We start from the raw sequence: 41,346 nt of genomic DNA on the forward strand, positions 1-41,346 counted from the left end.
GCCGCCGCCCGGGGATCGAAGCCCCCGTGCAGCCGCGCCCACGCCGTCGCGTACTCGTCCCAGTTCAGCGAAAGAGACACACCACGGAAACAACCGTGGCACCGGCACTGTGGTGTCGCGCCACGGGGTCACACCCGCGCGCTGACCTCCAACTGCTGCCAGACCTCCCGCGTCGCGGTGGACCGGTTGAGGGTGATGAAGTGGATGCCGGGCACTCCCTCGTCGAGCAGCCGCCGGCACATCTCGGCCGCCTGCTCGATGCCGAGCCGGCGGACCGCCTCCGGGTCGTCGGCCACCTCGGCGAAGCGCGCGGCCAGGGCCGGCGGGAAGGGCGCCCCGGACAGCTGCACGGACCGCTCGATGGTGGTGAGCTGGGTGACCGGCATCACCCCGGCCAGGATCGGGGTGTCGCAGCCCTCCGCCGCCACCCGGTCCCGCAGCCGCAGGTAGTCGTCGGCGTCGAAGAACATCTGGGTGATCGCGAACTCCGCGCCGGCCCGGCACTTGCGGACGAAGTGCGCGGTGTCGCTGGCCACGTCGGGCGAGCGCGGGTGCTTGTACGGGAACGCGGCCACCCCGATGCTGAAGTCACCGCAGTCGCGCACCAGCCGCACCAGGTCCTCGGCGTAGAGCACCCCCTCGGGGTGGCGGACCCACTCGCCGCCCGGGTCGCCCGGCGGGTCGCCCCGCACGGCCAGCACGTTGCGCACCCCGACGCCGGCCAGCCGCCCGATGACGTTGCGCAGCTCGGCGACGGAGTGGTTGACGGCCGTGAGGTGCGCCATCGGCAGCAGGGTGGTCTCGGTGGCGATCCGCTCGGTCACCGCGACCGTGGTGTCCCGGGTCGACCCGCCGGCCCCGTAGGTGATCGACACGAACGAGGGGCGCAGCGACTCCAGCTCGCGGATCGCCTGCCAGAGCAGCCGCTCGCCCTGCGGTGTCTTGGGCGGGAAGAACTCGAACGAGAAGGTGGGCTGACGGTCACGGATCAGCTCCCCGATCGACGGCTGCGGATTGGGGAGCACCGATGGAAGACCAAGAGCCATGGACCGACTCTAGCGGTCGGGGCCCGCCGCACCCAGGCCCTTCCCACCTGACGCGACCGCCGCGCGAGCGCCACCCGAGCAGCTCCCGGCCACCTCCCCTGCGTCCCCTGGCCAGCCGCCGGGCGGCTCCCGGGCGGCCTTCGGGCGGCTCCCGGGCCGGCGGCGGGCCGCAGAACGTCGTACCCCCGGGGTAGACAGGCGGTAGCGCGGACGGGGCCCGCGTGGGGGTCAGCACCGACCGGCGGCGTGCCGGTCCCGCCCGGGCGGGCGGGTCGACGCCGCCATCGCGCCGACCCTCCCGGAGGACCGATGACGCCGCCCCCGCCGCCCGGGCCGGAGTCGCCCGGGCCGGAGCTGCTCGGCCCGATGCTCGCCCGGCTCCGCCAGGCCCGGGGCCGCAGCCAGCAGCTCCTCGCCGCCGAGCTGTGCGCCGCCTCGGGCGTGCCCACGCTGAGCCGGCACGAGGTGTCCCGTTGGGAGCGGCAGCTCCGCGTGCCGGGGGCCTTCTGGCTGGGGTGGCTGGCCGTGGTCCTCGCCGTGCCGGCCAAGCTGCTGGCCGATGCCGCCGGGCGCAGCCGGCGAGCGCGCCGCCGGCCGCTGCCGGCTGGTCGGGCACGCCCACGGGCCGGCGGTACGCCCGTACGCCGCCCTCCCGCCACCCACCGCACCGGGCGGGGCGCGACCGGCCAACCCGCCCACTTGACCCGACGTCCAGCTTCTGGCGATCGTGGCGGTCGACTCATGTCGGCGACATGGCAAGATCCCGCGGTCCGGACACCCCTCTGTCGCCGACATAAAGTCGATCGCCACGTACGGCTCGAACCAGGCGGGGATGACCCCCCGTACGCGGGCCACCAGCCGCGCGCCTTGCTCTCCCTGGCGAGACTCACCAGCACTTCCGTCAGCCCGGCCGACATGCCGTAGCACTCGGGGGCGACCGGCCCGCCCCGGCGTGCCACGCGCCGCCGGTGCGGCAGCTCACCGGACGACCCGCTAGCGTCGGGGCGTGACCCACGCTGCTCCCGTATCCCCCGTCGACCGTGCCGGCCTGCGTCAGCGGATCGACAAGGCCCTCGCCGGCTTCCTGGCCGGTCAGCGCACCTGGCTGACGGCCGTCGACACGGCTCTGGTGCCGGTGGCCGAGGCGATCGAGGCGTTCGTGCTGGGCGGCGGCAAGCGGCTGCGCCCGGCGTTCGCGTACTGGGGGTTCCGGGGGGCGGGCGGCGCCGACGCGGATCAGGTGGTGACCGCCCTGGCCGCGCTGGAGTTCGTGCAGGCCAGCGCGTTGATCCACGACGACCTGATGGACCGCTCGGACACCCGGCGCGGCGAGCCGGCGGTGCACCGGCGGTTCGCCGCCCGGCACCGGGGAGCCGGCTGGGGCGGAGACGCCGATGGCTTCGGCGACGCGGCGGCGATCCTGCTCGGCGACCTGTGCCTCGTCTGGTCCGACGAGCTGCTGCACTCCGCCGGGCTGGACCCGCGCGTCGTCGCCCGGGCCCGGCCGGTCTTCGACGAGATGCGCACCGAGGTCACCGTCGGGCAGTACCTCGACGTGCTGACCCAGGCCACCGGCGACACGTCGGTGGAACGCGCGGGCAAGGTCGCCCGGTACAAGTCGGCCAAGTACACCGTCGAGCGTCCGCTGCTGCTGGGCGCGGCGCTGGCCGACGCGCCCGCCCACGTGCGGGCGGCCTACTCGGCGTACGGGCTGCCGCTGGGCGAGGCGTTCCAGCTCCGCGACGACGTGCTGGGGGTGTTCGGCGACCCGGCGCAGACCGGCAAACCCGCCGGTGACGACCTGCGCGAGGGCAAGCGGACGTACCTCGTCGCGGCGGCGGTGGAGGCGAGCGACGACGCGGGCCGCGCGCTGCTGCTGGACCGGCTCGGCGACCCGGAGCTGGACGCCGACGGGGTGGCCCGGCTGCGCGAGCTGATCACCTCGACCGGGGCGCTGGCCCGCACCGAGGAGCGAATCGCCGCGCTGACCGAGACGGCGCTCGCCGCGCTGGCCGCCGTCGACCTGGAGACCGAGGCGCGGCAGGCGCTGGTCGACCTCGCCATCGCCGCCACCCGCCGCGCCGACTGACCCCACCGGCCAGCCGACTGACTCCGGCAGCCAGCCGGCTGACTCCACCGGTCAGAAGCCGAGGGCCTGGGCTCGGCGCTTGACCTCGCGGGCGTGGTCGCCGCCGAGCGTGACGGCCGGGGTGCCGCCGGAGAGGGTGTCGTCGGGCTCGTAGAGCCAGCGCAGCGCCGCCTCGTCGTCGTAGCCGGCATCGGCGAGCAGGGTGAGCACGCCGGGCAGGTGCTTGAGCACGGTGCGGTTGGCCACCAGGTCGGCGGGGACCCTCCGTACGCCGTCGCGGCGGACGGCGAGCAGTTCGCGGTCCCGGATCATCTGGTGGACCTTGCTGATCGACAGGTCGAGGCGCTCGGCGACGTCCGGCAGGGTCAGCCAGCCGGCGGGATCGGTCGGGCCGGCGAGGTCGGTGCCGGAGGCGGCCTGGTCGGAGGGTACGGAGTCGGTCACCTGATCACCCTGCCACGCCCCCACCCCGCGCGGCGAGCGGCACCCCCTCACCACGCGGGAGTAGCGCCGGCAACCCACCCTCCCCGCGCCGGCAACCCGCGGGCGCAGCGCCCGCCCCGCCCTCCATACCCCGGGCCGCCGCCCTGGTCGGAGGGCTGCCGGCGGGGCCACGCGAGCGCGGCGCGGGCGGTGCCGTGCCATCCGGCTGTAGCATCCTGTGCAACCTCCACCCTCCGGAGACATAGACTGCCTGCCGATGGACACACAGGTCGCTGACACGCTGCTGGGCTCGCTGATCGACGGGCGCTACCGCATCCGCGGTCGCGTGGCCCGTGGCGGCATGGCGACCGTGTACACCGCCACCGACGAGCGCCTGGAGCGCACCGTCGCAGTCAAGATCATTCATCCGACCCAGGCTCCCGACGCGCGGAGCCGGGCGGCCGGGTTCCTGGAGCGGTTCACCGACGAGGCGAAGACCATCGCCCGGCTGACCCACCCGAACGTGGTGGCGGTCTACGACCAGGGCACCCACCGCGGCCTGCCGTACCTGGTCATGGAGTACGTACGCGGCCGCACCCTGCGCGACGTGCTCGCCGAGCGGCGCCGGCTCAACCCCGACGAGGCGCTGGCGATCATGGAGCAGATGCTCGCCGCGATCGCCGCCGCACACCGCGCCGGCCTGGTGCACCGCGACGTCAAGCCGGAGAACGTGCTGGTCGCCGAGGCGCCCACCGGCGGGGCCGCGAACCTGGTCGACAGCGTCGTCAAGGTCGCCGACTTCGGGCTGGCCCGGGCCGTGGAGGCCAGCGCCGAGGAGGAGCCGGGCAACCAGCTCATGGCCACCGTGGCGTACGTCGCCCCGGAGCTGGTCACCGACGGCCGCTCCGACACCCGCACCGACGTGTACTCGGCCGGCATCGTGCTGTTCGAGATGCTCACCGGCCGGGTCCCCTACGACGGCGACCGCCCGGTGGACGTCGCCTGGCAGCACGTCGACCGGGACGTGCCGGCCCCGTCGACGCTGGTGCCCGGCCTGCCCCGGGCGCTCGACGACCTGGTCGCCCGCGCCACCCGCCGCGACCCGGGCGCGCGCCCGACCGACGCCGGTGCCCTGCTGGCCGAGGTCCAGGTGGCCCGCGACGACCTGGGCAACCCGAACACGCACACCGCAGTGCTGCGCCCCGTGGCCGACGAGACCAACCCGATGGCCCAGCCGACCATGGCGGTCGCGGCGGTCCGGCCGGTGCAGCGCCCGGCCTGGGCGCGGCTGCCGGAGCCCGAGCCGCAGCGTCCGCACCCGCGTCGGGCCGTCCCCGAGAGCGACGGGCCGGCGTCGCGGCTCGCCGCGCTGCGTACCCGGATCATGGGCGACCCGCGCGCCCGCAGGGGCGTCCTGGCGGCCGTGGTGGTGCTCGGCCTGGTCGTCGCGCTCACCGGCTGGTGGTTCGGAATGGGCCGGTACACGGTGGCCCCGGAGCTGGTCGGTCTCAACAAGGCCGAGGCCGAGGGGCAGGTCAGCCGGGGCGGGTTCGTGCTGCGCTACGCCCAGCCCCGCTACGACGAGAAGATCCCCCGCGACGCCGTGCTGGCGCAGGACCCGACCTCGGCGGCCCGGATCGTCAAGGGCGGCACGATCACCCTCACCCTGTCCCGGGGCCCGGAACGGCTGCCGGTGCCGGACGTGGTCGGCAAGGACTTCGAACTCGCCGAGGCCGACCTGACCAACGCCGAGCTGGTGGTGGCCAAGGGCGGCTCCCGCTACGACGACAACCTGCCCGAGGGCGTGGTGGTGGCCACCGACCCGAAGGTCGGCACCGAGGTGAAGCCCGGCACGAAGGTCACCGTCATCCTCAGCAAGGGCAAGGCCCCGGTGTCGGTGCCCAACCTGGTCGGCAAGAACCTCACCGACGCCCGGACCGCCCTGGCCCAGCTCGGCCTGGTGCCGGTGGAGACGTACAAGGACTCGGACAGGCCGCGCGACGAGATCCTCGGGCAGAGCCCCGCCAACGGCACCGGTGTGGAGAAGGGCACCCAGGTCAAGCTCGACGTCAGCAAGGGCCCGCCGCAGGTCGTCGTGCCCCGGGTGGTCGACCTGCCCTGCCAGCAGGCCAAGCAGCAACTGGAGGGCCTGGGCCTGCCGGTGAACGTGCAGTTCAACCCCAACGGCATCGTCCGGTTCCAGAACCCGGGAGAGAACTCGCCGGTTCCGCCGGGCACCCCGATCACGATCGGCTGCCTGTGAGCACGCCCGCACCGCGCCGGCCGGTCGGCTCGCACACCCCCACCTCGGGCGGGCTGGCGAGAGCGGCCCTGCCATACGTCGACGCCGCCGCCTCCGAGGTCGTCCAGGTCTACGTGTCCAACTCCCGGGGCTGGGCGCTGCCGGCGGGCGACCCGGCCCAGGACGCGCTGTTCCGCGACGGCTGCGCCGCGCGCGGGGTGCCCGTGTTCATCCACGCGTCCCTGCTGGTGAACCTGGGCTCGCCCACCCCGGCCACGGTCGAACGATCCGCGCAGACCCTGGCCCACGCGCTGCGCCGGGGCCGGGCGATCGGTGCGCGGGGCGTGGTCTTCCACGCCGGCAGCGCGGTCGACGCCGGGTACGCCGACGCGGCCCTGCGCCAGGTACGCGAGGCCCTGCTGCCGCTGCTCGACGAAACCGTGGCGGCGGGCGGCCCGCTGCTGCTGGTGGAGCCGAGCGCCGGCGGCGGCCGGTCACTGGCCTCCCGGGTGGAGCACCTCGGCCCGTACCTCGACGCGGTGGACCGCCACCCCGGCCTGGGCGTCTGCTTCGACACCTGCCACGCCTGGGCCGCCGGGCACGACCTGGCCGCCGAGGGCGGGATGACGGCCTGCCTGGACACGCTGGTGGCCACGGTCGGGCCCGACCGGCTGCGGCTGGTGCACGCCAACGACTCGAAGGACCTGTGCGGCTCGACCCGGGACCGGCACGAGAACATCGGCAAGGGCAGCATCGGCGAGCCGGCGTTCGCCGAACTGATGGCCCATCCCGCCACGGCGGGCGTCCCGATCGTGGTGGAGACCCCGACGGAGAAGCACGAGGGCCACGCCACCGACATCGCCACCCTCAACCGCCTGCACCCCTAACCCGGGGCGGGTGTCAGCGGCGCAGGAGGGCCATGAGGACGGCGGCGGCCCGGTCGATCGCGTCGTCGTCGACGTCGAGGTGAGTGACCAGGCGGGCCAGGCGCGGGCCGAGCACCGAGATCAGCACACCCTCGGCCCGGGCGGCGGCGGCCAGGCCCCGCGCGTCCAGCTCGGTCTTGGTCAGGTCGAGCGGAACCAGATTCGTGCGCACCGCCGAGGGGAGCACCCCGAACGGGGCGAGCGCCTCCGCCAGGCGGGCGGCCTTCGCGTGGTCGTCGGCGAGCCGGTCGACGTGGTGGGCGAGGGCGTACCGGCCGGCGGCGGCGAGCACTCCGGCCTGGCGCATCCCGCCGCCCATCCGCTTGCGAATCGTCCGGGCCCGCCCGATCCGCTCGGCGCTGCCCACGACGAGCGAGCCGACCGGCGCACCGAGGCCCTTGGAGAGGCAGACGGACAGCGTGTCGAACAGCGCCCCGTACTCCGCCAGGGGCACCCGGTCGGCCACGTGCGCATGCCAGATCCGGGCCCCGTCGCAGTGCAGGGCGAGCCCGTCGGTGTCGGCGACCCGGCGCAGCTCGCGCAGGGTGGCCAGAGGGATCACCCCGCCGCCACCCCGGTTGTGGGTCTGCTCGACGGCGATCGCCCGCGTCGGCACCGCGAAGTAGCCGTCCGGCCGGACCATCCCGGCGACCACGTCGGGGGCGAGATCCGCGCCGGCCGCCGGCCACGTCCGCGACGAGATTCCGCCGTACGCCGCCGCCGCGCCGATCTCGTACGTGACCACGTGTGCGTCGGCGTCGCAGAGCAGCTCATCGCCGGGCGGCACCACCAGTTGCAGGGCGATCTGGTTGGCCATCGAACCGGTCGGGGCGAACAGGGCGGCCTCGTGCCCGAACAGCTCGGCGACCTCGGCTTCGAGGGCGTTGACCGTCGGGTCCTCGCCGTAGACGTCGTCGCCGACCTCGGCGGCGGCCATCGCCTCCCGCATCCCGGCCGTGGGCCAGGTCACGGTGTCCGACCGCAGGTCGACGACCGTCCCCCCGCGGTCAGCCACGGTGCTTGTTCCGGCCGCCGACTGCGGGGCTCGCAAGCTCACTCCTCGCGTCAGCCACGGAGCATCTCCGCCACCAGGAAGGCCAGCTCCAGCGACTGCTGGGTGTTCAGCCGAGGGTCGCAGGCGGTCTCGTACCGGTCGGGCAGGTCCAGGTCCTCGATTCCCTGCGCGCCGCCGAGGCACTCGGTGACGTCCTCGCCGGTCAGCTCGACGTGCAGGCCGCCCGGGTGGGTGTCCAACCCCCGGTGCACCTCGAAGTAGCCGAGCACCTCGTCGACGATCCGGTCGAAGTGCCGCGTCTTGTAGCCGTTGGAGGACTCGTGGGTGTTGCCGTGCATCGGGTCGCACTGCCAGACCACCTTGGCACCGGCGGCAGTGACCTTCGCCACGATCGGCGGCAGGGTGTCTCGGACCTTGTGGTTGCCCATCCGGCTGATCAGCGTGAGCCGGCCGGGGACGTTCTCCGGGTTGAGCTTCTCGCAGAGCTCGATCGCCTCGTCGGGGGTGGTGGTCGGGCCGAGCTTCACACCGATCGGGTTGGCGATGCGGGAGATGAAGTCGATGTGCGCCCCGTCGATCTGCCGGGTGCGCTCGCCGATCCACAGGAAGTGCCCGGACAGCCCGTACGCCCGGGTGTCGGAGACCCGGGTGAGCGCCCGGTCGTACTCCAGGGCCAGGGCCTCGTGGGAGCAGTAGAGGGTGACCGTGCGCAGCGCGTCGTCCTCGGTCATCCCGCAGGCCCGGATGAACGCGATGGCCCGGTCGATCTCCCGGGCGATCGCCTCGTACCGCTCGCCGGCCGGGGAGTTCTTGACGAAGCCCTTGTTCCAGTCGTGCACCGCGTGCAGGTCGGCCAGCCCGCCGGCCAGGTAAGCCCGGAGCATGTTCATCGCTGCGGCCGAGTTCGCGTACGCCCGGATCATGCGCTGTGGGTCGGCGACCCGCGCCTCCGGCGTGGCCTCCAGCGAGTTGATCAGGTCGCCGCGGTAGGCCGGCAGCCCGCGGGCGTCGGTCGGCAGCGACCGGGGCTTGGTGTACTGCCCGGCGACCCGGGCGACCTTGACCACCGGCAGGGACGCCCCGTAGGTGAGCACGATCGCCATCTGGAGCAGGGTGCGGGCGTTGGCCAGCAGGTGGCTCTCGGTGTTGTCGGCGAACGTCTCGGCGCAGTCGCCGCCCTGGAGCAGGAACGCCTTGCCCTCGCAGACCAGGGCGAGCTTGCGCCGCAACTGGTCGACCTCGTACGGCGCGACGACCGACGGCACGGTGTCGAGCACCTTGCAGACCTCGGCGACCTGGGCCTGGTCCGACCACGGCGGTGTCTGCGCGCGGGGCAGGTCCCGCCAGCGGTCCAGGCCGAGGGCGGCGTCCTCGGCGGAGTCGACGGTCGGACGGCTGGTCTGCAGGCCCGGGCTGCCCACCGCGGGATGGCTCAGCTGATGCCACTCATGGCGCATGACGAAAGCGTACGGCGACCGCCGGAGCCGACGACGGCCGAGGCAGACGATTCCGGCAGTTGGGAGGTCACCGGGCCCGGCCCGCGGGGCCGGGGCGAGGTCAGGGGGTGACCGACGGCTCCGGGGTGTGCCCGCCCGGCGCCTCGCTCGCGACGCACCAGTCGGCGCCGCTGCGGGTGACGGTGAACAGCAGCGGCCGGGTGGCCTTGCGGGAACCGGCGGTCACGGTGATCTCCGTGCTGACCTCCTGCCCGCTGGCGCCGGCACGCACGTCGGTGATCGTCGCCCCGGACACCGTGAAGTGGTCGGCGAAGTCGCCGTTCGGGCCGGTCGCGGCGGCGTCGAAGCCCTCCTGGGCGGGGGCGCAGAGCTGGCTGCGCCCGGCGGCCACGTCCTTGGCGATCATCGCGTCGAGGTACGCCTGCACCCGCTCCCGGGACTTCGCGGCGGCCTCCTCGGCGGGCGCCCGGCCGGGCTGCCGCTCGGCGGCCTCCTTGGCGTCGCTGCCGCAGCCGAGCAGGGCGAACGGGAGGATCGCGAGTGTCGCGACCAGCGCCGCCCTGGTGTTCGTCACGCCCATTCGTTCCTCCCCTCGGCCCCGGCACCGGGACCCGTCGATGGGCGAGTCTGACACATCGCCCCCGTGCCACGCCCGTGCCGGGCCCGGGAACCGCCGTTCGCACGGTTCCCGGGCCCGAGGTGGTTAACAGGGGGCCCTGCTCTACCGAATGCGTTGGCAGGGGGCCCTTCCTTGCGTCAGCCGAGGCCGCCGGAGATGGCGCCGATCAGCTCGCCGCTGGTCGTGTCGCCGGACAGCTCCCAGAAGAACGCCCCGCCGAGGCCCTGGTTCTTCGCGTACGTCATCTTGCCGCCGATGGTCGACGGGGTGTCGTAGCTCCACCAGTTGCTGCCGCACTTGGCGTACGCGGTGCCGCCGACCGTGCCCGTGGCCGGGCAGGTGTTCTTGAGCACCTTGTAGTCCTCGATGCCGGCCTCGTAGGTGCCCGGGGCGGCGCCGGTGGCGGCGCCGCCCGGCGCGGACTGGGTGACCCCGGTCCAACCCCGGCCGTAGAAGCCGATGCCGAGCAGCAGCTTGCCGGCCGGGATGCCCTTGCCCTTGAGCTTCTGGATCGCGGCGTCGGAGTTGAAGCCCGCCTGCGGGATGCCGGCGTACGAGTAGAGCGGGGAGTGCGGGGCGGTGGGACCCTGCGCGTTGAAGGCGCCGAAGTAGTCGTACGTCATCGGCATGATCCAGTTGAGCTGGCTGGCCGCCCCGGCGTAGTCGGTGGCGTCGATCTTGCCGCCGGTGCTGCCGTCGGCGGTGATCGCGGCCGTGACCAGCGCCGAGGAGCCGAACTTCGACCGCAGCGCGGACACCACGCTCTTGAACGCGTTCGGGCCGCTGGCGTCGCAGGTGAGGCCGCAGGCGTTCGGATACTCCCAGTCGACGTCGATGCCGTCGAACACGTCGGCCCAGCGCGGGTCCTCGACCAGGCTGTAGCAGCTCTCGGCGAACGCGGTCGGGTTCTGCGCGGCCTGGGTGAAGCCGCCCGACCAGGTCCAACCGCCGAAGGACCAGATGACCTTCAGGTGCGGGTACATCCTCTTCAGCTTGCGGAGCTGGTTGAAGCTGCCGCGCAGCGGCTGGTCCCAGGTGTCCGCGACGCCGTCGACGCTGTCGGCCGCGGTGTAGGCCCTCTCGTAGTCGGCGTAGCTGTCGCCGATGGCGCAGCGACCGCCGGTGGTGTTGCCGAAGGCGTACAGGATGTGGGTCAGCTTCGCGGCGGACCCGCTCGTGTGGATGTTCTTGACGTGGTAGTTGCGGCCGTAGACGCCCCACTCGGCGAAGTACCCGACGACCTTCTTGCCGCCGCCGGGCGGGGTCGTGGTGGGCGGGGTGGTCGTGGGGGGTGCGGTGGTCGGCGGGGCCGTCGTCGGCGGGACGGTGGTGGGCGGCGGGGGGCTGGTGGTCGGGATGGTGCCCCCGCCGCACGGCGCGCCGTTGATGGTGCAGTTCAGCGGCGCCCGGTACGCCCCGGTGCCGTTGTAGCCCCAGCTGAAGGTCGCCCCGGGGGCGAGCGGACCGGCCCAGCTCTTCTTCACCGCGACGTAGTGGTTGCCGCTGCTGGTGACGTCGGCGTCCCAGGCGCTGCTGATGGTGGTGCCGGCGGGCAGGTCGAACTCGATGCGCCAGGTGCTGACGCTGGCGGCGGAGCCGTTGGTGACGGTCACCCGCGTCTCGTGACCGGTCCCCCAGTCCTGCACCTTGGCGAACGTGGCGGTCACACTCCCGGCGCCGAACGCCGAGGTCACCGGGACCGCCGCGACGGTCACCGCGACCACGGTGCCGATCCAGAGGGCCCGGCGGAGCGATCTCTTCATGTGGCGCCTCCCAAATAGTTAGGAAACTTTCCAAAATGATGGTGAGACGCTACTCACGACGTCATCAGTTCGTCAAGATGCACATACGTCGATCGACGAAAGGGGCACGCCGGTAGGGGTCGGGTGCAAGGAAGGGCCCCTTGTTAACGCCTGGGGTAGAGAAGGGCTCCCCTCTCACCGCCCGGCCATCCAGCACGACTGTCCACAAAGGGCAATGATCGGCCCGATCGTCGGCGTGTGCGACAGGGCTTCCGCCGGGCGCGTACTCGAAGATCGTCTCCTGGTTCGCCAACACCCCACACAGGAGACAGCTCGATGATCAACAAGTACGCCGGGCGCTGCGCCACCTGCCACGCCCAGGTGGGGGCCGGCACCGGCCAGCGCGCCAGCGTCAACGGAATCTGGAGCACGTACCACAACGGGTGCGTCCCGGTCCGGGTCGCGCCGCCGATGGGGTGCCACGGCGGCTGGCACGACCTGCCGGTCGTCGGCTTCGACCTGGAGGGCACGCTGCCCGAGCCGATGGAAACCCGGATCGTCTCCGCCGCCCTGGTGCACTCAGACGGCACGACGCGGGAGTGGCTCGTCGACCCGGGCGTGCCGATTCCCGCCGACGCGACGGCCCGGCACGGCATCACCGACGAGATGGTTCGCACCGGCGGCCGGCCGGCCCGGGACGCGCTGGCGGAGCTGGGCACGGCGATCGCCAAGCTGATCGCCGACTCCACCCCGCTGGTGGCCTTCTGCGCCCCGTACGACGTGACGGCGCTGCACACCGAACTGGCCCGACACGGCCTGCCCGCCCTCGACTGGGACCGGGCCGTCGTCATCGACCCGTCGGTGCTGCACCAGCAGGTCGAGCCCCGCTGGTACGGCCGCCGGCAGCTCGGCGACCTGTGCCGGTACTACGAGGTCACGTTGGACAACGCCCACGACGCGGCCAGCGACGCTCGGGCAGCCGCCGAGCTGGCCCGGTCGATCGCGGCCCGGCACGAGCGCATCGCGCGGATGCGGCCGGACGCGCTGCACCAGGCGCAGATCGGCTGGCACGCCGAGCAGGCTCGGGACCTCCAACTCTCCTTCGACCGGCGAGGCCTCGGCAAGACGGTCAGCACGCAGTGGCCCCTGGAGGCGGCACCACGCGGCTGACGCCGGCCGGGGGTGGGGGTGCGCCGGTCAGCCGGCGGTCGGCGGGCTCAGCAGCGTCGGGCCTGTGGTGGGCACGAACCCCAGCGACCGGTACAGCGACTCGCCGTCCGCCGACGCAGGCATCGACCTTCCCCACCCCGCTTGCGGTACCAGTCGAGGGCCATACCCCGGCACGCACTCTCCCGCTGTCGGGTCGGGACACGCCGGCACTGGTGGGGCTAGGCTGCGCCGTGTGCAGTTGGTGAGCGCGGACGACATCACGGCGGCGGAGCGACGGATCGGCGGGCGGGTGGTCCGTACCCCGCTGCTGGCCTGCACGCACATCGGCGACGAGTACGGGCTCGACCTGTGGGTCAAGGCGGAGAACCTGCAACACACCGGCAGCTTCAAGGCGCGCGGGGTGCTCAACGCGCTGCTCGCGCTCACCGAACGCGCCGGTCGACCGGCCGGCCTGGCCGCCTTCTCGGCCGGCAACCACGCGATGGCCGTGGCGTACGCCGGTCAGGCGTACGCCCTGCCCACCGTGGTGTGCATGCCGCCGCACGCGGTGCCGACGAAGATCGAGGCGGTCCGCCGGTACGGCGGCGAGGTCGTGCTCACCGACGACCTGCTCGGCACCTGCGAGGCCATCGCGGCGGAACGCGGGTACCACCTGCTGCCGCCGTTCGACGACCCGGACGTCATCGCCGGCCAGGCCACCATCGGCCGGGAGATCCTGGCCGACGGCCCGCCGCCGGGGCTGGTCCTGGTGCCGGTGGGCGGCGGCGGTCTGATCAGCGGGGTGGCGGCGGCGGTGCGGGCGGCGGCACCGACGGCGCGGATCGTCGGAGTGGAGCCGGCCACCGCCAACGCCGTCGGCCATGCCCTGCGCACCGGGGGCGCGGCCCCGGCGACGCCGCCACAGTCGATGGCGGACGGGCTGGCGGCCCCCTTCGCCGGCCGGCACACCCTGGCCCACATCCGGGCCCTGGTGGACGACGTGGTGGAGGTCGCCGAGGACGCGATCTGGGGCGCCTGGTGGGAGCTGCTGGACGCCACGAAGCTCCTGGTCGAGCCGTCCGCCGCCGTCACCTACGCGGCGCTGCGCACCGGCCTGGTCACCGCCGCGCCGTGCACCCGGGTGGTGCTGGTACTCAGCGGCGGAAACGTCGCGCCGACGGCGCTGGCCACCCTGCGCTGACCCGCCCCACCCTGCGCTGCCCTGTTCCCACCCCGCTGCCCCGCCCCGCCCAGCGTTGCCCGGCGTTGCCCGGGGTGAGAAGGGCGCCCTTCTCACCCGCAGGCGTTAATAAGGTGCCCTTCCTTTCACACCGGGCGGCGGCCGGCGAAGCCGCACTCGACGCGGTGGTACCAGCGCACGTCGGTGTCGCCCTCCAGCCAGCACCACAGCACCGGACGGCCGGCCCGCTCGCCGGGGAAGTCCAGCAGCACCGGGGCGATGCCCTTGACCTGGATGTCGTGCTCGTGCAGCTCGTCCACGACCCCGTGCAGCCGGGCCTCCAGGCCCTTGATCTCGGCGAGGCCGCCGAGCGGGCTCAGCCCGCCGTCGGCGAGGTCGGCGCGCAGCTCGGCGAGGTCGGCCCGGAGCCGGATCAGCTCTCCGATGCGCGGTTGCAGGGTGGCCACGAGGTGACGCGCCTGGGCGAGTGTGAACACGGCGCCAGTATGGGGCACAGGTCCTGTCTTGCGCAGGGGTGTCGACCGGCCAACGCCCGCACCCGGGCCGACTTCGACACCGGTTCCAGCGAGGGGCGACCGATCCGAATCTCGCAGAACCCGATCCTTGCTCGACCTCACTCGGACTGGGCGGCCAACTCCCGGGCGCGGTCGCGGGCCGCCTCCAGCGCGGCGAGCATGGCCGCGCGCACGCCGTGGTTCTCCAGCTCCCGGATGGCGGAGATGGTGGTGCCGGCGGGCGAGGTGACCGCCTCGCGCAGCTTGACCGGGTGCTCACCGGAGTCGCGCAGCATGACGGCCGAGCCGATCGCGGTCTGCACGATCAGCTCGTGGGCGACCTGGCGCGGCAGGCCGAGCAGGATGCCGGCGTCGACCATCGCCTCGACCAGCAGATAGAAGTACGCCGGCCCGGAACCGGACAGGGCGGTCACGGCGTCCTGCTGGGACTCGGGGACCCGGACGGTCGCGCCCAGCGGCGTGAACATCTCCTCGGCCAGGGCGAGGTGCTCACCGGTGGCGTGGGTGCCGGCGGAGATGGCGCTCATCGCCTGGTCGACCAGGGCCGGGGTGTTGGTCATGACGCGGACCACTGGGGTGCCCTCGGGCAGCCGCCGGTTGAAGAAGCCGGTGGTCAGGCCGGCGCAGAGCGAGATGACCAGCTTGTCGGCGGGCACCTTCGGCCCGATCTCGTCGAGCAGGGCGGCGGCGTCCTGCGGCTTCACGGCAACGGCCAGCACGTCGGCCTCGCCGACGGCGGTCAGGTTGTCGACCACCCGGACGCCGTAGCGGGTGGCCAGTTCCTCAAGCCCGGGTCGGCCGCCGGGCCGTGGCCAGCAGCCGCCCCACCGACCAGCCGGAGCGCAGCAGCCCGGAGAGCACCAGCTCGCCGATCTTGCCCGCGCCGATCACCGCAGCGGTGTGGTCTCCCCACCGCCATGGTCGTACCCCCCTCCGTCGCCCGCCGTGCGGCGGGGCCGAGCGACGGGCGCGGCGGTTCCCCGGGGAACCGCCCGCGCCCGTCGCGTTGGCGTCAGCTGCCGAAGAAGACCTCGGCCTCTTCGTACCGCTCCAGCGGCACGGTCTTCAGCTCGCGGGTGGCCTCGGCCAGCGGCACCCGGACGATGTTCGTGCTCTGCATGGCGACCATCTTGCCCCAGTCGCCCTCGTGGGCCGCGTCGATCGCCTGCAGGCCGAGCCGGGTGGCGAGCACCCGGTCGAACGCGGTCGGGGTGCCACCGCGCTGGATGTGGCCCAGCACGACGGTCCGCGCCTCCTTGCCGGTCTTGGCCTCCAACTGCTCGGCCAGCCACTGGCCGATGCCGCCGAGGCGGACGTGGCCGAACGCGTCGAGCTCCTGGTTGTGCAGGACCATCTGGCCGTCGAGCGGCTGGGCACCCTCGGCGACCACGACGATCGGGGCGTACTGGTGCTGGAAGCGCTTCTCGACGTACCCGGCGACCTGCTCGACGTCGAACTGCCGCTCGGGCAGCAGGATCACGTTGGCGCCGCCGGCCAGGCCGGCGTGTAGGGCGATCCAGCCGGCGTGCCGGCCCATGACCTCGACGACCAGGGTGCGGTGGTGGCTCTCGGCCGTGGTGTGCAGCCGGTCGATCGCCTCCATCGCGATGTTGACGGCGGTGTCGAAACCGAAGGTGTAGTCGGTGGCGCCGAGGTCGTTGTCGATCGTCTTCGGCACGCCGACGACGTTGACACCCAGCTCGTGCAGCTTGGTGGCGACGCCGAGGGTGTCCTCGCCGCCGATCGCGATCAGCGCGTCCACGCCCTGCGCGGCGAGGTTCTCCTTGATCCGCTCGACGCCGTTCTCGATCTTGAAGGGGTTGGTGCGGGAGGAGCCGAGGATGGTGCCGCCGCGCGGCAGGATGCCCCGCACCTCCGCGATGCCGAGGGGCTTGGACAGGCCCTCCAACGGGCCCCGCCACCCGTCCTGGAAGCCCACGAACTCGTGACCGTAGGTGGCGACGCCCTTGCGGACCACCGCCCGGATAACCGCGTTGAGACCCGGGCAGTCGCCGCCGCCGGTGAGCACGCCGATACGCATGATCTGCTCATCCTCCTGGAGCATCAGGTGAAGCCCGATTTGCCCCAGGATATGTGTCGGATCAGACCATCGGCACCGTTGCCGGCCCGGGGCGGGCCGTCACTGCGAACTGTAGCCGCCGCGCCGATACGCCGGCAGCGCACCCCGGGGCGACGCCCGCCGCCCAGAAGATCGCCTCCTGACCAGTCGACCGTCCAGCCCGACGGTGGTCAGCACGCAGGTCCGCGCGGCGCGCACCCAAGTGGAAGAGGCCCCGGTCAGCGGGCCGTCATCGCGCGCCAGCGGGCGAGGTTGTGCCGGGCGTCGACCAACGCGTCGTGCCGGGCCGCGTCGGCGTTCGGCAGGGGTGGCCGTCCCCGGTCGTCCCAGAGCTGACGCAGCTCCTTGGTGAACCGGGGGATCTCCCGGGGCAGCCCCCGCATCGACCCCCAGAGCTGGGCCAGGACCACGTGGTCGTACGCGGCGTACCAGGCCCAGAGTTCAAGCTGCTCGCCCGGCCGGCCCCGGATCGGCTCGACCAGGAAGTCGTAGAGGTCGTCGCGGATCCGCTCCCGGGACCGCCAGGCCCGGTCGGCCGGCGAGGGGAGCCTGTCCAGGACGTTGCGGCGCACCCAGGGCACGGCGCGGGAGTCGTCGAACTCGGTGGAGACGGCGTAGAACTCGCGCCCGTTCTCGTCGACGACGCCGATCGACACGAGGTCGACGGTGCGCCCGTCCTCGATGAACTCGCAGTCGTAGAAGTAGCGGTATACCATCGCCCGCCATCCTCGCGCACCGGCGACACCCACCGGAGGCCGGGGTCGCGCACGTCGCGCCGCTCCTTCGCCGCAGCTCGGGACTGTTACGGAAGTGTCGCCGGGGGTGTACAGCGGGCAACTGGGCCGTCATGATCTGATGAGTGCCGCTACCGGACACCGAACCGGTTCGCGACCTCGCGCCGGGGATGTGATGTCAGGTTCATCCGGCCGCGAGTCTGAGGTCCTTATACCGGGGAGGGGTTGGGCCGTGGAGATGCGCCTGCCAGAGCCGGGTGACGCGCTCACGGGTGTCGAGATGTTCGCCGGCCTCGAGCCGGAGGCCCGGCAACGGGTGATCGCGGCGGCGGTGCCGCGCACGTACCGCAAGGGCCAGTTGCTCTTCGTCGAGAACGACCCCGGCGAGTCCCTGATCGTGCTGCGCCGGGGCGCGGTGGCCGTGTTCCGCACCGCGCCGACCGGCGAGCGGGCCGTGTTGTCGGTGATCCGCCCGCCGGACGTGCTCGGCGAGGTCTCCCTGCTCGACGCCTCCACCCGTTCGGCGTCGGCCGAGGCGATCGAGGACTGCTCCGCCCTCGCGCTGTCCCGGGCGGCGTTCATGGATCTGGTGCACTCCAACCCGCGCATCCTCGACGCGGTGATGCGATCGCTCGGCGGGCTGATCCGCCGGCTGACCGAGCAGAACGCCGACCACGTCTTCCTCGACCTGCCCGGGCGGGTTGCCAAGACGCTGGTCCGGCTGGCTGGCGAGAGCCAGGCCCCGATGATCACCATAGAGCTGAACCAGAGCCAGCTCGCCGAGATGGCCGGGGGCTCCCGGCAGAGCGTCAACCAGGCGATCGGCTCCTTCGCCAGCCGGGGGTGGCTGCGCACGGAGGGCCGCCGGATCGTGGTCACCGACGTGGCGGCGCTGCGCCGACGCGCCGGCATGAGCGACCGCTGACGCGCGGACTGTTCCGTCGGCTCAGCCGCCAACCGCCGCGCCCCGCACGGGGCGCGGGCCGGGACGTGCGCGGGCTGGCTCAGGTCGGCACGGGTGCGAACGGGGGCCGGCGGGGCTGCCCGCCGGCCCGTTCACCGGTTGATCACTTGTCCGGCTCGTCCGCCGGCGGCGCGCTCGGGCCGGGGCCGATCTTCGTCGGTTCGATCGGCTTGGTCGTCCTCGTGATCTTCGTACTGACCTGGTCGGGGGCTGTGCCCTGACCGTCCGGCGTCTCTACCATGCCCTGCTCCTCCAATGCGGCGAGAGTGACGGCGTCGACCTCGACCGCGTCGCCCGGGGCCCACACGGTGCCTCGCGGATCCGTCCACGCGGCAGACAGTCGTACGTGCACGGCACTCTCCTGGCGTTCATGTCCTGAGCGGAAGGTTAGTCTGGCCCGGTCGGGCGCACGATCCGCCTGCATATCGGGTAGCCGACTCTGCCGCCTGGGGCGATACTGGGCCCACCTCGCGCTACGGAGCCGACCATCGACCTCAAGTGTGGACACTGCTCACGCGAAGCCGGTCCGGACGACCGCTTCTGCGGCGGGTGCGGGCAGGCTCTGACCCGTGCCTGCGCACGCTGCGGGCACGCCAACAGCGCGGAGGCCAACTTCTGCACCAGTTGCGGCCAGCCGCTGCGGGACCGCCCGGTGGTGGTGCAGGAGGACCGCCGCCAGGTCAGCGTCCTGTTCGTCGACATCGTCGACTTCACGACGTACGCCGAGCGAGCCGACCCGGAGCAGGCCCGCAGCCTCCAGCAGACCTACTTCGCCACGGTCCGGCGGCTGGTGCACCAGTACGGCGGGGTGGTCGAGAAATACATCGGCGACGCGGTGATGGCGCTGTTCGGGGCCCCCGTGGCCACCGACAACGACGCGCTGCGCTGCGTACGGGCGGGGCTGGAGCTGCAACGGAACCTGGCCCGCCAGCCGGCCGGCCCGCACCCGCCGCTCGGCTTCCGGGTCGGCATCGCCACCGGCGAGGCGCTGGTCGACCTGTCCGCCGCCCGCGACGGCGGGCAGGGCTTCGTCACCGGCGACGTGGTCAACACCGCCTCACGGTTGCAGTCGCTCGCGCCCTCGGGCGGCGTGGTCGTCGACGAGAGCACCTGGGCGGCGACCCGGCACGACATGGAGTACACCGACCAGCCGCCGGTGACGCTGCGGGGCCGCTCCACGGTCAGCCGGATCTGGCTGGCCGTGCGCGCGCTGCCGCAGCGGGACCTGAGCACCGCCGAGCTGACCCCGATGGTGAACCGGGAGCACGAGCGCGGCCTGCTGGTCAACGCCCTGCACCGGACGGTGACCGAGCGCACCTCCCAGCTCGTCACCGTCTTCGGCTCGGCGGGAGTGGGCAAGAGCCGGCTGCTGCGGGAACTGGCCCGGTACGCCGCCAGCCTGCCCGGGCCGCCGATCACCTGGCTGGTCGGGCAGTGCCCGCCATTTGGCGAGAACGTCACGTACGCCGCGCTCGCCGACATCGTGAGGAGCTGGGTCGGCGTGTCGAACGTCGACGACCCGGCGGCGCTCGGCGACCGGCTGCGGCAGCGGTTGGGCCGGCTGGCCGACCCGCACGCCGTGCGGCTGGCCGACCCGCTCGGCCCGCTCATCGGCCTGCCCGGCGAGCGCCTCACCCCAGGCGAGACCGAGACGTCCTGGCGGCGGTTCCTGCTCGCCCTGGCCGGGACCGGGCCTACGGTGCTGGTGTTCGAGGACATGCACTGGGCCGACCAGGCGATGCTCGCCTTCGTCGAGCAGCTCGGCGCGGCGGCCCGGGGCGTGCCGCTGCTGGTGCTGGCCACCGCGCGGCCGGAGCTGCGGGAGCGGCACCCGGCCTGGACGGGGATGATCAGCGGGGTGATGTCGATCTCGGTGCCGCCGATGCACGACTCCGACATCGACACCCTCTACTCGCTGCTGCTCGGGCAGTCCGCGCTGCTGCCGGCCTCCCGGGGGCCGCTGATCGAGTTCGCCGACGGCAACCCGCTCTACGCCCAGGAGTACGCCCGGATGCTGCTCGACGGCGGGCTGCTCGACGCCTCCGGGCGGGCCGACCCGGGCCGCCCGCCGGAGATGCCGCGCACGGTGCAGGCGGTCATCGCCAACCGGCTCGACCTGCTCGACCCGGCCGACCGGGCCGTGCTCCAGGCCGCCGCCGTCGTCGGCGTGCAGTTCTGGCCGGGGCCGGTGGCCACCGCGCTGGGCCGGCCCGTGCGGTGGGTGGAGCGGGCGCTGGGCCGGCTGCAACGGCGGGATTTGGTGTACGAGCAGCCCAGCTCGACGATGCCGGGCCAGCCCGAGTACCGCTTCCGGCACATCCTGGTGCGCGACGTGTGCTACCAGCGGCTGCCCCGGGCCGAGCGGGTGCTGCGCCACCAGCGCACCGCCGACTGGCTGGAGCAGGTCACCGACGGCCGGCAGCAGGACCTGGTCGAGGTGCTGGCCAACCACCGCTGGACGGCGCACGAAATCGCCCGCACCGTCGGCCTGGACACCGCGCCCTACGCCCCGGCGGCGCGGGCCGCGCTGCACCGGGCGGCCCGTCGGGCGTACGAGCTGAACGCGCTGGACACCGCCGCGACCCTGGTGGGGCGGGCGCTGGCCCTGCCCGGCGGGCCCGAGCCGACCCTGGAGCTGTTCGACGCGGAGCTGGCCCTCTTCCGCGACGGGGACGCGTTCCTGGTCGACGGCGGCGCGGCGCGGCTGGCCGGGCTGGCCGGCGGGCTGACCGAGGCCGGCGAGCCGACCGGAGCGGCCCGTGCCTGGACGCTGCTCGCCACCGCCGCCTGGCGCCGGGCGGACCGCGCCGAGACGCTGCGCTGCCTGGACCGGGCGATCGGCATCTACACCGACCTGCCCGACAGCGAGGAGAAGGCGAGCGCCCTGCTGGAGCTGGCCCGGGTGCACATGCTCAACGCGGAGACCGAGCCGGCGTGCGCGGCGGCCCGGACCGCGGCCGGGCTGGCCGAGCGGCTCCAGCTACGGGAGGTCAGCGCGAGTGCCCGAATCACGCTCGCGGTGGCCCGTTACCTGTCCGGGGTGCCCGAGGCGTACGCGGAGCTGGTCGAGATCACCGAGCACTGCCGGGTGGAGCGGCTGGCCAGCCGCCGGCGGGCGGTGCACAACCTGGCCTGGGCGTTGCAGGAGGAGGGCGACCTGGCCGGCTCGGCCCGGCTGGTGGACGAGCAGCGCTCGCTGGACCTCGGCGGCGAGCACAGCCTCACCGCGAGCTTCGAGGACCAGTGGGCCCGGTCGTACTACGCCGGGGACTGGGGTTCGGCGGCGGAGCTGGCGGCCGAGTCGACGCGCCGGCCGACCGGCGAGTGGGACATGCACATCGTCGCGGTGTCCGGCTGGATGCGGGCGCTGCGCGGCGACCCGCAGACGCCGACCGCCTGGGCGGGTGGGAGCGCCGACGCCCCGCCCGGGGGCGACGATCCGGACCAGGTGGAGCGGGCGGTGGCCGCCGGGCGGCGGTCCGGCTTCCACCGGGTGCTGCGCTCCACGCTGGCCCACGCCGCGCTGTGCCGGGCCGTGCAGGGGCGCGGGGCCGAGGCGCTGCGGCTGCTCGCCGAGCTGGACGAGGACTGGCGGCGGACCCGGGAGATCCCGTTCGCCGAGTGGGTGCCGGCGATCGGCCACGTCGCGGTGGTACTCGGCGGGGACGCGGCCCGGCGGGTGCGCGGACTGCTGACCTGCGCGCCCCGGATGACGCCCTGGGCGCGGGCCGCCGGGCAGGCGGCGGAGGCCGCGCTGGCCCGGTCGGCCGGCGATACCAGGGCCGCCGCCGAGCTGTTCCGGTCGGCGGCCGAGCAGTACCGGCACATGGGCGACCGCACCGACCACGCGCTCGCCGCCGCGCTGTCGGTGCGTACCCTGCAGGAGGTGGACCCGGCGGGCGCGGCCGAGGTGCTGGCCGAGGTACGCGCGTTCGCCGACCGCAACCGCGCGCCGGGCCTGCTCCGCCTCGCCGGGATCGACGGCTAGCGGCACCGGCGGGCCAGGCCGTCGACCAGCACCGGACGGTGGTGGAGGCGATCGCCAGGTGGCCGGGCCGCGTTGCTGGCTGAGGCTCCTGTTAGCAAGCGATAAGCAAAAACCGACATTGAGGCCAGGCCACGACCTGCGGCAGGGCCGCTGACTTCGTACGGCGCGCCACAACGCACTCCCGGAAGGGGCCCCTGACGTGTCACGATTCAGGGCACGGCGTGCGGGGCGTCGGGGGCGACCGCACCGCAAGGTGCGCGAGGGAGGATGTCCGGTGTCAGCGGGTAGGGCCCGCCGGGGACGGCGGGACAACGGGCTCGACGCGAGCGACTATGCCGTCGCCGGCGACGTGGATCCACGCGTGGGCGAACACCTGCTGGACGTGCTGGCCGCGGGCGGCATCGCCGCGTACCTGCAACCCTCGGCCGACCTGAACCCGGTCACCCGCACCACCACCGTTCCGGCCCGCCCCGTGGACCGGCTCTACGTCGACCGGTCCCACCTGGGGACCGCGCGTGACTACCTCACGCAGCTCGCCGAGGAGACCCCGGCCGGGCCGGCCCGCGACGAGCCCGACGTCGACGCCGAGTGGGCCCGCATCGTCGCCGGCTTCCACACCGCCCCGGCCGCCGGGGCGCACCCCTGGCCCGCCGCCGAGGACGTCGACGACGGGCCCGACGAGCGGCCGGCGGGCACGACTGGCCGGGTCGCGGCGGACGAGGGCGGCACCGCCACCGACGTACGCCGGCTGCCGTGGGCCGCCGACGTCTCGGGCGTCTCGGTCGGCGGGAGCCGGCAGGACGAGCCGTCCCTGCTGGACGGGCTGGACACCTTCGGCGCCGACCTGCCCGACGAGGCGGAGGAGCGCTACACCCCGCCGCCGCCCCCGCCGCTGCCCCACGTCTCCAAGTACGCGGTGGCCGGCGTGCTGGCCATCGTCGTCGGCTTCGTGCTCTTCCTGGAGCCGACGCTGCTGCCGGTGGACCCCTCCGTGGTGACCCTGCTCGGCTTCACCGGCGTCCTCGCCGGTTTCGTGACGCTGATCTGGCGGCTGCGCCCCGGCGACTCCGACGACGACCCGGACGACGGCGCCCGGGTCTGACCCACGCCCCGCGGCTCACGCTCCGTCGCCCAGCGTCCCCCAGGGCGGGCAGCGGATGCCCGAATTGCGGGACGCGCACCGCCCCCGGCGGGAGGCGTAACAGTGGTGTAACTTACTGTCAGTAGGAATACGGCTGTACGTCACTCCCCCCACTGGCTGCCCGGTTGTTCCTTGCTCGCGGTGGTCGGTCTCTGCTGATCGGAATGCCCGAGATGCGACAGAGTTCACTCGTGGTGGTGGCCAACCGCCTGCCCATCGACGACAGTGTGGCGCCCGACGGCGCCTGCGAGTGGCGACGCAGCCCCGGTGGGCTGGTGAGCGCCCTGCATCCCCTGCTGCGGCACACGCCGGCCACCTGGGTCGGTTGGGCCGGCGGCACCGGGCCGGCGCCGAGCCTGCCCGACATCGGCAGCGTACGGATGCGCACCGTGCCGCTGAGCGGCGAGGACTTCCGCGACCACTACGAAGGCTTCGCCAACTCGACCCTGTGGCCGCTCTACCACGACGCGGTCGAGCAGCCGGAGTACCACCGCCGCTGGTGGGAGTCATACCAGCGGGTCAACCAGCGGTTCGCCGAGGCGACCGCCGAGGTGGCCGAGCAGGGCGCGGTGGTCTGGGTGCAGGACTACCACCTGCAACTGGTGCCCGGCCTGCTCCGCGAGCTGCGCCCGGACCTGCGGATCGGCTTCTTCCTGCACGTGCCGTTCCCGCCGCCGGAGCTGTTCATGCAGCTCCCCCGCCGGGCCGAGCTGCTGCGCGGCATCCTCGGCGCCGACCTGATCGGCTTCCAGCGCGCCCAGGCCGCGCACAACTTCGCCCAGCTCGTGGCCAAGGTGCTGGAGCTGCCGGCGACCGACCGGCGGATCGGCGTGGACGGCCGGGTGGTCCGCATCGGAGCGTTCCCGGTCTCCATCGACACCGCCGAGATGGCCGCCCTCGCGGCCCGCCCCGACGTGGTCGCGCGGGCGCAGCGGCTGCGCCGCGACCTCGGCGATCCCGACCACGTCATCCTCAGCGTCGACCGGATGGACTACACCAAGGGCATCGAGCAGCGGCTCAAGGCGTACAGCGAGCTGCTGGCCAGCGGGCACGTCAAGGTGCGCGACACGGTGCTGGTGCAGGTGGCGGTGCCCAGCAGGGAACGGGTCACCCAGTACCAGATCCTCCGCGACCGGGTCGAACGCGAGGTGGGGCGGATCAACGGCGAGTTCGGCCGGGTCGGCGAGCCGGCCATCCACTACCTCACCCAGCCGTTCGACCGGGTCGAACTGGCGGCGCTGTACCGGATCGCCGACGTTATGGCGGTGACTCCGCTGCGCGACGGGATGAACCTGGTCGCCAAGGAGTACGTGGCGGCCCGGGTGGACGACACGGGGTCGCTGCTGCTCAGCGAGTTCGCCGGGGCGGCGGCCGAGCTGCCGCAGGCGTACCTGGTCAACCCGCACGACCTGGAGGGGCTCAAGCAGGGGCTGCTCTCCGCCCTCCAGGCCGACCCGGCCGACGCCACGCCGCGGATGCGGGCGATGCGCGAGCACCTGCACCGCAACGACATTCGGGCCTGGGCCCGCTCCTACCTCAGCGCCCTCGACGACGGCGGGTCGCTGCTGACCCACCTCGCCCCGACCGGCTGACGCCGGCACGCCGGCGCGGCCCGCGCTCCGGGTCGCGCCGGCCCCGGTCAGGGGTGTTCCTTCTCCAGCCAGTCCAGGATCGCGTCGATCGGCTCCTGCCAGCGGGCGTCGAGCATCAGGTCGTGCCCCATCCCGGGGAAGAGCAGCGGGGCACCGCCGTGTCGCCGGGCGGCCCGGGTCAGCGTGGCCGGCGGGACCACCCGGTCGTCGGGGCTGCCCAGCACCAGCACGGGCGGGTCGCCCACGGCCGGCTCCGGGTCGTGGTGGGTCAACAGTTGCCACTGGGCGCGCCGGCCGGCCCGGCCGAGCCGGGCGGCGTACCGGCGGGCCTCGGCGTCGGGCAGCTCGCGGCTGAACAGCTGCCGGCGGCTCAGCCGTAACCCCCCACCGACGAGGGCCGGTAGGGTGCCGCCGGGGTTGCGGCGCAGCGCCGTGCCGAGCGTCGCCCAGTCGCCGAGCACCGGGGCGACCAGCACCGCAGCCCGCGCCGGGTACCGGGCCAGGGCGTGCCGGACCACCAGGGCCCCGGCGCCGTGCCCCACCAGCACCGCCTGGCGCGGCAGGCCCGCCGCCACCTGCGTCACGTCATGGGCGTACGCCCGCAGCGTCGCCTCCGGCGCCGGCTCGCTGCCGCCGTGCCCGCGCAGGCTCAGCGCGTACGCCGGGAAGCCGCGACCGGCGGCGTGGGAGAGCCAATGCTCCGCGAACGCCCACGCGCCGTGCCCGAAGCCGGGCACGAACAGCAGCGGCGGGCGGCCCCGTTCCACCTCGGGGAGCGCGCTGAGCACCTCGCGGCGGGCCGGACGGACCGGCCGGGCCCATTCCCGGCCGCGCATGATCCGCACCCGTTGCTGCTGGCTCACTTCTCCTCCAGCTCGTCCATGGCGCGCTGGACGGCGCGCAGGTAGTCGGCGTGGCCCACCTCGAACCAGTGCCGGCTGCTGTCCTTGACCCTGCCCGAGTACCGCTCGCCGACCCCGGCCGCGACCCGCTGCGCGAACGCGGCGGCCCGGTCCGGCCGGCGCAGGCGCAACGCGAGCAGCCGGGCGAACAGGACGGTCTGCCAGTGCGACAGGGGGAAGATCCCCGAGTCGGGCTGGACCAGGCCGGCGACGGCGAGGGTCGGGTGACCGGGGGCGAACGCGTTGAGCCACAGCCGGGGCCGGCCCGACCCGTCGGTGTCGCCGAGCACCCTGGGGTCGAGGAACTCGAAGCGCGGCAGGTATCCGGTGGCGAAGACGACCAGCTCCGGGTCGATCTCGCGGCCGTCGGTGAGCTCCACCGCCTTGGCGTGGAACCGGGCCACGTCCGGCACGGGAGTGATCTGGCCGTGGCCGACGTAGTACACGAGCTGGCTGTTGACGATCGGGTGGGTCTCGTAGACCCGGTGGTCGGGCCGGGGCAGGCCGAACCGGGTCAGGTCGCCGACGGTGAGCCGCAGCGTCCAGTGGTAGAGCCACTGCCGCACGCGCAGCGGCACCCGCAGCGCGATCAGGCTGTCGTTGACCTGGTCGGCGGGGCGGCCGAAAACGTACTTGGGGGCGTACCAGTAGCCGCGGCGGGTGGAGTGCCAGCAGCGGGACGCCTGCTGGGCCGCCTCGACGGCGATGTCGCAGCCGGTGTTGCCGGCCCCGACCATCAGCACCCGCTTGCCGCGCAGCTGCGCCGGGTCCTTGTACGACGAGGCGTGCATGATCTCGCCCCGGAACTCCTCCAGCCCCTCGTAGTGGGGCAGCTTCGGCGACCAGTTGTGGCCGTTGGCGACGACCACGGCGGCGTACCGGGAGATGCGCTCGGGGCCGTACCCGCCGGTGCTGCGGGTGGTGACGTCCCAGCGGTCGCCGTCGACCGGCTCGACCCGGATCACCTCGGTGCCGAACCAGATGTGCTGGCGCAGGTCGAAGTGGTCGGCGTAGCGCTCGAAGTACGACAGCAGCTGACTGTGGTGCGGGTAGTCCGGCCAGTCGTCGGGCATCGGGAAGTCCGGGAACTGGGTGAACGGCCGCGACGAGATCAGGTGGGTGCTGGCGTAGACGGGGCTGCGGTCGTGCCGCCAGTTCCACGCGCCGCCGATGCCGGTCTCCCGCTCGTAGCAGTCGACGCCGAAGCCGTGCTCGCGCAGGTTCTTCACGGCGGTCAGGCCGCTGGCTCCGGCGCCGATGACGCAGACCGTGTCGCCGCGGTCGGAGACCGGTCGGGCGTCCCCGGGCGGGGCGAGCGTCGTCGCGTCCGGCTCGGGACGGCCGGGGTCGGTGGAGGGGGACACCGGAATCTCCTTTGTGCGGCACGAGTGCCGGATCATTCTCCTCATGCGCGGCATGAGCGCCGGGTCGCTGCGAAATCCTTCCGGTAACCCGACCGGTTTGTCCAGCCCTCCGTGGAGGGCGGGTCAGCCGGCCGCGGGCAGCAACAGGTCGACCACGATCGGGAAGTGGTCGCTGGCCCGGCGGGCCTGCGGGGTGTCCACCACGTCGTAGTCGACCACCGTGATCCGGGGGTCGACGAAGACGGCGTCGATGCGGCGGCGCGGGTCCGCGCAGGAGTAGGTGAGCCGGTCGGCGCGGTCGGCCGCGACCGCCGCGTCGGTCAGCCCCTGGCCCACGGTCGCCCAGGCCGCGCCGTCCGGGCCCTCGTTGAGGTCGGCCCCGGCCACCACGGGCAGGTCGGCGGCGGCCAGTTCCCGCTTGAACGCCGCCGCCTGCGCGGGGCGCTCGGCCGGGTCGGTGGACAGGTGCGACCCGGCCAGCAGGAACCGGGCCCCGCCGACCCGGCAGTCGGCGTACGCGGCGCCGCGCATATGCCGGCCCGGGGTCAGCGGGTAGCGCTGGCAGCGGGTGTCCAGCACCCGCACCCGCAGGCTGGTCAGCAGCAGGTTGCCCAGCGACGGCAGGCCGCCGGCGGCGACGACCAGCCCGAACGACTCGGCCAACGACGCGCACTTCTGCCGCCACCGGAACCGTCGGGGCGCCTCCTGCACGATCACCACGTCGGGGGCGACCGCGCGGACCACCGCCGCCAGCACGGCCGTGTCGTCGCGCTGGCTGTGCACGTTGTACGACACGACGCGCAGCGGCACGCCGCCCGGATGCTCGCGAGGCTCGACCACCCGGCCCGCCCTACAGCCGACGGGCCAGGTCGGCGGCGCCGATCACGCCAGCGGTGTTGCCCAGCTCGGCGGGGCGCACCTCGGCGACGGGGAGCCGGCTGCGCTGGGCCAGCGCGTCGGTGAAGGACCGCCGGGTCGGGCCGAGCAGCAGGTCGCCCGCCTCGACGACGCCACCGCCGACGACGAGGACCTGCGGGTCGAGGATCTGCGCCATGTCGGCGAGGCTGGTGCCGAGCCAGCGCCCGACCTGCGCGAACGCCTCGGCGGAGACGGGGTCGCCGCCCTGCGCGGCGGCGGTCACCATCGGGCCGGTGATCGCCTCGGCCTCGCCGCCGGCCAGCTCCAGCAGGGCGACGGCCCGGTGCGGCTCCTGCCGGGCGGCGGCGCGGGCGAAGCGGACCAGGGCACTGCCGCTGGCGTACTGCTCGATGCAGCCGAGCCGGCCGCAGCCGCACTGGTGGCCGTCGGGGACGGTGAGCATGTGGCCCAGTTCGGCGGCGATACCGTGGGCGCCGCGTACCAGCTCGCCGCCGAGCACGATGCCACCGCCGACGCCGGTGCCGATGGTGAACATGACCATGGAGTCGTCGGCGTGCCGGGCCGCGCCGTAGCGGAACTCGGCCCAGGCGGCGACGTTGCCGTCGTTCTCGACGATCACCGGCAGGCCGGTGGCCTTGCCGACGTACTCGCGCAGGGGCTCGTCGCGCCAGGCCAGGTTGGGTGCGAAGAGGACGGTGGAGCGGACGGCGTCGATCCAGCCGGCCGCGCCGATGCCGACGGCGTCGACCTGCCGGCCGGTGGCGAGTTCGGTGACCACCTCGATGATGACGTCGCGGGTCTTGCCCACGTTGTCGGCGGGGGTGTCCCGGCGAGCCTGCACGAGTACCTTGCCGGTGTCGTCAACGACACCGCCGGCCACCTTCGTGCCACCGACGTCGACTCCGATGGTCAGCGTCACCGCTGCCACTCCCCTCTGCTGTGCTGCCCGGCACCGTCACGGCGAACCGCCGCGCCGGTGGGTCGGGATGTCCGGTGGTCAGGCCCCGTCGCCTGGTGCGTCCTCGTCCGCGCCACCGGAGGCCCGCGAGGCGGGCACCACGGGTCGGCCGGCCGGCGGCCGGGGAGCCCGCGGCGCGTTCAGCCCGGCGTCGTCGGCGGGCGGCACGGCGGCGGCCGGAACGCCCGGACCCTCCCCCCGGGTCGCGGCGGACCACACATCCTCATCCGGCGCCGGCTGAGAATCATGCCCGGTACGGGTGGCCTCGCGCCACACGTGATCGCTGGGGCCCTGGTCAGCCGCCGGGCGGGGCGGGGGCGCGGCGGCGTCGCCCGGCTTCCCGGGCCCCGTGGCGGGCTCGCCGGCCGAGGCGAACGCGCGCAGCAGGCTGGCGACCCCGGCCGCCAGATCGCCGGCTCCCGTGGCGAGCCGCTCGGCGAATTCCGGACTCGGGTCGCGCAACGCCGCGATACCGCGGCACACCGGGCAGATGCAGCATTCGGCCGCACCGGTGGCGAAATGACCACCGCCGGCTGGCCGCGCCGCACCGGAGCCGCCGGCGCTGTGACCGAGGACACTCGACACGATCCCGCCGAGCTGACCGAACGGCCCCGCCCCGGAACCACCGCCGGACCCGGCACCCGCGGCGGCCAGCCGGGCCGCCGCGAGCACCGTGGCCACCAGCCGCTCCGCCTCTTCCCGGGCCGAACCCGGATCCGTGCCCCCCATGTTCGGCTCCTCTACCGTGCCGGGCGCGCCGCAGCCGGTCGCGTCACCGCGCCGCACCGGTGTCTTCTACCCGGCGCTTGAGCTGCTTCAACGCCGCATCCATGATCATTTTCTCGGCCTTGCGGCGAAACATGCCGAGCATGCCTACGGAGAGCTCCACCTCCAGGGTGTAGGTCACCGTGGTCGTGCCGTCGGGATTGCCGACCAGGTCGTACGAGCCGCGTTGGGAGCGCTGCATCTTCGACGGCGCCACCAGGTGCCACTCGACGCGGGTCAGGTCCTCGGCGTACTCGTAGGCCAGCACGTACTCGTCGGTCAGCACCCCGGCGTCGATCGTGAAGCGGACCTGGCTGGCGTAGCCGTCCTCGTATTCCTCGATGACCTCGGTCCGGCGCACCGCCTCGGTCCACTCGGGGTAACGCGCGAAGTCGCAGATGACCGCCGCCACCCGTTCCGGTGACGCGCCGATAATGATCGACTGGGTGGAGGAGTCCGCCATGGGGGGAGGCTACCCGCCAACCTGCCTACCGCACCCACCTGGGCGGGCGGGTAGGTTTCGACACAACCGGCCCGTTCGGGCCCCGGCCCGCCCGGCCGGTGCGAGCACGAGGGAGTGCAGGTGCGCGAGTTCTCCGTTCCGCCGATCGTCACCATCGGCGACTCGGCCAACCTGACCGACCCGGTCTGGGCCAATGCCGAGGCCGCGCCGCAGGCCGTCCAGTTCGCCCGGCCCGCCGACTCGGCCGACGCGACGGGCTCGGGTTGGGCCGAGGTGACCTGCCGGCAGTTCCGCGACGAGGTGGTCGCGGTGGCCCGTGGGCTGGTCGCCGCCGGCGTCTCCCCCGGCGACCGGGTCGCCCTGATGAGCCGCACCCGGTACGAGTGGACGCTGTTCGACTACGCCATCTGGGCGTCCGGCGCGGTCACCGTGCCGATCTACGAAACCTCCAGCGCCGAGCAGGCCGCCTGGATCCTGGCCGACTCCGGCGCGGTCGCCGCCGTGGTCGAGACGACCACGCACGCCACCCTCGTCGCGGGCATCCGCGACCGGCTCCCCGCGCTGGTCGACATCTGGCAGATCGAGCTGGGCGCGGTCGACGAGCTGGTCGCCGCCGGGGCCTCGGTCGACCCCGCCGAGATCGACCGGCGGCGCTCGGCGGTGCAGGCCGACGACATCGCCACCATCATCTACACCAGCGGCACCACCGGCCGTCCCAAGGGCTGCGTGCTGACCCACCGCAACATGTACGCCGACATCGCCAACGCCGTGCCGGCGCTGCCGAACCTCTTCCTGCGCCCGGGTGCGTCGACCCTGCTGTTCCTCCCCCTCGCGCACTCCTTCGCCCGGCTCATCCAGATCGGCGTGGTGCAGGCCCGGGCCACCATGGCGCACTGCACCGACACCAAGAACCTGGTCGGCGAGCTCCAGGCGTTCCGGCCGACCTTCGTGCTGTCGGTGCCCCGGGTCTTCGAGAAGGTCTACAACGGGGCCCGGCAGAAGGCCGAGGCCGATGGCAAAGGCAGGATCTTCGACCGGGCGGAGCAGGTCGCCGTGGCCTACAGCGAGGCGCTGGAGAAGCCGGGCGGGCCGGGCCTGGCGCTACGCGCCCAGCACGCGGTCTTCGACAGGCTGGTCTACCGCAAGCTGCGGGCCGCCCTCGGAGGCCGGTGCCGCGACGCGATCTCCGGCGGCGCGCCGCTCGGTGCCCGGCTCGGGCACTTCTTCCGCGGCATCGGGGTGACCATCTGTGAGGGGTACGGGCTGACCGAGACCTCCCCCGCCGCCTCCGTGAACCTGCCCGACGCCACGAAGATCGGCACCGTCGGCCGACCGCTGCCCGGCGTGACCATCCGGATCGACGACGACGGCGAGATCCTGATCTCCGGCAACCTGATCTTCCAGGGGTACTGGCGCAACGAGACGGCCACCGCCGAGGCGCTGAGCCCGGACGGCTGGTTCCGCACCGGCGACCTCGGGCAGCTCGACACCGACGGCTTCCTCAGCATCACCGGCCGCAAGAAGGAGATCATCGTGACCGCCGGCGGCAAGAACGTCGCCCCGGCGGTGCTGGAGGACCAGGTCCGGGCGCACCCGCTGATCAGCCAGTGCGTCGTCATCGGCGACCGGCAGCCGTTCATCGCCGCGCTGGTCACCATCGACGAGGAGGCGCTGCCGAAGTGGCTGGCCGCCCACGGGCGCCCCGAGGCCACCACCGTCGACGAACTGCGCGACGACGAGGCGCTGCGCGCCGAGGTGCAGGGCGCGATCGACCAGGCCAACGAGGCCGTCTCCAAGGCCGAGGCGATCAAGGTGTTCCGGATTCTGCCGCGGGACTTCACCGAGGCCACCGGGGAGCTCACCCCGTCGCTGAAGGTCAAGCGGCAGGTCGTGCACTCCACGTACGCGGCGGAGATCGCCGACATCTACCGGCGCTGACTACGATCCGTCACGTGCCCGACTCCTCGACACCCGTCCGGCCGCCGACGCAGCCGCTCGCCACCGCCGCGCGCGTGGTCATTCTCGCGCTGGTCGCCACCCTCACCCTCTTCGCCACCCGCGACGCCGGTCAGCTCTGCTGGATCGCCCTGCTCGGCCTCGCCGGGCTGCCCGCCGCCCTCGCCCCACAGCACCGGCTGCTCGGCCCGCTCAGCCGCTTCGCCGAGGTGGTGGTGCTGGGGCTGGCCGCGAGCCAGGTCGCCGCGGTCACCACCATCAACGGCACGATCGGCGGCCTCGGCGCGTCGGCCGTGCTGCCGTACCTCGCCGTCCCGGTGACCGTGACCGCGCTGCGCCGCCGGTTCCGCGAGGGCGCGTCGCTGCTCGCCGTCGCCGCCGTCACCCTGCTGATCAGCGCCGCCCTCACCCAGGTCGACGGCGGCCGGCAGCTCGGCCAGCCGGGTTACCTCGCGGTCTGCGCCCAGTGGCTGATCCTCGCCGGCCTGGGCCTCTACACCGCCGGCACCCTGCACCGGGTGATGCGGGTCCGCGGCGAGGGCAAGCCCCAGCCGTACGCCGAGGCGACCCGGCTGCTGACCCAGCTCCGCACGGTGGCCCGGCAGTTGCCCGGGGCGACCCTCGACCCGGGTGGCATCTCCGAGCACCTGCTGGAGGAGCTGCGCACCGTGGCCCGGGCCGAGCGGGCGGCGGTGCTCTCCGCCAGCGGCGGCGGCCGGCTGGTGGTGCTCGCCCAGGCGGGCGTGGACCGGGTCGACTGGGAGACGACGCTCGACGCCGACTCGGCGATCGCCGACGCCTGGGCCAGCCAGCAGCCGCAGACCGCGAATCGCTCGCAGGCCCGCTCGCACGCCGGCGGCGACGTCTCCGCCCTGATCGTGCCGCTGGTCGCCGGGGTCCGCACGGTCGGCATGCTGGTCATGGAGGCGGACGTCGCGCAGGCGTACCCGCCGCCGGTCGTGTCCCGGGTGACCGCGCTGACCCGCCCGGCGGCGCTGCGGTTGGAGGCCGCGCTGCTCTTCGACGAGGTGCGCTCGCTGGCCACCAACGAGGAGCGGCAGCGGCTGGCCCGGGAGATCCACGACGGGGTCGCCCAGGAACTGGTCATGGTCGGGTACGGCATCGACAACGCCCTCGCCTACGTCGACGAGGACCCGGTGGAAACCGCCGAGGCGCTGCGCACCCTGCGTGGCGAGGTGACCCGGGTCATCACCGAGCTGCGGCTGAGCCTGTTCGAGCTGCGCAGCGAGGTGGACCGGCACGGCGGCCTGGCCGCCGCCATCGCCGAGTACGCGCGCACCGTCGGCGCGTCCGGCGGGCTGCGGGTGCACCTGTCGCTGGACGAGTCCACCGCGCGGCTGCCCGCCGCCACCGAGGCGGAACTGTTGCGCATCGCCCAGGAGGCGGTCACCAACGCTCGGAAGCACGCCGGGGCGTCGAATCTGTGGGTCACCTGCGAGGTGGACCCCCCGTACGCTCAAATCGAAGTGTCGGATGACGGTCACGGCATCGGTGACCAGCGCACGGACGGCCACTACGGGCTTGCGATCATGGCCGAGAGGGCGGAACGTATCCGGGGCCGGTTGGAGATCAGGCCGCGCCAACCCAGCGGCACGACCGTGGCGGTGGTTCTCGGCTCCTCGCCCCGGCGCGATAGGGTGCGCGGCAACGCCGCAGCAGCAGAAGTGGAGTAACCCGAGGATGACCACAAGCCCGACACCGGCAACCCGCACCAAGGTCCTCCTTGTCGACGATCACGATCTGATCCGCAAGGGGCTGCGGCACGCCTTCGAGCGGGACCGGCAGTTCGAGGTCGTCGGTGAGGCCGCCACGGCGGCAGAGGGGGTCCGGCAGGCCGGCGCGCTCCAGCCCGACGTGGTGATCATGGATCTGCGGCTGCCCGACGGCAGCGGCCTGGAGGCCACCCGCGCGCTCCGCAAGTCGAGCGCGTCGATGGGCATCGTCGTGCTCACCATGTACGCCGGCGACGACCAGCTCTTCGGCGCGCTGGAGGCCGGCGCGAGCGCGTTCGTGCCGAAGACGGCCCCGGCCGACGAGGTGGTGGCCGCCGCCCGGCACGCCGCTTCCTCGCCGAGTGCGTTCACCGCGGCCGACCTGGCCGAGGCGATGAAGCGGCGGCTCGCGCCGTCCGGCCCGCAGCTCTCCCCCCGCGAGGGTCAGGTGCTGCGGCTGCTCGCCGACGGGATGAGCGTGGCCGGCATCGCCAAGCAGCTCTTCGTCAGCGAGTCAACGGCCAAGACCCACATCTCGAAGCTCTACGAGAAGCTGGGCGCGGCCAACCGGGCACAGGCCCTCATGACGGCGCTGCGGCTCGGCCTGCTCGAAGCGCCCGACGCCCCGAAGTTCTGACGCTGCGGTGCCCGGTCGGCAGCACCGGCCGGGGCTTCCGTGGCGGCCGGCGGGTCCGGTCAACGGGACCCCCGGCCGGACGAGCGGGTCGACAACGGCCCTCTCTGGTCACCCGCCCGGCCGGCGGGGCAGAATACCCGGTGACCCACGCGGGCGGCGTGGCCCGCGTCGTTGACAAAAGGGGTAGGGCATGCAGCGGCCGGACTGGGCACCCGAAACCATCGACATCGAGCGTCCCAGCGTGGCCCGGATGTACGACTACTATCTCGGCGGCTCACACAACTTCGCCGCCGACCGGGCCGCCGCCCGGGCGATGGTGGACGCGGTGCCCGAGGCCCCGCTGATGGCCCAGGCCAACCGGGCGTTCCTCCGCAGGGCGGTGCAGTTCCTCGCCGAGTCGGGGATCCGTCAGTTCCTCGACATCGGCTCCGGCATCCCGACCGTCGGAAACGTGCACGAGATCGCCCAGCGGATCGCCCCGGAGTCCCGGGTGGTGTACGTCGACATCGACCCGGTGGCCGTGGCGCACAGCCGGGAGATCCTCAGCGGCAACGACCGGGCCGCCGTGCTTCAGCAGGATCTGCGCCACCCGGAGCGGATCCTGGCCCACCCCGAGGTCACCCGGATGCTCGACTTCTCCCAGCCGGTCGCGGTGATGATCGTGGCGGTGCTGCACTTCGTGCCGGACGACGACCGGCCCGACGAGATGCTGCGGACCCTGCGCGGGGCGCTCGCCCCGGGCAGCTACCTGGTGATGTCGCAGGCCAGCGACGACGACCGGCACGACACCGGGGAACGCGAGCAGGCCGAGGCGGTCTACCGGCGCACCGACAACCCGCTGTTCATCCGCAGCCGACGCGAGTTGGCCGCCCTCTTCGACGGCTTCACGCTGGTCGACCCCGGCGTGGTCTGGGTCCCGCAGTGGCGGCCGGAGACACCGGAGAGTGCCGAGGACGCCGAGAAGGCGGTTTTCATGGGCGGCGTCGGGCGGCTCGGTGGATGAGCACCCGAACGGCCGGTCAGGCCCGTCAGCCCCCGGCGGCCCCGCCTCCTGTCCGGGTGTGTTCGCCCGGGCCTGGGCGAAGGCGGTCTCCGGCACCAGCTACCTGCCAATGACACAGGCCCAACTGGAGGCGCTGCTGCACCGGCTCACCGTGCGGCTGGCCGGGGCGCTGGTGTCCGAGCCGTTCGACCTGCGGGCCGGCCACCAGGTCGGCGCCGAACTGGTGGCGGCGCACATCGCCTCCGCCGAAGGGCTTGGGCGGACCATCGAGGTCATCCAGCTCCGGCTGCTGCGCGACCTGGGGCTGGTCACCGAGGACGTCGAGGACCGGATGCCCCGGTTGCTGGCCACCGTGGCGACCGGCTACGCCCGGGCGCTGCGGGACCGGACGCTCGACGAGCAGGAGTCGATCCGTCGGGCCGCGATGATGGCCCGCGCGGAGGCCGAGCGTGCCCTGCGCGACAGCGAGGCCCGGTTCCGCCACCAGGCCACCCACGACCCGCTGACCGACCTGCCCAACCGCACGCTGTTCACCGAGCGGCTCGCCGCCGCCATCGACTCCCCCGGCCGAGGCGCGGACCGGGTCGGGGTGTGCTTCCTCGACCTGGACCGCTTCAAGGTGGTCAACGACTCCCTCGGGCACCATGTCGGCGACATGCTGCTGGTGTCGGTGGCCGACCGGCTGCGCCGCGCGCTGGGCGAGCACCTGGTCGCCCGCCTCGGCGGGGACGAGTTCGTCATTCTGGTCGAGCGCACGGCGGGCACCGACGACGTGGTGAAGGTGGCCGAGGCGGCGCTGGCCGCGATCAACGAGCCGGCCCTGGTCGACGGGCACGAGCTGACCGTGTCGGCGAGCATCGGCATCGTCGAGCGCCCCGTGGCCGGCACCACCCCGATCGACCTGATGCGGGCCGCCGACGCCACGCTGCACTGGGCCAAGGCGGCCGGCGGGGCCCGCTGGACGCTGTTCGACGCCGACCGCAACCGCCGCGAGTTGGCCAGGTACGCCCTGTCCGCGGCGATCCCGGCGGCCCTCGAACGGGGCGAGTTCCAGCTGGACTACCAGCCGCTGACGTCGCTACGCGACGGCAGGGTGCTCGGGGTGGAGGCGCTCGTCCGCTGGCGGCACCCCGAGTTGGGCAAGCTGTACCCGGGCAGCTTCATCGAGCTGGCCGAGGAGACCGGGCTGATCGTGCCGCTCGGTAGCTGGGTGCTCGCCGAGGCGTGCCGGGAGGCCGCGACCTGGTCGTCGTTCGGCACCGCCGCACCGTTCGTCAGCGTCAACCTGGCGGTCCGCCAGGTGCACCGTCCCGGCCTGGTACGGGAGGTGCGCGACGTGCTCGAACGCACCGGCCTGCCGCCCGAGCGGCTCCAACTGGAGGTCACCGAGAGCACCATGATGAGCGCGGTGGAGGAGCCGGTACGCGCCCTGCGGGTGCTCGCCGACATGGGCATGCGGATCGCCATCGACGACTTCGGCACCGGCTACTGCAACCTGGCGTACCTGCGGGACCTGCCGGTGACCGAGCTGAAGGTGGCCGGCGAGTTCGTGGCGGGGCTGCGCGCCCCGGCGGACGACCCGGCGAGCCGCACCGACGAGCGCATCCTCGCCTCCCTGGTCTCGCTGGCGCACGCGCTGGACCTGACGGTGACGGCCGAGGGGGTGGAGACCGAGGGGCAGGCCGACCGACTCCGCACCATCGGCTGCGACGCCGCCCAGGGCTGGCACTTCGGCAAGCCGGCACCCGCCGCCCGCCTCCTGGAACGCCTGGCCTGACGGCGGCCCCGTCGTCCGCTTCCGCGCGGTGCCCGGCCGCCCATCTGCGAGGGTGCGTTCGAGCCCTTTGGAGCTGCCCGCACGAACGGGGCAGCCCTCGGAACGAACGGGGCAGCCCCCGAAATGGACGGGCAGCGCTCCCGAATGGACGGGCAGCCCCCGAAACGGACGGGCAGCGCTCCCGAATGGACGGGCAGCCCCCGAAACGGACGGGCAGCGCTCCCGAATGGACGGCGCAGCGATCCCGAATGGACGGCGCAGCCGGACCCGCACAAAACGTGCCCTCCCGCGGCCCGGTCGATGGTGCGGGCGCACGGACGGGGCAGCTCCAAAGGGCCCGGACCCATCTGGTCACCCCCCCCCGCACCGCGTATCGCGCACCGCGTATCGCGCACCGCGTATCGCGCACCGGGCAAGCGCCAGGCACCACAGGTCAGGCGCACCCCGCCATGCGCCACGCCGCGCACCGGCGAGGGTCAGCCGGCGAGGAGGGTGGCCATCCGGGCGGCCTGGGTCTCCCAGCGCCACTCCCGCTCCACCCAGGCCCGGCCCGCCGCACCGAGCTGCCGGGCCAGATCCCGGTCGGCGAGCAGGGTGGCCACCCGGTCGGCGAGTTGGGGGACGTCGCGGCCGGAGACCACGTACCCCGTCTCGCCCTCGCGGACGGCGTCCGGCGCGCCCCCCGAGTCCCCGGCCACCACCGGCAGGCCGGTCGCCGACGCCTCCAGGTAGACGATGCCGAGCCCCTCGACGTCCAGGCCGCGGTTACGGGTGCGGCAGGGCATCGCGTAGACGTCACCGGCGGCGTAGTGGGCGGGCAGGTCCGCCGAGGGCACCGAGCCGGTGAAGACGACATCCCGCTCGACGCCGGTCTGCCGGGCCAGCTTCTCCAGGTCGGCTCGGTACGGCCCCCCGCCGACGACCAGCAACGCAGCGTCCGGCACCCGGCGGCGGATCTCCGGCAGGGCCCGGATCAGCATGTCCTGGCCCTTGCGCGGCACCAGCCGGGAGACGCAGACCACCACCGGCCGGTCCGCGAGACCGAGCCGGGCTCGCACCGACGCGCCGTCGACCGCCGGATGGTACGTGTCGACGTCGACGCCGGGGGCGAGTCGGCGCAACTCGGTCACCCCGTGCAGCGCCCGCTCCAGCCGGACCCGGGTGTACTCGCCCAGATAGGTGACCACGTCCGCGCCGCAGCCGATCCGGCGCAGCGCGGCGCGAGCCCCGGGCAGCGCCGCCCACCCCACCTCGTGCCCGTGGGTCAGGGCCACCGCCCGGCGGATCCCGGCGCGCCGGCGCAGCCCGGCGGCGAGCAGCCCGAGCGGGGCCGCCGCCCCGAACCAGACGGTGTCGCAGTCGTGCCGGCGGGCCAGCCGGGCGGCCCGGCGGGCGATCAGCGGGGTGGGCAGCAGCACCCGGGTCCGCTCCCGGACCACCTCGAACGGCTGGTCGGCGTCGAACTTCTCCGCCCCCGGCCAGCTGGACGCGTAGACCACCACGGAGCCGGTGGGCTGGCGGACGGCGAGGTTGTGCACGAAGGACTGGATGCCGCCCGGGCGGGGCGGGAAGTCGTTGGTGATCAGCAGCGTACGGCTCATCTGCCGGTTTCCCTGGCGTAGGCGCGGGCGGCGGCCATCCGCTCGACCGTGGACGGGTGCGACGCCGAGTAGAGGTACTCCCAGCGGGGCGGGTCGGGGTCGGCCAGGTTCACCCCGGCCAGGCGGCGCTGCATCGCCTCGAAGGTGGCCGGGGCGCCGGTGAGGGCGAACGCGTGCGCGTCGGCCCGCGCCTCGACCCGGCGGGACATCAGCGCCTGGACCGGGGCGGTCACCAGACCGGCCACCGTGACCAGCGCAATCAGCAGCGGGAACGCGCGCGGCTCGGCGATCGAGTCGACGCCGGCCAGGCGCAGCAGCGGCCCGGCGGAGCCGAGCAGGTAGAGCACGACCACAGCCAGCGCGGCGCCCAGCGCCCCGGTGAGCGTGCCCGTCCAGACGTCCCGGTGCTTGGCGTGGCCCAGCTCGTGCGCGACGACGCTGGTCACCTCGGCCGGGGTCGCCTCACGCAGCAGGGTGTCGTAGACGACGACCCGGCGGGTCGGCCCGAGCCCGGAGACGTACGCGTTGACCGCACGGGTGCGCCGGGACGCGTCGGCGACCAACACGTCGCGCACCGGCACCCCGTCGCGGGCCGCCATCGCCATCAGCTCGGTGCGTAGTGGGCCCTGCTCCATCGGGGTGAACCGGTTGAACACCGGCTCCACCAGCACCGGCAGCACGAACGACAGCAGCACCACCAGCCCGGCCGCGCCGGCCGCGCCGAGGGCCCACCACCAGCGTGGGGCGAGCCGGACCACGGTGTAGAACCCGAGCAGGGCGAGCGCGCCGATCACCGCGCTGACGGCGTACGACTTGAGCAGGTCGGCCGTCCAGCCGGCCCAGCCCTGGGTACTCATCCCGTACCGGGTGAGGACCGTCTGCCGCCAGGCGGCGAACGGCAGGGTGAGCAGGTCGGCGACCAGCAGCACGGCCAGCCCGCCGAGCACGGCCTGGGCGACCCAGTGGCCGCCGAACGGGCGGGCCACCAGCTCCACCAGGCGACCGCCCAGCGGGGTGAGACCGAACGCCAGGGCCACCAGCAGGCCGACCGCCAGGGCGGCCCAGCCGCCGGGGCGCAGCGCGGCGCGGAAGGCCCGGGCACGGGCGACCTGCTCGGCGGGGAGGTCCCGCAGCGCGGCGAGCTGGTCGGCGCGCGGGGCGGGCGGCCGGTGCCAGGGCACGAGCAGGGCGACGGCGACGAGCAGCGCGACGGTGAGCCCGGCGAGGGTGAGCACCGCCCATCCCCGTGGTGTCACCGGGTCACCCCGCATCCGCCGTCGGCCCGGCCTCGTCCTCGCCCCATCCCGCGCTCCTCCCGCCGCTGGGCCCACCGTGAGCGCTCATCCTATTGCCGGCGGCGGCGGTGCCGTCCGGGGCGGGCACACCGGCCCGGCACGGCGGGACGCTACGCGGCGCGGCGACGCCGGGTCGGGCGGGGACGGGGCATCCGGGCCGGGGCCTCGGGCGCGTCGCCGCCGGGTGCCGCCTCGGCGGCGGTCAGCACCTCGACGTCGAAGCCGGCGCGGGCGAACACCTCGATCGCCCGCAGCTCGGCGGGACCGAGGCCGCCCTCGGGGGCCTCGGTGTCGAGCAGCGCGGTCACCAGGCAGCCGCCGCAGCCCGCGCCCCGGACCCGGCACCTGTCGCAGTCGATCAGCATCGTTCCTCCTGAAGCGATGCGTCGGTGGACGGGCCGGGACGTCGTCGTCACCGCCCGACCACCGTCGGCCACTGCGACACTACGACCGGGGTACGACAGATTCGGACAACCGGTCAGCTTCCCCCGCAGAACCGAGCAAGGGACTCGATCATCCGCGCGGCAGGGCGCGGCGAACCGGGCGCGGGCAGGGCGCGGCGAACTGAGGGCGGGACGGTGCGGCCGGTCAGGATCGGGCCAGGCGGCGCAGCAGCGAGTCGGCGCCGAGCGGGTACGCGCCGTGTCGGCGTACCCCGTCGGCGACCTCGCGGTCGGAGGAGACCACGACGACCGGCCGACCGGCCGGCTCGGCCCGGACCAGCCGGCGAATCAGCTCGTCGGCGGTCTCGCCCTTGCGGGAGAAGAGCACCCGCACGCCACGCGGGGTCGGCGGCAGGCCGTGCATCCGCTCGGCGCCGTCGAAGACCACGGTGACCTCGTCCCCGGTCTGCGCCGCGATCCCGCCCAGCCCGGTGATCAGTCGCTTGCGCTGCTGCTCCAGCGACATCTCGCCGAAGCCGCGCTTCGTCACGTTGTAGCCGTCCACCACGAGGTGCGCTTTCGGCAGCGCGAGGAGTTGGTCGAGCCGAGCCGGGTCGTCGGTGTCCCGGGCCCGCGTGGCCGCGCCGGCCGGGGCGGTCGTCGACTGGTCGGCGAACGCGTCGGCCACGAAGTCGGCGGGGAGCCGG

35 protein-coding genes and 2 pseudogenes are annotated in these 41,346 nt (G+C 74.0%); 15 read left to right on the plus strand and 22 right to left on the minus strand.

The features are described from left to right. Both MCAG_RS32270 and metF read right to left on the minus strand, forming a co-directional pair. Positions 1 to 80 (minus strand): annotated as a pseudogene (locus tag MCAG_RS32270) (CDP-alcohol phosphatidyltransferase family protein); the annotation flags it as partial. Between the two features lie 48 nt (positions 81 to 128). Then, positions 129 to 1,046: a methylenetetrahydrofolate reductase [NAD(P)H] gene (gene metF, locus MCAG_RS06590; protein ID WP_007072191.1), complete on the minus strand. Its 918-nt coding sequence runs from the start codon at positions 1,044 to 1,046 to the stop codon at positions 129 to 131. A gap of 366 nt (positions 1,047 to 1,412) precedes the next feature. On the opposite strand from metF, the gene MCAG_RS32275 reads away from it, so the two are divergent. After that, on the plus strand, positions 1,413 to 1,970 hold the full coding sequence (locus tag MCAG_RS32275; protein WP_232290355.1) for a helix-turn-helix domain-containing protein: 558 nt from the start codon (positions 1,413 to 1,415) through the stop codon (positions 1,968 to 1,970). Positions 1,971 to 2,052: 82 nt separating this feature from the next. Next, complete coding sequence (locus MCAG_RS06595; protein WP_007072192.1) at positions 2,053 to 3,135, plus strand: polyprenyl synthetase family protein; 1,083 nt, start codon at positions 2,053 to 2,055, stop codon at positions 3,133 to 3,135. A 51-nt stretch (positions 3,136 to 3,186) separates the two neighbouring features. Here the strand turns inward: MCAG_RS06595 and MCAG_RS06600 are convergent, their stop codons facing one another. After that, complete coding sequence (locus tag MCAG_RS06600) at positions 3,187 to 3,579, minus strand: Rv2175c family DNA-binding protein (RefSeq protein WP_007072193.1); 393 nt, start codon at positions 3,577 to 3,579, stop codon at positions 3,187 to 3,189. 256 nt (positions 3,580 to 3,835) lie between these two features. Between MCAG_RS06600 and pknB the strand changes: the two genes are divergently transcribed. Beyond that, on the plus strand, positions 3,836 to 5,821 hold the full coding sequence (gene pknB, locus MCAG_RS06605) for a Stk1 family PASTA domain-containing Ser/Thr kinase (RefSeq protein WP_007072194.1): 1,986 nt from the start codon (positions 3,836 to 3,838) through the stop codon (positions 5,819 to 5,821). Continuing rightward, positions 5,818 to 6,687, plus strand: a complete 870-nt coding sequence (locus MCAG_RS06610) for a deoxyribonuclease IV (protein ID WP_007072195.1) — start codon at positions 5,818 to 5,820, stop codon at positions 6,685 to 6,687. The genes pknB and MCAG_RS06610 overlap by 4 nt, the downstream gene beginning before the upstream one ends. Before the next feature lie 13 nt (positions 6,688 to 6,700). Here the strand turns inward: MCAG_RS06610 and MCAG_RS06615 are convergent, their stop codons facing one another. The 4 genes from MCAG_RS06615 to MCAG_RS06630 all read right to left on the minus strand — a co-directional run bounded on the left by MCAG_RS06615 (position 6,701) and on the right by MCAG_RS06630 (position 11,580). Then, positions 6,701 to 7,675, minus strand: coding sequence for a low specificity L-threonine aldolase (locus MCAG_RS06615; RefSeq protein ID WP_157548432.1), 975 nt, complete (start codon positions 7,673 to 7,675; stop codon positions 6,701 to 6,703). 116 nt (positions 7,676 to 7,791) lie between these two features. Beyond that, positions 7,792 to 9,198, minus strand: a complete 1,407-nt coding sequence (locus tag MCAG_RS06620) for a class II 3-deoxy-7-phosphoheptulonate synthase (RefSeq protein WP_007072197.1) — start codon at positions 9,196 to 9,198, stop codon at positions 7,792 to 7,794. A gap of 100 nt (positions 9,199 to 9,298) precedes the next feature. After that, positions 9,299 to 9,778, minus strand: coding sequence for a hypothetical protein (locus MCAG_RS06625; protein WP_036372604.1), 480 nt, complete (start codon positions 9,776 to 9,778; stop codon positions 9,299 to 9,301). Positions 9,779 to 9,954: 176 nt separating this feature from the next. Further along, positions 9,955 to 11,580 carry a glycosyl hydrolase family 18 protein gene (locus MCAG_RS06630; RefSeq protein WP_007072199.1) on the minus strand — a complete coding sequence of 542 codons (1,626 nt, stop codon included), beginning with the start codon at positions 11,578 to 11,580 and terminating at the stop codon, positions 9,955 to 9,957. Positions 11,581 to 11,895: 315 nt separating this feature from the next. Here MCAG_RS06630 and MCAG_RS06635 point away from each other — a divergent pair, with 315 nt between their 5' ends. Both MCAG_RS06635 and MCAG_RS06640 read left to right on the plus strand, forming a co-directional pair. Next, positions 11,896 to 12,729 (plus strand): exonuclease domain-containing protein, encoded by an 834-nt coding sequence (locus MCAG_RS06635; RefSeq protein WP_050777889.1) that lies wholly within the window; start codon positions 11,896 to 11,898, stop codon positions 12,727 to 12,729. A 232-nt stretch (positions 12,730 to 12,961) separates the two neighbouring features. Next, positions 12,962 to 13,909: a threonine/serine dehydratase gene (locus tag MCAG_RS06640; protein ID WP_036372605.1), complete on the plus strand. Its 948-nt coding sequence runs from the start codon at positions 12,962 to 12,964 to the stop codon at positions 13,907 to 13,909. 125 nt (positions 13,910 to 14,034) lie between these two features. On the opposite strand, the gene MCAG_RS06645 is transcribed toward MCAG_RS06640, so the two are convergent. The 4 genes and pseudogenes from MCAG_RS06645 to MCAG_RS06660 form a co-directional block, all read right to left on the minus strand. After that, positions 14,035 to 14,385, minus strand: coding sequence for a DUF2203 domain-containing protein (locus tag MCAG_RS06645; protein ID WP_036372606.1), 351 nt, complete (start codon positions 14,383 to 14,385; stop codon positions 14,035 to 14,037). Between the two features lie 137 nt (positions 14,386 to 14,522). Next, positions 14,523 to 15,315 (minus strand): annotated as a pseudogene (gene proC, locus MCAG_RS06650) (pyrroline-5-carboxylate reductase). A 121-nt stretch (positions 15,316 to 15,436) separates the two neighbouring features. Continuing rightward, positions 15,437 to 16,465: a 6-phosphofructokinase gene (locus MCAG_RS06655; protein ID WP_007072204.1), complete on the minus strand. Its 1,029-nt coding sequence runs from the start codon at positions 16,463 to 16,465 to the stop codon at positions 15,437 to 15,439. A 257-nt stretch (positions 16,466 to 16,722) separates the two neighbouring features. Beyond that, positions 16,723 to 17,220 carry a polyadenylate-specific 3'-exoribonuclease AS gene (locus tag MCAG_RS06660; protein ID WP_007072205.1) on the minus strand — a complete coding sequence of 166 codons (498 nt, stop codon included), beginning with the start codon at positions 17,218 to 17,220 and terminating at the stop codon, positions 16,723 to 16,725. A gap of 250 nt (positions 17,221 to 17,470) precedes the next feature. On the opposite strand from MCAG_RS06660, the gene MCAG_RS06665 reads away from it, so the two are divergent. Then, positions 17,471 to 18,163, plus strand: coding sequence for a Crp/Fnr family transcriptional regulator (locus tag MCAG_RS06665; protein ID WP_007072206.1), 693 nt, complete (start codon positions 17,471 to 17,473; stop codon positions 18,161 to 18,163). A gap of 142 nt (positions 18,164 to 18,305) precedes the next feature. Here MCAG_RS06665 and MCAG_RS06670 read toward each other — a convergent pair whose 3' ends face one another. Further along, positions 18,306 to 18,554: a hypothetical protein gene (locus MCAG_RS06670; RefSeq protein WP_036372608.1), complete on the minus strand. Its 249-nt coding sequence runs from the start codon at positions 18,552 to 18,554 to the stop codon at positions 18,306 to 18,308. Between the two features lie 135 nt (positions 18,555 to 18,689). On the opposite strand from MCAG_RS06670, the gene MCAG_RS06675 reads away from it, so the two are divergent. The 3 genes from MCAG_RS06675 (at position 18,690) to MCAG_RS06685 (ending at position 24,923) form a co-directional block, all read left to right on the plus strand. Further along, positions 18,690 to 22,190 (plus strand): adenylate/guanylate cyclase domain-containing protein, encoded by a 3,501-nt coding sequence (locus MCAG_RS06675; RefSeq protein ID WP_083802211.1) that lies wholly within the window; start codon positions 18,690 to 18,692, stop codon positions 22,188 to 22,190. Positions 22,191 to 22,464: 274 nt separating this feature from the next. Next, complete coding sequence (locus tag MCAG_RS06680) at positions 22,465 to 23,292, plus strand: hypothetical protein (RefSeq protein WP_007072209.1); 828 nt, start codon at positions 22,465 to 22,467, stop codon at positions 23,290 to 23,292. Between the two features lie 212 nt (positions 23,293 to 23,504). Then, positions 23,505 to 24,923: a trehalose-6-phosphate synthase gene (locus MCAG_RS06685; protein ID WP_036376542.1), complete on the plus strand. Its 1,419-nt coding sequence runs from the start codon at positions 23,505 to 23,507 to the stop codon at positions 24,921 to 24,923. 47 nt (positions 24,924 to 24,970) lie between these two features. Here the strand turns inward: MCAG_RS06685 and MCAG_RS06690 are convergent, their stop codons facing one another. From MCAG_RS06690 to MCAG_RS06715, 6 genes are all read right to left on the minus strand, one after another. Continuing rightward, positions 24,971 to 25,759: an alpha/beta hydrolase gene (locus MCAG_RS06690; protein ID WP_036376544.1), complete on the minus strand. Its 789-nt coding sequence runs from the start codon at positions 25,757 to 25,759 to the stop codon at positions 24,971 to 24,973. A gap of 23 nt (positions 25,760 to 25,782) precedes the next feature. Continuing rightward, on the minus strand, positions 25,783 to 27,189 hold the full coding sequence (locus MCAG_RS06695) for an NAD(P)/FAD-dependent oxidoreductase (protein ID WP_007072212.1): 1,407 nt from the start codon (positions 27,187 to 27,189) through the stop codon (positions 25,783 to 25,785). Between the two features lie 123 nt (positions 27,190 to 27,312). After that, positions 27,313 to 28,029: an endonuclease/exonuclease/phosphatase family protein gene (locus tag MCAG_RS06700; RefSeq protein WP_007072213.1), complete on the minus strand. Its 717-nt coding sequence runs from the start codon at positions 28,027 to 28,029 to the stop codon at positions 27,313 to 27,315. A gap of 10 nt (positions 28,030 to 28,039) precedes the next feature. Beyond that, the gene (locus MCAG_RS06705) at positions 28,040 to 28,996 is read right to left on the minus strand and encodes an ROK family glucokinase (protein ID WP_198141511.1); all 957 of its coding nucleotides are present in this window, start codon (positions 28,994 to 28,996) and stop codon (positions 28,040 to 28,042) included. Between the two features lie 69 nt (positions 28,997 to 29,065). Next, positions 29,066 to 29,755 (minus strand): hypothetical protein, encoded by a 690-nt coding sequence (locus tag MCAG_RS06710; RefSeq protein ID WP_036376546.1) that lies wholly within the window; start codon positions 29,753 to 29,755, stop codon positions 29,066 to 29,068. Positions 29,756 to 29,798: 43 nt separating this feature from the next. Then, positions 29,799 to 30,254 (minus strand): SRPBCC family protein, encoded by a 456-nt coding sequence (locus MCAG_RS06715; RefSeq protein WP_007072216.1) that lies wholly within the window; start codon positions 30,252 to 30,254, stop codon positions 29,799 to 29,801. 120 nt (positions 30,255 to 30,374) lie between these two features. Between MCAG_RS06715 and MCAG_RS06720 the strand changes: the two genes are divergently transcribed. The 5 genes from MCAG_RS06720 (at position 30,375) to MCAG_RS06740 (ending at position 37,360) form a co-directional block, all read left to right on the plus strand. Further along, a complete protein-coding gene (locus MCAG_RS06720; RefSeq protein ID WP_007072217.1) occupies positions 30,375 to 32,192 on the plus strand; it encodes a long-chain fatty acid--CoA ligase in 1,818 nt (605 codons plus the stop codon). Between the two features lie 74 nt (positions 32,193 to 32,266). Further along, the gene (locus MCAG_RS06725) at positions 32,267 to 33,904 is read left to right on the plus strand and encodes a GAF domain-containing sensor histidine kinase (protein ID WP_050778163.1); all 1,638 of its coding nucleotides are present in this window, start codon (positions 32,267 to 32,269) and stop codon (positions 33,902 to 33,904) included. A 7-nt stretch (positions 33,905 to 33,911) separates the two neighbouring features. Continuing rightward, entirely contained in the window at positions 33,912 to 34,580 is a 669-nt protein-coding gene (locus tag MCAG_RS06730; protein ID WP_007072219.1) for a response regulator transcription factor, read from the plus strand. A gap of 190 nt (positions 34,581 to 34,770) precedes the next feature. Beyond that, positions 34,771 to 35,583, plus strand: coding sequence for an SAM-dependent methyltransferase (locus MCAG_RS06735; RefSeq protein ID WP_007072220.1), 813 nt, complete (start codon positions 34,771 to 34,773; stop codon positions 35,581 to 35,583). 109 nt (positions 35,584 to 35,692) lie between these two features. Next, entirely contained in the window at positions 35,693 to 37,360 is a 1,668-nt protein-coding gene (locus tag MCAG_RS06740; RefSeq protein WP_198141720.1) for a bifunctional diguanylate cyclase/phosphodiesterase, read from the plus strand. A gap of 476 nt (positions 37,361 to 37,836) precedes the next feature. Here MCAG_RS06740 and MCAG_RS06745 read toward each other — a convergent pair whose 3' ends face one another. From MCAG_RS06745 to MCAG_RS06760, 4 genes are all read right to left on the minus strand, one after another. Further along, positions 37,837 to 38,961 carry a glycosyltransferase family 4 protein gene (locus MCAG_RS06745; RefSeq protein WP_007072222.1) on the minus strand — a complete coding sequence of 375 codons (1,125 nt, stop codon included), beginning with the start codon at positions 38,959 to 38,961 and terminating at the stop codon, positions 37,837 to 37,839. Continuing rightward, entirely contained in the window at positions 38,958 to 40,217 is a 1,260-nt protein-coding gene (locus MCAG_RS06750; protein WP_036376548.1) for a M48 family metallopeptidase, read from the minus strand. The genes MCAG_RS06745 and MCAG_RS06750 overlap by 4 nt, the downstream gene beginning before the upstream one ends. A gap of 149 nt (positions 40,218 to 40,366) precedes the next feature. Further along, positions 40,367 to 40,621: a hypothetical protein gene (locus MCAG_RS06755; RefSeq protein ID WP_036372613.1), complete on the minus strand. Its 255-nt coding sequence runs from the start codon at positions 40,619 to 40,621 to the stop codon at positions 40,367 to 40,369. A gap of 223 nt (positions 40,622 to 40,844) precedes the next feature. Next, on the minus strand, positions 40,845 to 41,346 hold a 502-nt coding region (locus MCAG_RS06760), incomplete at its 5' end, for an NYN domain-containing protein (RefSeq protein WP_036372615.1).

The sequence above is a fragment of the Micromonospora sp. ATCC 39149 genome, from assembly GCF_000158815.1.
Lineage (GTDB): Bacteria > Actinomycetota > Actinomycetes > Mycobacteriales > Micromonosporaceae > Micromonospora.

Bases quoted from the DNA above. Each gene is read 5' to 3' on its own strand.
- pknB (WP_007072194.1), top strand. From the start codon at position 3,836: ATGGACACACAGGTCGCTGACACGCTGCTGGGCTCGCTGATCGACGGG.
- MCAG_RS06625 (WP_036372604.1), bottom strand. From the start codon at position 9,778: ATGGGCGTGACGAACACCAGGGCGGCGCTGGTCGCGACACTCGCGATC.
- MCAG_RS06730 (WP_007072219.1), top strand. From the start codon at position 33,912: ATGACCACAAGCCCGACACCGGCAACCCGCACCAAGGTCCTCCTTGTC.
- MCAG_RS06615 (WP_157548432.1), bottom strand. From the start codon at position 7,675: ATGCGGGAGGCGATGGCCGCCGCCGAGGTCGGCGACGACGTCTACGGC.
- MCAG_RS32275 (WP_232290355.1), top strand. From the start codon at position 1,413: ATGCTCGCCCGGCTCCGCCAGGCCCGGGGCCGCAGCCAGCAGCTCCTC.
- MCAG_RS06660 (WP_007072205.1), bottom strand. From the start codon at position 17,220: ATGGTATACCGCTACTTCTACGACTGCGAGTTCATCGAGGACGGGCGC.
- MCAG_RS06735 (WP_007072220.1), top strand. From the start codon at position 34,771: ATGCAGCGGCCGGACTGGGCACCCGAAACCATCGACATCGAGCGTCCC.
- MCAG_RS06690 (WP_036376544.1), bottom strand. From the start codon at position 25,759: ATGCGCGGCCGGGAATGGGCCCGGCCGGTCCGTCCGGCCCGCCGCGAG.
- MCAG_RS06630 (WP_007072199.1), bottom strand. From the start codon at position 11,580: ATGAAGAGATCGCTCCGCCGGGCCCTCTGGATCGGCACCGTGGTCGCG.
- MCAG_RS06715 (WP_007072216.1), bottom strand. From the start codon at position 30,254: ATGGCGGACTCCTCCACCCAGTCGATCATTATCGGCGCGTCACCGGAA.
- MCAG_RS06745 (WP_007072222.1), bottom strand. From the start codon at position 38,961: ATGAGCCGTACGCTGCTGATCACCAACGACTTCCCGCCCCGCCCGGGC.
- MCAG_RS06755 (WP_036372613.1), bottom strand. From the start codon at position 40,621: ATGCTGATCGACTGCGACAGGTGCCGGGTCCGGGGCGCGGGCTGCGGC.
- MCAG_RS06620 (WP_007072197.1), bottom strand. From the start codon at position 9,198: ATGCGCCATGAGTGGCATCAGCTGAGCCATCCCGCGGTGGGCAGCCCG.
- MCAG_RS06740 (WP_198141720.1), top strand. From the start codon at position 35,693: ATGACACAGGCCCAACTGGAGGCGCTGCTGCACCGGCTCACCGTGCGG.
- MCAG_RS06685 (WP_036376542.1), top strand. From the start codon at position 23,505: ATGCGACAGAGTTCACTCGTGGTGGTGGCCAACCGCCTGCCCATCGAC.
- MCAG_RS06710 (WP_036376546.1), bottom strand. From the start codon at position 29,755: ATGGGGGGCACGGATCCGGGTTCGGCCCGGGAAGAGGCGGAGCGGCTG.
- MCAG_RS06655 (WP_007072204.1), bottom strand. From the start codon at position 16,465: ATGCGTATCGGCGTGCTCACCGGCGGCGGCGACTGCCCGGGTCTCAAC.
- MCAG_RS06635 (WP_050777889.1), top strand. From the start codon at position 11,896: ATGATCAACAAGTACGCCGGGCGCTGCGCCACCTGCCACGCCCAGGTG.
- metF (WP_007072191.1), bottom strand. From the start codon at position 1,046: ATGGCTCTTGGTCTTCCATCGGTGCTCCCCAATCCGCAGCCGTCGATC.